A 57671-nucleotide genomic window follows, 5' to 3' on the forward strand; every position below is an offset into this window, starting at 1 on the left:
GAGCGGAATCGCCGGCATGCCCGCGGTCTTCGGGTACGACGTGACTCGCCAGGAGGCGGTCGACCTGGTACTGCGGGTGTTCGACAGCCCGCTCACCTGGATCGACACCTCCAACGGGTACGGAGACGGTGAGAGCGAGCTCCGCATCGGCCAGGCGATCAAGGAGTACGGCGGTCTCCCGGACGGCTTCCTGGTCGCGACGAAGGTCGATGCGCGCGGCGCCGACTACTCCGGCGCGCGGGTCCGCGCGAGTGTTGCCGAGAGCAAGGACCGGCTCGGGCTCGACGACCTGCCGCTGGTCTACCTGCACGACCCGGAGTTCCACGACTTCGACTCGATGCGCGACGCCGTCGACACGCTGATGCAGTTGCGGGCCGACGGCGAGATCGGTCACGTCGGACTGGCCGGCGGCGATACGACCGAGCTCGGCCGCTACCTCGACCTCGGCGGTTTCGAGGTGCTCCTCGTCCACAACCGCTGGAGCCTGGTCGACCACTCGGCCGGCGACCTGATCCGGCGCGCGACCGGTGACGGCATCGCGGTGGTGAACGCGGCCATCTACGGGGGCGGGATCCTCGCCAACCCGCAGGGCGCGACCAAGTACGCGTACCGGGACGCACCGGCCGCCGTACTGGAGGCGGTCGTGTCGATGGACAAGGCGTGCCGCGAGTTCGGCACCGATCTCGCGACCGCCGCACTCCGGCACTCGGTCGACAACCCTGACATCGCCGGGACCGTCGTCGGCATCAGCAAGCCGGCCCGCGTCGACGCCCTGCTCGAGGCGGTCGCCGTGGACCTCCCCGACGAGCTCCTTAACCGGTTAGGTAACCTGCTTCCGGACGAGCCGTACTGGGTCGAAGGTACGAAGGAGACGACGTGACGACTGGCTTCCCGGCCGGATTCACCTGGGGCGCGGCGACTGCGTCGTACCAGGTCGAGGGCGCAATCTCGACCGACGGACGCGGCCCGAGTATCTGGGACACCTTCGCGCACACGCCAGGCAAGATCTCCGACGGCGCCACCGGTGACATCGCCGTCGACCACTACCACCGGTTCGCCGACGACATCCGGATGCTGGCCGAGCTCGGGCTGAAGGCGTACCGGTTCTCGATCTCGTGGTCGCGGATCATCCCGGCCGGCTCCGGTACGACGAACCCGGCCGGACTCGACTTCTACCGGCGACTCGCCGAGACGTGCCTGCAGTACGGCGTCGCGCCGTACGCGACCCTGTATCACTGGGATCTGCCCCAGCCGCTCGAGGACGCGGGCGGCTGGCTGATCCGGGACACCGCCGAGCGGTTCCGCGACTACACGGCGGTCACGCACGCGGCGCTGTCGGACGTGATCACGCACTGGATGACGCTGAACGAGCCGTGGTGCTCGGCGTTCCTCGGATACGGGAACGGCCAGCATGCGCCGGGCCGGACCGAGGGCGCCGACGCGCTGAAGGCCGTCCACCACCTCTTGCTCGCGCACGGGCTGGCGCTCGAGGCGCTGCGGCCGACCGAGGGCACGTACGGCATCGCGCTGAACCCTGCGCCGATCCACGCAGCCTCGGACTCGGCCGCGGACCGCGACGCCGCGCGGCGAGTGGACGGCCTGCGGAACCGCCTCTTCCTGGAGCCGTTGCTCTCCGGCGCGTATCCGGCCGACGTCCTCGAAGACACCGGGATGACCGACTGGTTCGCCGCGCAGGAAGCTGATCTCGCGGTGATCTCGCAGCCGATGGACTTCATCGGCGTGAACTACTACTGCCCCACGACGGTGGCCGCACCGGACGGACCCATCGCCACTCCGGGCCCGTCCACGCAACCGGGCAGCGAGAATGTCGTTGCCGTCGACACCGGTCTGCCCCAGACCCAGATGGGCTGGCCGATCCAGGCGAGTGGGCTGCGGGACATCCTGGTCACCATCAACAAGCTGGCGCCGGAGCTGCCGTTGTACGTGACGGAGAACGGGTCGGCGTACCCGGACGAACTGACCGCGGACGGAACCGTCGACGACCGCGAACGACAGGACTATCTGGAACAGCACATCGCCGTCTGCCGGGAACTGGTGTCCGAAGGCCTTCCGCTGAAGGGGTACTTCGCCTGGTCCCTGATCGACAACTTCGAGTGGTCCTTCGGCTTCAGCCGGCGCTTCGGGATCGTGTACGTCGACTACGCGACACAGCAGCGGACGATCAAGAAGAGCGGCCTCTGGCTGCAGCGCTTCCTCACCAACGGATCTTGACCTCAACCAATGTTGAGGTCGTAACGTCTGCGGACATGAAGGCGATCAGACTGCACGAGTTCGGTCCGGCGGAGAACCTGGTGTACGAGGAGGTGCCGGACCCTGCTCCCGGCAGCGGCACGGTCCTGATCGAGGTCGAGGCCGCCGGCGTCCACCTCGTCGACACGATAATCCGCGCGGGCGCCACCGGCGGCGGCCCGATCCCCGTCCCGGAACTGCCGACGATCCCGGGGCGCGAGGTCGCGGGCCGGGTCAGCGCGGTCGGACCGGACGTCGACCCGACGTGGATCGGCAAGCGGGTCGTGGTCCATCTGGGTATGGCGCCAGGCGGGTACGCCGAACGCGCTGTGGCGAAGGTCGAGTCGCTGTACGAACTCCCCGACCACGTCGACGCAGCCCAGGCCGTCGCCGCGATCGGCACGGGCCGCACGACGGCCGGCATCCTGCAGCAGGCGCATCTCACCGCGGACGACGTCGTACTGATCACGTCCGCGGCGGGCGGGATCGGCAGCTACCTGATCCAGGCGGCACGCAACGCCGGCGCGATCGCCATCGGGTTGGCGGGCGGCCCCGCCAAGGTGAAGACGGTCCGCTCGCTCGGTGCGCAGTACGCGATCGACTACCGCGACCCCGACTGGGCGGCTCGCCTGAAGGCTGAGCTGGGCGACCGCGACATCACACTGCTCTTCGACGGCGTCGGCGGCGCCAACGGCCAGCAATCCTTCGACCTGCTCGGCGTCGGCGGCCGCGCCCTGATGTTCGGCTGGTCCGGCGGCGGCCCCATCGAGTTCACCCACGAAGACCTCATGACCCGAGGCCTCACAGCCGGCTGGGCCATCGGCGCCAAACTCACCAGCCGCCTCCGAACCCTAGAAGCAACCGCCCTCGAAGAAACCTTCTCCGGCCGCTGGAAGGCCCTCACCACCACGTTCCCGCTCTCCGAGGCAGCAGCCGCGCATCAGGCCCTCGAGGACCGCCGAACCACAGGAAAGGTCGTCCTCATCCCCTGACCGAATCACCTGGGCAAGTACTCCGCGACACACCAACGTCCACCGGCCGCCCGCGCTCTGCGAACCGCTCATGATCGATCGCAACCACCACCGAAACCCCAGCCCCAGCGAGCCGACCCCACAACTCCTCAACATCCACCGCATCCTCCTGACCTTGCGCGCAACCAGGTTGGGGAGAGTTTCCTACCCGATGCGGCACACAACCCTCCCCAACTCCCCCCAGCCGCCGACGGATCGAACTCGTCCCCGGCTGGCTCACCCCGCGCCGACAGCCGCTTCACGCATCACACCGTGTGGTCAGGAGTTGCGGGGGGCGTACATGATGATGAGGACGCCGAGGAGGCAGGTGGTGGCGCCTAGGAGGTCGTAGCGGTCGGGTTTGAAGTGGTCTATCAGGACGCCCCAGGTCAGGGAGCCGGCTACGAAGATTCCACCGTAGGCGGCGAGGATTCGGCCGAAGTTGGGGTCGGGTTGGAAGGTGGCTACGAAGCCATAGGCGCCGAGGGCGACTATTCCGCCGGCGATCCAGAGTAGGCCGCGGTGTTCGCGCCAGCCTTGCCAGATAAGCCAGGCTCCCCCGATCTCCGCTAGTGCCGCCAGCAGGAAGAGTGCGACGGATCTCAGTACGGTCACTGAGCGATCTCCGCGAAGGGCAGCGGGCAGTCGGGGTTGCCGGCGCAGGTCTCGAGGTTGTCGCAGCCGGCGGCGATGCCGGCGCGGAGGGTGTGTGCGATGACGGTCAGGTCGGCGAGTTTCGCTTCCACGTCGGCCAGTTTCTCGCGGGCGCGGGTCTGCAGTCCGGCTCCCTCGCCGCGCGCGTGCCGGTGTCCGGCGGTGGCGAGCAGGTCGGAGATCTCGGCGAGGGTGAACCCGAGTCGCTGCGCTGCCTTGATCACGCGCAGCGTCGTGACGGCCTCGGCGGGATACAGGCGGTGGCCGCCAAGGGATCGCTCAGGTTCGTCGAGCAGTCCGCGGCGTTCGTAGTACCGCAGGGTCTGCAGGTTGACGCCAGCTGCGGCGGCGACCTCGCTGGATCTCATCGGGGTAGGCGTGCGGACAGGCCATCGAGTACGGCGGTCTGCGTCGGTGGGACAGTGATGCGAAGGGTCGTGTCGGTCAGGGTGAAGGTGAAGAAGGAGCAGCACTCGTTCTCGCGGGCGGTGAGGTTCTCGACCGTCGTACGGGCGTCTGCGTCGAGCGTCACGTCGAGGGTCTGCGGGTCCACGCGCTCGAAGCCGCGGAGGTGGGTGCTGAACAGGTGGTCGAACTCGGCCACGCGGAACGGCCGCTCCGCGGTGGGCAGGGTGCAGGCTTCCGGAGCCCAGGTTTCGTCCATGCATCGACGGTAAACCTGTACCGGCGTACTGGATGCAAGTGCTACTTGCCTGCCTGCTGACCGCCGCGCCCCGCAGCCTTGCCGGTGGTCCGCAGCCGCAGGTCCTGCTCGGACGACGCGGCCGACTGGGCGGACTCGGGGCCGGCGGGTTCCGGGGAGTACTGGTCGAGTTTGGACGAGAGCTTGCCGACCTGCGACGAGACTGTGCCGATCTGGGCGGCGAGGTCGCCGCGCACACTGTCGGTCCACTGGATCGACAGCGCCGCATCGCGGATCTCGTTGTGCCAGGTCGACGGAGGGTTGTCGGCCGTATCCAGAACGAAATTCTGCACGGTGGTCTGGTCGCCATCGAGCCGTTCGCCGAGGAAGGCCGCTCGCCGCTGCGCGGTCTCGACGCCCTTCGTCATGGTGGCCAGGTCGTGCTCGGGCGCCGAAGTGCTAGGGAGCATTCCATGGGCGCCGGCCGCGCCGCGGTGCTCACTCGCGGTGTCGAGGGCCGTCTTGGCGGCGTCCAGTTGGGTTACCACCTGCGCGAGCTGTTCCTGGCCGCGCCCCAGCCGGCCGTTCCAGTCCTCAACGATCTCGACGAGGCGCTGGGTGCCCTCGGGATCGCGGTCGTCGAGCGTCCGCTGGAGCTCGTACGGTTCCATCCGGAGGGTGTCGTCGAGCAGATCCACTTCGGCCATCGCAAGGTGTGCCGCACCGAGGGAGTCCCTGGCAGTCCTGATCGCGTCGACGTACTCCGACGCGTTGTGCACCGCGGCCGCGACTTGCTGCTCGAAGGTCAGCGGCTCGGTTCGTGACTCAGCTGCGACCGGCCGCGGGCGTCGATCGCCGATGCCGCTCATCGTCCGGCCCATCATCTGCCGCAGTTCCTCGAGATCGCTGTCTTGCGCCATTGTGCTGACCGCTCCAGCTGTCGAGTGGCCCCCGGTTGTCGGTTCCGGACACTATCCGGCGCTCCGGGTCACCGGCTGCCACCGGCAGCGTTACTGGTGACTGTCGGTCGGGTGGGACAGAATGCAGGAATGCGACTGCCTGTCATGCCGCCGGTCAAGCCGATGCTGGCCAAGCCGGTCAAGGAGATCCCGCGCGGGGACCTGTCCTACGAACCGAAGTGGGACGGGTTCCGGTCGATCATCTTCCGCGACGGCGACGAGGTGGAGATCGGCAGCCGGAACGAGAAGCCGATGACGCGGTACTTCCCCGAGCTGGTCGAGGCGGTGAAGGCGAATCTCCCGGAGCGCTGCGCGATCGACGGCGAGATCATCGTGATCGGCGAGCCCGGTGACCGGCTCGACTTCGAGGTCCTGCAGCAGCGGATCCATCCGGCCGCGAGCCGGGTGAACATGCTGTCCGAGAAGACCCCGGCGCGGTTCGTCGCGTTCGACCTGCTGGCGCTCGGTGACGACGACTACACCGAGCGCCCGTTCAGCGAGCGCCGTACGGCGCTGATCGACGCGCTGGCAGGAGCCAAGGCACCGATCCACGTGACGCCCGCGACCGCCGACCACGACACGGCCGCGCAGTGGTTCGAGCAGTTCGAGGGCGCCGGCCTGGACGGGCTGATCGCGAAGCCGCTGGACGGGACGTACCAGCCGGACAAGCGGGTGATGTTCAAGATCAAGCCGGAGCGTACGGCGGACTGTGTGGTGGCGGGCTATCGCCTGCACAAGAGCGGCCCGGACCGGATCGGTTCGCTGCTGCTCGGGCTGTACAACGAGGACGGCACGCTCGCGAGCGTCGGCGTGATCGGCGCGTTCCCGATGGAGCGTCGCAAGGAACTGTTCGAGGAGATGCAGCCGCTCGTCACCACGTTCGACGAGCACCCGTGGGCGTGGGCGAAGCAGGAGGAAGGCGTCCGTACGCCGCGCAACGCCGAGGGCAGCCGCTGGCAGGCAGGCAAGGACCTGTCCTTCACTCCCCTGCGCCCCGAGCGGGTCGTCGAGGTCCGCTACGACCACATGGAAGGCATCCGCTTCCGGCACACCGCGCAGTTCGTCCGCTGGCGCCCGGACCGCACTCCCGAGTCCTGCACGTACGAGCAGTTGGAGGAGCCGATCAAGTTCGACCTGGCCGACGTCCTCTCGAGCGCCCAGCGCTGATGCTGTACCGCCTGTACACGCGCCGCCTGCGCCGCCAGCTCGTCGGCCTGCCGAGGCCGGACCACGTCGCGATCGCGATGGACGGCAATCGCCGCTGGGCCCGGGGCGCCGGGTACGACGACGTACGGATCGGTCATCGCTTCGGCGCCGAGCACCTCGAGCTCTTCCTGAACTGGTGCGCCGATGCCGGGATCCGGTGCGTGACCGCGTGGGTGGCGTCACCGAGCAACCTGCGCAAGCGGGACGCCGACCAGGTCGACTATTTGATGAACCTCACCGAGACCGTGCTCGCCGAGCATGTACGGCGGGATCACCGGTGGTGGACGCCGTACGCGCGGTGCTGGACGAGGCGGCCGCGAGCGGTCGGTCCCTGGACGAGGTCGCCGACTCGCTGAGCGAGGAGGAGATCAGCCGGCATCTGTACGTGCCGGGGCTCGCGTTCCGCGAGGTGGACCTGCTCCGGGCGCTCCGCACGTACGGACGTCGGAGACTGCAACGATCCAGTTGAATACTTTCGGGCCGGACCGGGGCACTATGGGGGTATACCGACTGGTAAGCACGGAGGTGGCACGATGTACGACGTCGTACTGCTCGTCGAACAGGAACTGTCCGAGCCCGACGCGAAACGCGTCGTCGAACTCCATCAAGATATGCCCGATCCGGTCAGGTACCACGTGCTGGTGCCCTGCCACAACGCGGAGGCGGGCGTCGAGGCCTCGATCAGCGCGCTTGGGACCGCGGACCTCTACGGACCGGGTCTGGCCGGTCAGCGCCAGGACCTCGCGGAGGCGCAGAAGGCGATCGACTCCGAAGCCAAGGGCTGCAGCGGGCGGAGCATCCAACGGCTCCGCGACCTCGGACAGACCGCCGAGGGCGGGATCTCGCACGACCGGCCGATCGACGCCCTGGTCGCGACCGTGCAGCACGTCCACGGCCAGGAGGTCATCATCCTGACCCGACCGCACATCGTGGCCGAGTTCTTCCACCTCGACTGGACCAACTCGGCCCGCCGACACCTCGGCGTACCGGTCCTCCACCTGCTCGAGCACGACTCACGGGAGGCCGCGGCCAACTAGCGTCCTGCTTCTGAAGTCCGCGACATAAATCGTTGGTGGGCGGTGCGCCCAGCATTGGCGCCGCTCGGGCCTCCCCAAACCGGTCTGGGGAGCAAGACCCACCCCAACCAGCCTGTAACACTCCCCATTCCGAGCGGATCGACCCGCGGATCGCATCTTTGAGAACCCACCGACCATTCTCGCGGCCCGATGATGGTCGATAGCTTCTCAAAGATCGAGCCCGCGGCCGATTCCGGTGGTTTGGGGAGTGCTACAGGCTGATTCGGGTGGGTATGGCTCCCCACACCGGTTTGGGGAGTGCGAGATACGCACCTGCGGGCGTTCGGTGACCATGGGTCTGTGGTGGCTGACCTGGTCGACACCCTGCGGGAAACGATCACAACTGAGCACGGCCTCTCGCTGGTTGCCGGCCACAACGGGCATGTCGTCGGCCACGTCATGTTCACGCGCAGTCTTCTGGATGCCGATCGCCGGCTGGTCGACGTCCAGGTCCTCAGCCCGTTGGGCGTGCTGCCCGAGCTCCATCGGCGCGGTGTCGGCTCGGCGCTGGTCCAGCACGGGTTGACGGTGCTCAAGGAGCGGGCTGTTCCGCTCGTCTTCCTGGAGGGCGATCCGGGCTACTACTCGCGGTTCGGCTTCGAGGCCGCCGGCGGCCTGGACTTCTGGAAACCGTCTTTGCGGATTCCGGACGGCGCCTTCCAGGTCATCCGGCTCCCGGCACATGAGCCGTGGATGACGGGCACGCTGGTCTATGCGGAGCCCTTCTGGCGGCACGACTCGGTCGGTCTCCGCATGACGTCCTCTTAGTGCGGGAGCAGGAACGCGTACGTGATGCCGCCGGCCAGGCTGGCGATCAGTAGGGACAGGGTGGTGCGGATGGCGCGTGCGCCGGTCGCGCCGTAGTGGCGGCCGTCCTCGGAGTGGTACGCGACCTTGAAGCCGGCGTACCCGGCCGCCAGGACGAGGCCCAGTTTGATCATCAGACACCTGCCGCGGTACCGGACTCATTGAACTGCGTTTGGTACAGAACAGCGTACTCGCCGCCGGCCGCGAGCAGTTGCTCGTGCGTGCCGCGCTCGACGATGTTGCCGTGGTCAACCACCAGGATCAGGTCCGCGTTCCGCACAGTCGACAGCCGGTGCGCGATCACGAGCGACGTACGGCCCTCCAGCGCGGTGTCCAGCGCCCGCTGAACGGCCACCTCGGACTCCGAGTCCAGGTGCGCGGTCGCCTCGTCCAGTACGACGACCTTCGGTGCCTTGAGCAACAACCGGGCGATCGCGAGTCGTTGCCGCTCGCCACCGGACAGCCGGTGCCCGCGGTCGCCGACCACCGTGTCGAGTCCGTCCGGCAGCGCCGACACCAGCTCCCAGATCTGCGCGGCCCGCAGCGCCGCGATCATCTCGTCCTCGGTCGCGTCGGGTTTCGCGTAGGCGAGGTTGGCGCGGATAGAGTCGTGGAACATGTGCGCGTCCTGCGTGACGTACCCGATCGTGTCGTGCAGGGACTGCAGGGTGACGTCACGGACGTCCTGACCGCCGACGCGCACCGCTCCCCCGGTCACGTCGTACAGGCGTGCCACCAGGTTGGTGATGGTCGTCTTGCCGGCCCCGGACGGGCCGACCAGTGCGATCATCTGTCCGGACGGTACGACGAAGCTCACGTCCTCCAGCACCTGCGCCGATGCGCGCTTGTCCAGGACGGCGACGGACTCGAGGCTGGCCAGCGAGACCTGCTCCGCGGTCGGGTACGCGAACGCGACATGGTCGAACTCGACACTCGCCGCGTCGGCCGGCAGAGCAACAGCGTCCGGGGCGTCCTTGATCATCGGTTCGAGGTCGAGCACCTCGAAGACCCGCTCGAACGACACCAGCGCGGTCATCACGTCGACGCGGACGTTGGAGAGTGCGGTCAGCGGACCGTACAGCCGGCCGAGCAGGGCGACGAGCGCGAGCAGCGTGCCGATGGTCAACGTCTGGCGGACGGCCAGATTGCCGCCCACGCCGTACACCAGGGCTGTAGCCAGCGCGGCGACCAGGGTCAGTGCGGTGAAGAACACGCGGCCGAGCATCGCGATCCGGATGCCCAGGTCGCGGACCCGCCCGGCCCGTTCGCCGAAGTCGGCGTTCTCGAGTCGCGGCTGCCCGAACAGGGTGACGAGGAGCGCGCCGCCGACGCTGAAGCGCTCGGTCATCGACGTGGACATCTCGGCGTTGAGGTTCATCTGTTCCCGCGTCATCGCGGCCAGGCGGCGGCCGAGGACCCGCGCGGGGATCAGGAAGATCGGCAGCATCAGGATCGCGACGATGGTCAGCTGCCAGCTCAGCGCGAGCATGGCGCCGACGACCAGGAGCAGGCTGATGACGTTCGAGACGACGCCGGACAGCGTCGAGGTGAAGGCCTGCTGGGCGCCGATCACGTCGTTGTTGAGTCGCGAGACCAGGGCACCGGTCTGGGTCCGGGTGAAGAAGGCGACCGGCATCCGCTGCACGTGCGCGAACACCTTGGTGCGGAGGTCGAAGATCAGCCCTTCACCGATGCGCGCCGAGAACCAGCGCTGCACCAGGCCGAGCACCGCTTCTACGACCGCGAGCAACGCGACCACGAGGGCCAGCGCGGTCACCAGGCCGGCGTTCCCCTTGGTGATCCCGTCGTCGACGATCTTCTTGAACAGCAGCGGCGACGCGATCACCAGCACCGCCGAGACGATCACCAGCAGCAGGAACGCCGTGATGTGCCAGCGGAACGGCCGCGCGAACCGGACGATCCGCCGCAGCGTGCCCTTCGCGAGCTTCTGCTCGAGCACCGACGAGTCCTGGCGCCGCCAGCCCATCGCGCCCATTCCCGGGCGCATCATTCCCGACATCGGGCTCCCTCCCTTTCAACTGATCTTCTCAACATCCGGAGCCCGACGACACTTCCCGCAACTTTTGGTTGCGCATCGGCGCGACCTGGTCTAGAGTCATATGCAACCAAAGGTTGCGAAAGGACGGAAGCAATGACCAGGAGCATCGAGCGGGAGATCCGGGTGGAGGCCAGCCCAGAGGTGGTCTACGAGGTGATCAGCGCGCCGGAGCACCTGCGCGAGTGGTGGCCGGAAGAGGTGGACCTCGACCCGGTGGCAGGCGCGAGCGGGAAGATCACGTTCCGGCGGCCGGACGGCGACAAGGTCGAGCCGCTGACGGTCGTCGAGGCCGACCCGCCGCGCCGCTTCTCCTTCCGCTGGGGCTACACCGGCGACACCGCCACCCCGGAGAACTCGCTGCTGGTCACCTTCGACCTGGTCCCGGCCGGCGGCGGCACGCTGCTGCGCTTCGCCGAGACCGGGTACGACGAGGCGTCCAAGTCCGACGAGATGCTCGCCGACCACACGACCGGCTGGGACTACTTCCTTCCCCGCATCACGCCGTACGTCGAGAAGTTGGCGTAACGGCCGTGATCGACGACGAGCTCTGGTCGGCGATCGGCGACCCCACCCGGCGGCGGATGCTCGACCTGCTGCTGGCGAAGGGCGGCGGCACCGCGACCAGTCTCAGCGACCAGCTGCCCGTCACGCGGCAGGCGGTCGCGAAGCACCTCGGCGTACTCGACCGGGCCGGGCTGGTGCACTCCACGCCGTCCGGACGTGAACGCCGCTACACCGTGGACGAGGAACGCCTCGCCCGCGCGATCAACCAGCTGACCGACGTCACCGACGCGTGGGACCGGCGGCTGCAACGCATCAAGCGCATCGCTGAGGCGATCGAACTACACGAGAGGAAACTCCAATGAGCGACATCCTGCACCGCGTCGGCATCATCGCGTCCCCAGCGGACGTCTTCGCCGCACTCACCACGATCGACGGCCTGGCCGGCTGGTGGACCGAGGACACCGTCGGCGACCCGGACGGGGTGATCCAGTTCCGCTTCGCCACTGCGGGTGGCGACGGCTTCGACATGAAGGTCGTCGAGACCAAGCCCGGCGAGCTCGTGCACTGGGAGGTCGTCGGCGGCCCGGACGAGTGGATCGGCACCCACGTCACGTTCGAGCTGTCCCAGACCGACGAGTACACGATCATCTTGTTCAAGCAGGCAGGCTGGCGTGAGCCGGTCGAGTTCATGTACCACTGCAGCACCAAGTGGGCCACGTTCCTGATGAGCCTCAAGCAGTACGTCGAGACCGGCAAGGGCGAGCCCGCGCCGCACGACGTACTGGTCAGCAACTGGCACTAACCGAGGGCGGCCAGGAGCTCCTTCAGACGGCGCTCCTGGGCCTCACGCTCGGCCTTGAGCTGGTCCTCGTACGAGCGGTCCGCGGCACCGAGGAGCAACGCCTTGGTCTCGCGGATCGCGCCCGGCAGCGGGCCGAGCAACGCGTCGGACAGATCCTTGACCGTCGCCTCCAGCTCATCAGCCGGTACGACGATGTTGGCCAGGCCGATCTCCTTGGCCTCGGCCGCCTCGACCCAGCGACTGGTCGCACACAGCTCGAGCGCCCGCGAGTAGCCGACCAGCTGGACGAGCGGCTGCGTGCCGCCGAGATCCGGGACCAGACCGAGGGCCGGCTCGCGCATGCTGAAGCGGGCGTCCGGGGTGACGACGCGCAGGTCGCACGCCAGCGCGAGCTGGAAGCCGGCGCCGACCGCGTGGCCCTGGACCGCGGCGATGCTGATGATCTCCGGGCGCCGCAACCACGAGAACCCGGCCTGGAAACCGGCGATCAGCTCGTACACCTCTGCTGTGGGTTTCGCGCCGAGGGTGAGCAGCGGCTCCTGACCCAGGTCGTTGTCGCCCATGATGAGCCGCCGGTCGAGTCCGGCCGAGAACGACGGCCCCTCCCCCGACACGACGACCACGCGGACCTCGGGCGGTAACGACGTACCGAAGTCGGCGAGGGCACTCCACATCGCCGGAGTCTGCGCGTTGCGCACCTCCGGCCGATCCAGCACTACCCGGGCGACCGGGCCGTCCACCGTGAACCGCAGTCCGAGATCCGTCATGCACCGAACATTACTGCGGAGTAATCAGGCAAGCGAGATCAGGTCGGCGTACTCGTTGGTCCAGAGGTCTTCGACGCCGTCGGGGAGCAGGACGACCCGCTCCGGTTCGAGGGCCTCGACGGCGCCCTCGTCGTGGGTGACGAGGACGATCGCACCGGCGTACGAGCGGATCGCGTTCAGCACCTCGGCGCGGGACGCCGGGTCCAGGTTGTTGGTCGGCTCGTCGAGGAGCAGGACGTTCGCGGCCGACACGACCAGCGTGGCGAGAGCGAGCCGGGTCTTCTCGCCGCCGGACAGCACCCGGGCCGGCTTGTCCGCGTCGTCGCCGGTGAACAGGAACGAGCCGAGCACGCTGCGCGCCTGCGTCTCGTTCAGGTCCGGGGCGGCGGTCTTCATGTTCTCCAGGACGGTCCGGTTGACGTCGAGGGTCTCGTGCTCCTGGGCGTAGTACCCGAGCTTGAGGCCGTGACCGTCGATCACCTCGCCGGTGTCGGCCTTCTCGATCCCGCCGAGGATCCGCAGCAGCGTGGTCTTGCCGGCGCCGTTCAGGCCGAGGACGACGACCCGCGAGCCCTTGTCGATCGCCAGGTCGACGTCGGTGAAGATCTCCAGCGAGCCGTACGACTTCGACAGCTCCCGCGCCATCAGCGGCGTCTTGCCGCAGGGTGCCGGCGTCGGGAAGGAGATCTTCGCGACGCGGTCCTGCTTGCGCTCGTCCTCGAGCGAGGACATCAACCGCTCGGCCCGCCGCAGCATCTGCTGCGCCGCGGCCGCCTTGGTCGCCTTGGCGCGCATCTTGTTCGCCTGGTCGGTCAGCTGGGTCGCCTTCTTCTCCGCGTTCGCCCGCTCGCGCTTACGACGGCGCTCGTCGGTCTCGCGCTGGGTCAGGTACGCCTTCCAGCCGACGTTGTAGACGTCGATCTCGGCCCGGTTCGCGTCCAGGTGGAAGACCCGGGTGACCGTCTCCTCCAGCAGGTTCACGTCGTGGCTGATCATGATCACGCCACCGGCGTACGACTTGAGGAAGTCGCGCAGCCAGATGATCGAGTCGGCGTCCAGATGGTTGGTCGGCTCGTCGAGCAGCAGCGTCTCGGCCTGCGCGAACAAAATCCGGGCCAGCTCGACACGGCGGCGCTGACCACCGGACAGGGTCGACAGCGGCTGGCCGAGGACACGGTCCGGGAGGCCGAGGTTGGCCGCGATCCGGGCCGCCTCGGACTCGGCGGCGTACCCACCGGCGGCGTGCAGCTCCGCCTCGGCCCGCTCGTAGCGCCGCATGCCCTTGGCGCGGGTCTTCTCGTCCGCGCTGGCCATCGACTTCTCGGCGGAGCGCATCCGGCGTACGACCTCGTCCAGGCCGCGCGCGGACAGGATCCGGTCCCGGGCCAGTACTTCGAGGTCGCCGGTGCGGGGGTCCTGCGGGAGGTAGCCGATCTCGCCCGACGTGGTCACCGAGCCGCTGGCGGGCAGGCCTTCACCGGCCAGGATCTTGGTCAGGGTCGTCTTGCCGGCGCCGTTGCGGCCGACCAGCCCGACCTTGTCGCCGGGGCCGACCCGGAAGGAAGCAGGCGCCAGCAACTGCCGGGCACCGACGCGAACCTCGAGATTGGAGACAGTGATCATCGGGGTTCGGGGGCGTCCTTACGCTGGGCTACGGGCTGAACTCGGGCGGCAGGCGGCGCGTCACGGCACGCCGAAATCCCCCGCTCTCAGGACTAGTGTAGGTGCCGTGAAATTCAATCCGGATGCGGATCTCGACACCAGCGGTGTCGAGGACACCCGCGGTAGTGGTGGCGGCGGACGCGCCGGCCTCCCCGGCGGGATGATCCCGGTCGGCGGCGGCATCGGCGGCATCGTCCTGCTCGTCGTGATCCTGTTGCTGACCGGCGGCCTGCCAGGCGGAGGTGGCAGCGACGAACCGGTCACGCAGAACACGGCAGCGGGCAACCTGAGCTCCTGCAAGAAGGGCACCGACCTGCAGTCGAACTCGGACTGCCGGTTCGTGTTCTACCAGAACTCGATCGAGAGCTTCTGGGCCGCGGAGCTCCCCCGGCGCGGCAAGAAGTACACCCGGGCGCCGATGCGGGTCTTCGATGGCTCGGTCAACACCGGCTGCGGTCCCGCGACCAGCGCGGTCGGGCCGTTCTACTGCCCGCCGGACAAGCGGGTGTACCTGGACATCGGGTTCTTCGAGACGCTGCAGAAGGACCTGGGCGCCCGCGGCGGCGAGTTCGCCGAGGCGTACGTCGTGGCGCACGAGTACGGCCACCACATCCAGAACCTGTACGGCATCCTCGATCGGATCAAGACCCGCAACGGCCCGGCGTCCGACTCGGTCCGCTCCGAACTGCAGGCCGACTGCCTCGCCGGTATCTGGACCAACCACGCGACCACCGTCCCGAACGCGAGCGGCCAGCCACTCATCACCGAGCTCAGCGACGACGACATCGCCCGCGGCCTGGACGCCGCCGCCTCGGTCGGCGACGACCGCATCCAGGCGAAGACCCAAGGCCAGGTCACCCCGGAAAGCTTCAGCCACGGCACCGCCGAACAACGCATGAAGTGGTTCAAAGCCGGCATGGACTCCGGCGACATGACCGCCTGCGACACCTGGTCCGCCAAGACCCTCTGACCCGCAACGGAGAACCGCCCCGCACACACAGTGCGGGGCGGTTCTTGCGCCTAGCTGCTATACACCACTACCCGATTCGCTGGCCCATCGGGTGGCGCGGGGCCGTTGGGTCGACGTACGTGGGACCCGGCATCCAGGCGACCAGGCTGCCGCCTCGAGCCATGCTCATCCCTGACGAGCCGGTGGTCGCCCAGACACCGATATCCTTGATCTCCGTGCGAACTCCGGCGGCGCGATCCTGCACCAAGAACTTGATCGCCGACGGCGGCGGGTTCTCCTCAACCAGCCCAGGAACCCAGGCCACGATATTTGCATCGTCGCTGATCGCCTCGGCGACAGCGGGTGCATCCCAACGATACCCCCGCTGAATGATGTCCGCCTCAGTGACCGCGCCCGTTCCAACTCGTTTGACGACGACCGCATTCTCCTGAGGATCCGCAGGGTGCCCAAGGGTCGCAGTGGCTACAAAATACTGCCCATTCCGGCTGAGTTGGATGCCACCGAACAACAACCCTACGATAGTACCTTTACTCCAGTACGGCATGCTCGATTGCCCCGTCGATGCGGTATAGAAGACATGATTGTTCCACGGCTGGAAGTACGGACTTCTTCCATCACTCGCCTTTATATTATATACGATTGTATTACCATCCTCCGACATACCTTTCAAGGTCGCAGAGTCGCAGATCTCGCTCGACGTGCACATGTCGACCCGCTTCGCCGACGAGCCCTTGGCAATTCTGAAGACTTTCCGCGCGTAGTGGAGTGGATTGTCCGGCTGATCATTGCGAGCGGTGTTCACAGCCACAGCATCACCGGCTTCGGAGAGCTCTATCTGATCAATGCTTTCTGGAACACCAGGGTCAGCCGTCCAGATAACGTGCTCATTCAAATCATAGATCATGACTCGGCCGGCCGGGCCGCCACCATCGACGACATATGCTACGTACCGTCCATCTGCAGCGCTCGCCAGGTCGAGATTGAGACCGGTGTATTGGATCGGACTAGAGATGATCTGAGGTGTTCTGGCATCTGCTTGTCTCGAGGCCAGCTCGACCTGCCCATTAGCCAGATCGCGGCGGACTAGGTAGAAGTTGCCGTCGTTGGGAACTCCAGGCGGGGCGACCTCGTCTGGCGCCACGCTCAGCGGGAAGAACGCATAGCGACCGTTGTCGGACAGTTCCACTGGGATCGAGTTCGACGTACCGCTCATACCTCTCATCAGGTCGTTCGCCCCAGGGTTGTCGAGCAGCGGGGAACCCGCGACAACCGGCTCCGAGGTGGCAGGCTGACTCTGGCCAGCGCTAGTCACGGCGTGGACACTCACGACGTAGCTCACACCTGCGCGCAATCCGCCAATTACCGCATTTAGGGTCGATCCACTGACTGTGTGTGTGCCCGTGTCCGGCGCAGTCGTGAGGACGTAATGATCGATTGGATTCCCGCCCGGCTGCTCCGGCTCGCGCCACGTGACGATCGCAGCCAGGTTTCCAGGCGTCACCGCCACGTCTCTCGGCGGGGACGGGACATGTGGACCGACATAGATTGACGCCTCGGCTTCGAGTTCGGGACGCGAGCCATCTGCCGGCACTGTCGCCTGCACCTTCGCCAGACCGTCCGCAACAGCGGAGTACACGCCGTCAGCGGTGATGGTCCCCGGGCCTTGGAGCATCTTCCATGTCGCTGGGGCATCCTGATACCCGAACACGTGGCTGCCGAGATCAACCGTCTCGTTGACCGCGATCTCCGCGTTCGGTGGATCGATCAGGAGACCTCGGATCGGTCCGCCGGAATCGAAAACTTTCTTTTCGGCGTTGAATAAGTGCACTGCCTCCCAGTTCACGAGCTTCTTTGTGAAGAGATCGACGGTCAAGCCGGCACCGACTTCAACACCGAGATACAGCGCTATAAAGGGATCTTTGTCCGTGTCGGCCTCCGCACGAACGTACGGCTTGGCTGTCAGGAATGGGCCTGCCGAGCCGTAGAACCGCAGGGATATCTGGGGTGCAACGGCCAGTTTCTCCTCGATGTTTCCGAATGGAATCACCTCGGGCTGGGAGGCCAAGTTTTGATCCCCGTCTCCAGCCGCAGTCACTTGTCCGTCACGCCACTGTATGTCGACACCTACTTGGCCGGATGACCTCCCTAAGACTCTGACGCCTGCTCGACCCTCGGTAGTCAGTACCAAATACAGATCAACCCCGACACACATTACGACTGGCACCCCTGCGATGGGCACCGTGATGCAGGCGCCCGTCAGGTGTCCAATCGGAATCGTTTGTTCCTTCTCCTTGCTGAAATTCTGGTCGATCCGATACTCGATGTTCGGGTCGGCACTGATCGAGAAGACGCTGGCGTTCTGACCGCCGGAGCGCTGACTGTCGGCGTGCAGGTTGGGTTTGAATGTGCCCGATATTTCAACATGAGTCCAGCGACTGATGTCTCTTGAGAATTCGAAGGTGATCACGCCGTCGTGCAGGCCGATGGTCGGCGGGTCGACCTTGCCCGCCGCGCTAGCACGTGCCCGAGGCGCTCCCTGCCTCAGAGACTTGCCTCTCAACGTCGGATGCCGGAGTGTCACACCAGGGAGTTGCTGCTCGAACTCCAGGCCGTCCGAATCCTTGACCGTTATGTCTCGAGACATCGCCCCGGCGTCCAGCACCTCTTCCATCGCAGCGTCCTCGGTCTGAAAGACCAGGGTAGGGCCAGTGTCCACTCGGAGGACCTTGCGCAACAGGCCTTCGGGGGTGGCCGTGCTCGAGGTTGCCAGGACGATGTCGCCGGTCTGAATGGCATCGAGCTGGGCATTCGGGCTGGCGATGGAGATGCTCGTCGTGCCAACGTTCGCGATCCGGCTCATCGAGTCCACGGTCAGCACCACGGGTGCCTGCTTCACGGCCACGGTGGGTTTGATCGCTTGTGTCGCGGCAGTGGGCTGACCGACACCATGGGTGTTCAGCGCCGCGACGGTGAAGCTGTACGCCGTCAGCTGATCCAGACCGTCAACGACGGCCGAAGGAGCGAGAGTATCGATGACGCGCCCGCCGGGGTTAGCCGTCACGCGATACCCGGTGATCGGGGCTGAGCCGGTGTCAACCGGGGGCTCCCACGCGACTGTAACGACGCCGTTAGCGGTCACAGAGGCTTGCAGATCCGTCGGTACGTCAGGGACTCGATTCGCCGCTGGTGTACCGGCTGCGTCCGCCCATTCGCTACTACCGGCCTTGTTCCTCGCCCGGACCTTCACCGTGTATGCCGTGCCGTTCACCAATCCGGTTAAGCCAGTGACGGTCGTCCCAGCGGGGATGACGACATGATGATCGCCTGGCTCTGCGACGACCTCGTAGTCGATGATGGCTGCCCCACCGTCCGCGGGCTGGACCCATTGAACGTCCAGGCGCGCATCCAACTGGAAGATCGCGAGCCCTACCGGTCGCAACGGAACCTCGGCTGGTTTTGGCGTAACAGGTACCGGCACCGAAGGCGTCGTACCATTAGCGTTGGTTGCGCTGACCACAACCTTGTAGAGCTGACTGTTAGTCAAGCCCGTGAGCTCCGCAGTGCGGGTATCTCCCGAGACCGTCACTGTGCTCGTCGCCGGACTCGTCGTGATCTGGTAACTGGCCACCTGATCAACTGCGCCCTCGGGTGCCGACCAGGTCACCACAGCGGCGCTGTCCCGGTCGAGTGTGCTCGTGATGAACGGCGGGCCTGGCGGTGCAGGGACGGCGGGCTTGATCGCCTCCGAGGCTGCGGAGTAAGCCGATGTTCCCGCGGCTGTCTTCGCGCGCACCTGGAAGGTGTACGGCGTACCGTTCGTCAGGCCTGACACGACGATTGAGGTGCTCGTGCTCGACACGGTCCGTCCGCCGGGGGTCACCGCAACGTCGTAGCCCGAGATCGGCAAATCGCCTGTATCCGCCGGCGGGGTCCACCGAACTTCTACCGACTGATCGCGTGCGCCGCCCGTGATGTTGGTGGGCGGTTGGGGTTTGCCGGGTGCTACAGCGTACGCCTGGATATCGACGTACATGCGGACGCCGGCGTTGGTGCCGTTGACGATGCTGACGGTCCCGGTTGGGCTAACGCGAGCCCACATCAGGTTGAAGGAAAGGGTGTTGCCGGCCGGCGGGGCGACGTCAGTTACTGCGGTCGGCCGAGTCTCGTTTCCTGGATATGTCACGACCTCGCCGCTAGTCGCTGAGCCGTAGGCAGTCACCCGCAGGGCCGCGAACGTCACGCCACTCGCGGGCAGGCCTGCCTTGCCGAAGAGTTGGAGAGTCTGAACGCCGCCCACAGGCACGAAGGTCGCTGATCCTGTGTCCAGCAGACGCTGCTGCGCGACGGGTGCGACGCGCAACGAGACCGCTGCGGGATTCGTTGCGGCTGTGAAGTAGCCGACCACATCCACGGTGTAGTGCGTCGTACCTGAGGAGACGTTGAAGAGTGTCAGGCTGCCGCTGCTCGAGAGTTGGACAACTGCGCTGTTCGTGTATGGCTTTCCGGCGCCGAAGTTGCCGTGGTACGCACTGGGCCGCGCGCTGCCGCCCGGGTACGCCGTCCAACCTCCTCCGGCGGTCGGGGACCACGCGGTGATGTTGACGGCGGCGGCCGTGATGCTAGCCGCAGCAGGCAATCCACCTTTCGAGGCGATCGCAACGGTGATCGCGGAGTTGGCTGGGACCGGCGTATTCGTCGTTACACCGATCTTGTTCCGGGTGTCGATTACACGTGCCTGCCGGAGCGGCACGAAGCGATTCCCGGAAGCCTGCGACGAGGCGTCGGTGTAATACCCTGTCACGTCCGCAAGTATGCGAACTGTGCCAGCGCTCCCGTTCTTGAAGCTGATTTCACCAGCCGAACTCAATCGAACCGTCGATGAGGACGAGGTGAATCCGCTACCCGCATAGAAATAGAAGTTCGGGGCACTCGGTACCGTCTCTCCTGCCGGCCAGGCGAACATGGAACCAGTGGCCGTCGGCGAAATCGTGATGATGTTGGCTTGGATGGCGCTGACGCCGGTCGCGGGAACACCGTTTCGTCCGGTGAACTTGACAGTCGCTGTCCCCTGAGCCGGTACAGGCGTCGTGGTTGGAACACCGACGTGCGTACCCGTGTCTAGCATCCGCTGTGGCGGCGACAAAGGTATGTACTGGCCGACGCCGGCGTTGGGCGGCGTTGTCTCGGATACGGCGGCCGTCTGATTCAAACGGCCGGAACTTGCGCTGCCAGGCAACGCCGAAGAGTTCACAAACCCTAGAACAAGGCATAGCGACAGACATATTCGTGCAATCGAATGCACTGAAACCCCCAGCTAGAAGCGGCCCCCGGAGCAGGCACACTCTAGCAACACTCAAGCACGCTCCGCTGTCGGATTGCAGCTTGTTGCAACTGCAATCCGACAGGTTCTAGCGAGAGCGTCAGGCGACCTGGGCGGGGCGGTGGTAGCCGGGGAGGAGTTCGTCGACGAGGGCGTCGGTTTCGGCCTCGGGGCCGCGGGGGGCGCCGTGCTTGGTGAGGGCGGCGTACATCTGGCCGGCCACGTTGGTGACGTCCGCGGTGGTGCCGAAGTGGGCAGCCAGGCGGAGGGTGGCTCGCCACAGTTCCTCCGAGGCCGGCGAGAAGCTGAGGCCGGTCTGGAGGGCGGTGCGGGCCAGGTTGCCGTCGTTGTGGCTGAGGGACGACTCGGCGAGCCTTAGTGCGGCGTCGACGACTGCCTCGACCATGCGGCGCTCGATGCCGGACGCGGCGAGCCAGGAGTAGCGGCCGCCGGGCAGGTTCGACCAGGCGGGGCCGTGGACCAGGCTGAGCGCCGTCGACAGCGGGCCACGCGGGTCGTCGACCATCGACGCCTGCTTCGCCAGCGTGCGGAACACGTCCCAGTCGACCCGGACGACGCTGCGGTTGAGCATCCAGCGGCCCGACTCATCGGCGTACATCGCGTCCACGCCGACCCAGCGCCGGGTGTGCTCCAGCGCCGCGTCGCGCAGCTCCTCGCTGATGCCGCGCGGCCAGATCGCCCCGGCGAGCACGTTCGGGTGTACGCCGTAGTCCTGGCTGGCCAGGAACGCGATGATCTCCGTCGACAGCGTGATCCGGCCGTCGTCGATGACCCCGCGGGCGTCCACCTCGACCGGCCCGAGCAGGTCGACCTCGACCGGCGCCGGCCGGCTCAGGTCGGTGGTGGAGAACTCGTACGCCGGCATGTCCTGCTCGGCCCGGCGCTTGTCGCGGGCGTCGAACTCGGCCGCGTCGAACAGCGCGACCAGGTCGGCGAACTGCTCCGGGTTGACGCTGTGCGCGTCCACCTCGAGGCCGAGCAGCCGGCAGACGGCCTGGTTCTTCTCGTCCACGACGAACCGCCACGGCGAGTCCAGCACGTCGCCGACCACGACCACCGAGATGCTGCGCTTGGTGTCCGCGGCCAGCCGGTTCAGCTGGTCCTGCTCCTCCGGCGACGGCGGCGCGGACACGAAGATGATCTCCGAGCCCCACAGCGCCGCGTCCGGATGCGTCATCCGGGCCTCGGCCACCGAACCGGCGTTCCGCCGCTGGCAGGCCTGCACCTGCGCCTCGGTACGGCGGACGACCTCGGCCATCGCGTCGTCGAGACGGATCCAGTAGCTCAGCCGCGTCGGCGCGAGCGACGACAGGTCGTCACCGAACCCGACCATGCTGATGTGCGCGCCCTCGGACCACAGGTTCGTCGCCAGCTCGACCGCGAGCGAACCGACCACGTCGCGGGACGCGTTGGTCACGCCGCCGAACGCGACGATCCCGTTCGCGGTGTCGAGGTCGATCAGCACCGTCGCACCGTCCGCGTTCTGCCCGACCGTCACCAGCGTCGGGTACGGCGCCGGCGCGTTCACCTCGCCGCTCGGACCGTACCCGCGGCGCAGCGTCCACCGGGTGCCCTCGGCAATCGCCTGCCACGGACCGGGCGGCTCGGCCTGCGCGCCGTACGGGTCGAGCACCAGCGTGAGGGACCGGTCGGTCACCAGCGCGGCGACCACGTTCGGCATCGGCCGCTGCAGCTGCGTCATGTCGGCGCCCAGCTTGCGCAGCGCGCTGTCCACGAACTGCGCGGTCGGGACGTCCGACGCGAGCCGCAGACCGATCTCGGTCTGCCGGTGACCGGCAGCCTTCGGACCGGGGCCTTGGGCCCAGCCGCGGCGCCGCTTCAGCGCCAGCGCCAGACCGGCCGCGAGCAGCGTCGCGCCGAAGCCGAAGATGCCGGCGTCCTTCAGGCTGATGCCGTCGTCGGCCGCGACCGGAGTCGCCTCCGGCACCTGGGTGCCGCCACCCGCCGGCTCGCCGTGCTCGTGACCGGCTCCCGGGGCGTGTGGCTCGACGGTGACGTTCGGCTCCCCCGGCTTGACGTTCTTCGCGCCCGGGTCGTTCCTCGCGCTGCCGATTCCGACGGACGACGGCTTCTCAAGGCCTTGCTCGGAGTAGCGGCCCGGACCGACCGGCTTCGACTCAGGCGTCGTCCGCGTCTCGGTCTTGTTCTCGACCGCGGTCTTCGGCTTGGCCGTGGTCCTGGTCTCGGTGGTCGTCTTCGAGCTGACCGTTGTCTTGGTGGTGGTCTTGGTGGTCGTGTGGTCGCCGATGCTCACGCGGACCGTGTGCACGCCCGGGCCCTTGGCGTCGGCGGGCAGCCGCACCTGCCAGCCCGGCAGGATCAGGTCCGGGTTGGTCAGCCGGCGGCCGTCGGGCTGCAGCTTGTTCTTGTTGAGGTCGTAGATCTCCTTGTACCGGCGACCCTCACCGAGATACCGCTCCGCGATGTCCCACAGGCAGTCGTAGTTCCGGCCCTGCGGCGGACGGACCTCGGTGTACTTGACGACCTGACCCTTGTGGTCGTTGTTCGTCCGTACGCCGACACTCGTCTTCGACTGCTGGTGGCTGCCGCTGAGGACCGTGCTCGCAGCCTCGGTCTGGCGGAACTGCGACGACTCGTGCCGCACGCTCACCGACGTCGGGGCGGCCGGACCGGCCGTGGTGACCGCACTCGCGACCGGCAGGCTGACACCGGCACCCGCGGCGATCAGCACGACCGTGCCGATCAGCCGGCGAGCCAGCGCCTGAGAGCCACCGCCGAGCGGGACGCGGGGTGAAAGACCGTGACCGCGGATCTCCGCGACCGCCTCCGCGATCAGGCAGACGACGAAGTGCAGCCAGGCGACCCAGATGAAGAACGCGATGATGCCGAGCACCGTCTCGACGCTCAGCTCGCTGAACAGCATGCTCTTGCTGGGCATCGTGTCCGGCCACGGCGTACCGAAGAACCGCAGCAGCACGTACGGCACGCCACCGACGATCGCCAGGATCGCGAGCAGCGCGACGAAGCCCTTCAGCCGGTCCGCGCCCGGACTCCCCGACCGCCGCTGCGGCAACCGAGCCGCCTGCGCAGGCTCATTCGTCCTTACCATCGCTCCTCCATACCCCCACCATCAGCCACCAATGGCCTGAACTTCCTGCACCGGCAACCGCTGCACGGCAGTCACAGTCGCCTTGCCGATCGAATGCCAGCCGCCGGAGTCCTTACCGATCCAGTACGAGACCTCCCAGGTGATGGTCAGCTTCACCGTGTACATGCCGTCCGGCTGACTCGCACTGGACTTCGTGTACTTGTGCTTGCAGGTGTTCATCTGGTGGAAGGGATCCTGCGTCTCGTCGTACCCGTCCGGGTCGTCGGCCGGCGTGGTTCCCATCAAGCACGTGAACGGCGCGGTCCCGTCGCCGGGATCGACCTTCATTTCGACGACCATGCCCCGCATGGTCAGGTTGTGCTGCGGATCGTAGTAACCGCTCAATTCACCTGTGTTCTTGTACTGCTCGGAGCTCTCCTTCGTCAGCGAGAAGAACGCCGGCACGTTCACCCGCGGCGTGAAGGTCGGCTTGACCACCAACGCCGGAGTGGGATAAGTGCTCTTGAACTTCATCCAGAACTGGTCCATGTAGTCCGGTTCCGGGCACTGCGCCTCTTCCTCGGCATTCACCGGCATGTAAGCGCGCTCCAGATGCGCCTTGTTGCCACCGTTGTAGGTGTTCAGGTCGTAGTCGGTGATCGTGACCCGGAGGACCCATTTCTTCCCCTCCGGTGCCTGCGGAAGGTGGATTCCGTCCGGGATCGGGAAGTTGCGGCACGGCACGAACGGCATGCCATTCAGCCGCTCTCGCCAGGTCGGCGGTGGCGTGCCGTCACCCAGGTAGGCGTCACCCGAGGTGCAGTACGCGCCGAAGCCGGTCGAGTTCACGTACATGCTGCAGACCGTGTTGCCGGTCTGGATCGTGTCGGCGGACGCGGTCGTGGCGGGGACGGCAGTGAGCAGTGCGAGCACTGCTCCAAGGGTGAGCAGTGTGCGGGCTACCCGGTTGTGCATCCTCACTCCCCAGACTCGTCTTCCGGCAGATTATCTTCGACCAGGGGCATCATGCCCGGTACCCAGTACCCCGTCACCTCTTCGCAACCTCAAATTCCCTGTTCCGGACTAGGCCGGATACCGTACCGCTGCGCAGTTCACGCCCTTGCTGGTCGCCAGCCGGTACGGCAGCCAGCCGATCCCGGTCTTGATCATTTCGATCACCTCTGGCGAGCCCTTTGGCGTAACTACGGTCCAAGTCCGCGACTTCGGATCCCAGTACTGCGTGGTCTGCGAGCGGCACGTCTGCACCGCGACGGTGTTGTCCGGAGTGCTCTTGGCACCGACCACCACCACGCTGCCCGGTGGCTTCATGATCCAGCCGTTGCGCTTGGCATCTTGGATCCCTTGCGACACGTCGGCGTAGAAGAACGACGGGAAGCGCTTTTTCAGGATTGTGTCGTCTTTTGACACCAGGGCCTGGAAGTAGAGGGGGTAGCTGGTCACGAGGCCTTGGACGGCGGGGTTGGAGGCGAAGTTCCCGGGTTGGACGATGACTTGTTTTGCGGTCGGTGCGGTTGGTTTGCCGGTGGTGGCCGGCGCGGTGGTGGTGCTCGGCTCTGACGACGGTGCGGTGGACGGTGTGCTGGATGTCGACGTACCGGAACCGCCGACGGGGACCGGGCGGCCGCCGTCGTTGGTGTCCTTGCTGCAGGCACTCAGCAGCAGGACACCGATCGCTGCAAAGGCCGGGAGGGCAAACCTACGCACGGACGGAATCCTCCGGTGTCTAGCGCCCGCTCGGCGGCGAGCTGCTCGTGGGGCCTGACGGTCCGCCGGTCGGCGGGGTCTTGGACGGGGTCGGGGTCGGCGTCACGTTCGGCGAGCAGGACGCCGGGAACGGGAACGGCGAGAGGGTCCAGATCGGGGTCGGTGAGCCGAGGGTCCAGGTCGGGCAGGGCAGGTCGATCGTCGGCGGGCGCGGGGTGTCGATCGGGCCGCCGGGGCCGTCGGTGGTCGGGTTCACGACGATCGGCGGGATGGTCGGGCTGTCGTCGGCCTTGTCGACGCCTTGTTCGGCGTGTGCCTGGCCGGTGCCGCTGGCCTTCAGTGACTGCTTGCCGACCAGGCCGAGGAACGTTGTCTTGTTGGCGATGTCGACCTGGATGTCGACCTCTTTGTCGGTCAGCGTGGTCGGTCCGCACGCCGTGACCGCCGGGTCGTTGGACCGCACCTGGCCGCAGAACGTCGTGATCGCGGCCGCGGCCTTGGTGGTGTCGATCTTCGCCTCGGCGACGTTCAGCTGGATGGCCGCGGCGCCGACGCGCGCGGCCTCCTGTGCGTACCCGATCGCACGCGACCGGGCGCCCAACTGCCGGCCGCCGTCGATCACCAGGCCGGCCAGGGTGAAGATCATGACGGCGAGGATCGCCACCGCCGGACTCAGCGCGCCGCGGCCGAACCGCCGATCGTTGCGTCGCGCATCGATCCGGAAGAACTCGACGAGCCTACGAGCCGTCACCGCGAACCCCCCGGTACGGATCGAGCGAGGACGTGAAGCGCTTGGTGATCTTGGTGTCGCCGCCCAGGCCGAGCAGGCCGAGGTCGCGGTAGTTGATCGTGCAGGTCACCTCGACCGACAACGGCGAACCGGCCACGAACCCGGTGGTGATCGAACCCGCCGCGGACTCCTTGCACGAGGCCACCGCCTGGCTCATGGCCGAGTTGACGGCCTCGTCGACGCGCGCCTGCGCATCCTGCAGCGACCGCGCCTGACTGGCGCCACGGGCACCGTCACGGGCCGCGCTCTCCAGCAGCGACGACGACTGGAAGTACCGCCCGCAGGCCAGCAGGAACATGAACAGCGCCAGCAGCACGGGCGCGAGGATCACCATCTCCAGCGCCATCGTGCCGCGCTCGCGGGTACGGCGGCGCCGCCCGCGAGACCCCGGTCTGCTCGTCATCTGCTCGCTCACTTGTCGGCTTCGAACTGTTCGATCCGCCCGGTGGCGGTCCGCGTCACCTTCAGTTCCAGGCCGGGCACCAGCGAGACGGTCTTCCCGGTGACCGTGAACGAGACCACGCCCTCCGGGTTGTTGTACGACGGGAACGGGACGGTGGCGTTCTGCAGCGTCGTACCGCCGAGCTGCTGCGCGTACGACTGGATGTCGGCCCGCACCTTCTCCCCCACCGCCGGGGTGTAGACGGGCGGCTGCACCAGCCGCAGCCGGGACACGCCCTCCTGCGCCGCGTTCAGCGCGACGGAACGCCCGTACAGCCACAAGGCGGTCTGGATGGACACGAAGACCAGCGCGATGAGCGCCGGCGCGAGGATGGCCAGCTCGAGCGTGCTGACCCCCCGCTCGGACCGCTTGCGCCCCAGCCGCATGGCTCTGCCGTCATTCCTTCTCGATATCAGCGGTGTGCTTGGCGATGACGCGCTTCACCACGACGCCGATCGCCAGCGCCGCGACGACCAGGATGCCCGAGATGATCGCCCACTCGAGTGCGGAGGCGCCCAGCTCGGTGTTCCCCTGCCGCGCGCGGGCCCGCTGGGCCTGCGCCCGTGCCACCGCGTAGCCGGCCATGGCCCGCCAGAACATCAACTCCGAGGTCATCCACATGCCTTCCAGATCGTGAGGCCGAACCGGGCCTCAGTATGCCGTGTTCGACGGACCATTCCGCCCAAAGGATCCCTTGCCCTCGTCACTGTTCGGATCAACTTCCGAGGATCGCCACGCCGGCCGGGAAGGCCAGGAACAGGAAGAACGCCGAGATCATCACGAGCTGCGCGACCAGCATCGACTGGGACCGCTCGCCCGCCTTGCCTTCCACGTCGGCCAGTTCCTTGCGCCGCAGCGACGCGGCGCGGGCGAGCAGCGACGAACGGATCTTCGCGCCCTCGTCACCGGCCAGCGCGAGCGCCGACGCCAGATCCCGCAGTTCCTCGACGCCCAGGTCCTCGCCGAGCCGGGCCATCGCGTCCCACGGCGTGATGCCGATCAGTCGCGCGTTCGCGAGCGCCTGCCGGATCCGGGCCATCGCCCAGTGCTCGCCGATCGTGGACGCCGTCATCAGCGCCTCGGGCAGACCGCGGCCGCCCGCGAGGTTCATCGCGACCAGGTCCAGGAAGCTGCCGACCACGTGCCGGAAGTCGCGCCGCCGCGCCTCCGCCTGCTGCCGCAAGGCCAGGTCGGGCAGGAAGAACGCCAGCGCCATGAACGCGAGCGTGACGATCGCCGGGGCGACGCCGGGTGCGCTGATCCCGATCGCGGCGGCCAGGAACAGCACGACCGGGACGAAGATCATCGCGCCGAGCGCGAAGAAGACCTTGGTCGCGAGCATCGCGGCGAACGGCTGGTTCATCACCGCGAGGTCGCGGCGCAGCTTGCCGAACGCCCAGCCGCGCGCGTTCGCCTCCGCCTCGAGCCGCCGGCCCAGCGTCTCCCGCGCCCGGTCCACGCCGCCGAGCACTCGCTCGCCGGCGGCGCTGGTGGTGGCACCGCTGGTGTAACCGCCGCGGCCGGCGTCGATCCGCGCGATCGTGGACAGCACGTTGGCCCGCGGCTTGATGAACATCCGGACCAGCACGTACACGCCGAGTCCGGCGATACCGCCGGTAATGAAGGCCCAGGTCATCCGCTCACCGTTTCCATCCGGTCGTCGCCCGATCGGTGCGGCCGCTGGTCGCCGGTCATACCGATCAGGAACCGATCCGGCACCTCGATCTTCGCGAGTCGCCGCAGCCACAGCAGTCCGACTGCGTAGAGCCCGATCACCACGGCCAGCACGACCTGCCCCACGAAGCTCGTGTACGGCGCCATGTACGCCGAGTTGAACAGCACCAGACCGGCCGCCATGAGCAGCGTGATTGCGACCACGACCTGCACACTGCGCCGCGTCGAACGACGTTCCGCCGCGACCTTCCGGCGTACGTCGAGTTCCTCGCGGGCCGAATCGGCGAGCGCGCTCAGCACCTCGCGCAGACCCGGACCGCGCAGCCTGGCGTTCAGCACCAGGGCTGCGACGATCAGGTCCGCGGACGGGTCGTCCAGGTCGTCGGCGAACCGCATCAGGGCCGACGGCAACGGTTCGCGGATCCGCAGCCGGTCGACCAGCAGGTTCAGGCTGGGCTTGATGGCGGGCGCCGCGTTCACCGCGGTGGCCGGGATCGCCTGTTCCAGGCCGACCGCGCCGGCGATCGTGTCGCGCAGTGCCTCGGTCCAGGTGGCCAGCGCGTCGAGTCGGTCGATCGCGCGGCGTTCCTCACCGGTGCCGCCGAAGAAGCGGTCCGCCATCGCCGCGAGCAGGGCGAGGGCGACCGCGAGCACCAGCCAGCGGGTCACCACCAGCACGAGCAGGCCGACCGCGAAGCCCACGCCCAGCCGGACCATGTTCTTGCGAGTCTCGACGCTGCGGTTGCGGAAGAGCGACGGTGTCTCGTCCTTCGGCTCGGTGCCGCGGATCGCAACGATCAGCAGCATCACCGCTCCGCCCACCAACGCGCCGCAGAGCAGCGCTCCCAGAGTCCTGTCGTTCATCGCGTCACGCCCACGTTCCGTGCACGAGCGGCTGGTACCCGAAGTGCTCGAGCTCGTCCATGCACGCGATCGGCGCGTGCGCCGCAGCGTGGCCGTCCGGTCCCGGTGCGAACACCTCGCCGGACAGCACCCGGCCGTCCCATCCGGTGACCTCCCGGATGCTCTCGACGTACCGGCTGAGACCGCCGCCGCGCGAGTAGTCGTTGTGCTTGCGGACGAACACCACGAAGTCGAGCGCGCCGGCGATCAGCATCTGGGTGGCGTCCATCGGCAACCGCTCGCGGGCCTGGATCGCGTAGGTGCTGATCCGGTTGAACACCTCCATCGAGCTGTTCGAGTGGATCGTCGACAGCGAGCCGTCGTTACCCTGGCTCATCGCATTCAGCATCGTGACAATCTCGTCGCCGAGCACCTCACCGACGATCACCCGGCTCGGGTTCATGCGCAGCGAACGCCGGACCAGGTCGGCCATGCTGACCTCGCCGACGCCTTCGGAGTTCGGCAGCCGTTCCTCGAACGCCACCACGTTCGGGTGCAGGTCCTTGAACTCGCCGAGGCCGAGCTCCAGCGAGCGCTCGACGGTGATCAGCCGCTCGTGCGGCTGGATCTCGTTGGCCAGTGCCCGCAGTAGCGTCGTCTTCCCGGAGTTCGTGGCGCCGGCGATCATGATGTTCTTCCGCGCCGCGACCGCGGCCCGCAGGAACGAGCCGACGTCGTCGGTGATGGTTCCGTTGGCGACCAGGTCCTTGAGGAACACCTTGCCGAGCCGGGCGCGCCGGATCGACACCGCGGGACGCGACGTCACGCCCATCACGGCCGACAGCCGGGAGCCGTCGGGCAGCCGCAGGTCCAGCTGCGGGTTCGCCGAGTCGAACGGGCGGCTGGTCAGGCCGGCGTGCGCCGCCAGCACCTGGATCAGCTCGATCAGTTCCTCATCGCTCTCCGCGACCGGACCAGGGGTTTCCTCGCGACCGTCGCCGTACTGCACGAAGACCTGGTCGCAGCCGTTGATGTCGATGTTCTCGACCTCGGGGTCGTCGATCAGCGGCTGCAGCCGGCCGACACCGAACAGCGCGGAGTGGATCGCTCCGGCGATCTGCGCGTCGTCGTCCGGCGTCGGCGGCGTCCGGCCCTCGGCCAGCTCGTACCGCGCGTGGTCCTCGAGGACCTGCACGATCAGCGACCGTGCGTACTCGCGCTCGTCCTCCGCGCTCATCGGAGGTACGCCGTTCACCTGGTCGCGGCGCCGCTGCTCGTTCAGCCGCTCGGCGACCTGCACCCGGAGCTTCCGAACGAGCTCCTGGTCAGCGCTCATCGACGTCCTCCGGACGACGATGAGCGCTGAAGGGCGCTGTACTCAATGGTGACCTCGCTTCGCTCGCTCACGGCCGGTAATCACCCGGTGGGAAGGCCGCGTTGGCCATGTCGAAGTCCTGCGGCGGCGGGGCGGCCACCAAGGCTGCCATCTCCGCGGTGATGACGCTCGCGGACCGGATCAGCTGGGTCTTGTCGAGCCGGCCGTGGCCGCGCCCGTCGAAGAACGCCGCACCGGCCGGGTCGTACGCCAGGTGCCAGCGGTGCCGCACCGGCAACGACATCGCGTCCAGGACGGACCACACCTGCTTCACGCCGTCCCGCTGCTTCGGGTCGGCCACGACGACCACACCGAGCTGTGCGTCGACATGGTGCACCAGTGTCGACAGCCGCTCCCGAAGGTGCGCCACCGACGAGCCTGTCGCCGTACACACCAGTACGACGAGGCGCGCGGACTGGATGACCGGCAGCTGCGGCGACGACGCGCCGATCCGCCCGCAGTCGGCCAGTACGTCGCCGTGCTGCATCTGGTTGAACGTGATGCCGAGCGGGTGCCACAGACCGCCCATGCCGCCGACCTGCTCCGGCGAGCGAACACCGAGCAGTACGTCGAGACCGCCGTCGAGCTGCTGGCTGTGCGCGAGGATGACCTCGTCACCCAGACCCTTCCGGCTCGCAGCCGCGAGGCTGACCAGGCCGCGATCGGAGTTGAGGCCGGCACCGCCCGGTCCGGTCATCCGGATCGCGACGTCACTGCCGGCCGGGTCGCACTCGGCGAGCAGCACCTGCCGCGGCCAGAGTGCACCGAAGACCAGACTTGCCGTGGTCACCCCGGGCGAGCCCTTCGCGCTCGCCAGCGCCACCAGTGCCATCAGTTGGCCCCGTTGCGCGACACGTCCGGCTTGGTGCCCGGCGCCAGCTTCACCAGCACGAGGGTCTTCGCCGCGGCCGCTGCCGCAACCGTGGTGATGTCTTCGGCGGGGATCAGGACCGTCACGTTGAGCGTGCTGTTCGAACTCGTCTTGCTGTCGGTGATCGCACCGTCGGCGGACGTCACCTCGGCGGCGCTGACCAACGGCACCGCGGCACCCTCCGCGTTGGCGGACGGCACGCGGATGACCTTGACGACGTCGCCGACCTCGAGGCCGTCCGACGGCGCGCGCCCGGCCTCCAGGCTGACACCGACCAGAGCTCCCCCGGCCGGGATCGGCTGCTCGCCCTCCGCGGTCAGGTTCTCCGGCGTGACGAACTGGTCCTTGTACATCCAGGTCTTCGTGTAGCGGCCGAGGTACTTGTTCGCCTCCGACCACGGAATGAGGCCACCGGTCGCACCGGCCAGGTCGCCCCGGGAGAGGTCCTTCGCTTCGAGCTTGCTGCCCGGCGGCAGCTGATCGACCGAGATCGCGACGAAGTCGGAGCGGTTGCCGCTGTTCAGCGCGATCAGCGCCGAGCCGGCGGCACCGAGCAGGATCAGGATGACCGCGAGTGCGGCCAGGGCAGGACGGCGTTCCCGGCCGCTCGGGAGGCGGGTCGATCCGCCACCCGTCGATCGGCCCGCTGCCCGGGCGCCTTGGGAAGAGTTACGCGTGGAGGACGAGAGACTCACCCGCATACCGTAATGGCAGGGAGGTGCCATCCGTGCCAGATGGCCACTGCCGTTACCGCGCCGCGACCCGCTCCAGCTCGGCGCGCTTGAGCAGTTGGTTGAACGTGCCCGGCCCGCCGTACAACTGGTCTAGATAGGCATACATCGCGCGCAGGCACAGGCCGACCTCTCGCTGCCAGCCGGGCTGACCCTCCAGCCAGAGCACGAGGTCCCGTCCTTCGACCAGCGTGACAGCGGCGTTCACCGGCTGCACCAGCCGGTCCGTGTCGGGGTCCGGTTCGATCTCCGGGCCGCGTACCTCCTGCACAGCGGCGGCCAGGACCGCCTGCTCCGCGCCGGTGTAGAAGTAGTCGAACCCGTCCTTGCCGTGCAGCCGGTCGAGGTACTCGCAGAGCGCGAGGAACAGTTCGATGCCGTCGTACTCCCGGCCGTCGCCGGCGTGGTGCCGCAACTGGGCGACCATGCTGCGCGCCTCGGGGATGTTCCACTCGGAGTCACCGAACTTCTCCCACATGGGTCTTGATCCTAGGTGCGGCACTCGGCGTAAATCGTTAACGGTTCGGGTGAATTGAGTTGCTGGCAAGTAACCGATTGTTTGCTAAATTCCGGACCAGAGGGTCCGGGTGACAACTGGTGATCACCCGGGCACTTACGGGAGGGGTGATCCGGCTGACTACATCGACGTTGTCTGCCGCAGACCCGGCGACTCGCGCTCGCTGGGCCGTCGGAAACGCGCTCGGGATCCTGCACCCCTCGGCGGTGCCGCTGCGGGACGGCCGGGTCCGGCTGACCACCCGCGACGACGTGGTCGCCGCGCGCGTGATGCGCGCGATCGAGGAGCTGCTCGTACGCCGGGCCGCGGACCGCGTCAGCGACGACCGTCTGCTGGCGGAGGCAGTCGGCGTGATCGGCACCGAGGTGGCCCGTGCCCGCGGCGAGTTGCCCGCGCGCGGTGCGATCGACGCCCTCGACCGGTACCTCCGGGTGCCGGGGCTGGTTCAATCCCGGCGTACCGAGGCCGACGCGATGCTCCGCGTCGCCCTCAGCGGCGCGGCGCCGGACGACTCCGAGGCAGCCGCCCGCCTCAGGCGACTGACAGCGCCGCAGAGCACCATCGCGACGTCGGCGATCGTGTCCGCCTCGGCCGCGATCAACCGCGACGCGGAACTTCTGGGCGTGGGTACGCCGCCTGCGCCGCAGCGCACCGGACGTCACCGCGTACAGGTCGGCAGCAGGCACCGGCGTGCGGAAGGACGCCGCGTCTGGACCTCGCAGATCCGCGGCACCGGGCTGATGGTCGGCGCGCGTCCGACCTCGCAGGGGCGGCTGACCGACGTGCACGCGCTGAACGTGCTCACTGGGATGGATCGGCAAGCTCTGGCGACCGCGGTGACCGATCGGCCGGTCGTGGATCCCCAGTCCGGCCAGGCCGTCCTGCAGCCGATCGGGTCCGAGGCGCAGCATCGCGTCCGGGTCGAGATCGGCGACACCACCTTGGGCGCGCTGGGCCAGGGCATCATCCGCGCCGGTACGGAGGACGACCCGCACGTACTGCGGCTCCCGGCCGGACTCAGCGACGAACAGGTCCGCTACGTCTGGACGCACCAGCTGACCCTGATGACGCAGGAGATCGCCGCCGCGGAGGCCGGCCGGCCCCGCGGCGTCCTCGGCAAGTTGCGATCCGTCTTCAGCCACGAGCGCCGCGACCGCCGCCTGCACGCGGACCACGCCGCGTTCCAGGGCCTGCTGACGGACTGGCACGAGGCGCGCGCCGAGACGCTCGCGCACGGGCATCCGAGCGGACCGCGCAGCCTCGCCGAGCTCGAGCGCGACCTGGAAGGTCTGGCCCGGACGATCAAGCGGCACGGCGGTTCCGAGCCCGCGCTCCCCTGGACCGCCGGAGCAGTCGCAACCCCCGAGGGAATCGCCGCGGGCCGCGCCGCCGCGCGCGCCGAGACCGCGGCGAAGCCCGCCCGGAACACGCCCGCGCACCTGCGCGGCGAGGTCGTCACCCAGATCGAGAAGCTCCGGGCCACGGTCACGGACCTCGACAAGTTGGCGGCGAACAAGCGAGAAAGCTCCCAGAAAGCGACCGACGAGGCCACGAAGGCCGACGACGACGCCGGTGCCGAGGACCGGCAACGCGACCGCGGCGCTCCCGAGCGGGCACGCAAGCTGCGCGTCGTGGCCAAGACCTCGCGGAACAAGGCCGGCCGGCACACCGAGATCGCCGGTGCCTACGAGCAGGCCGCCGCCGACGCGCGGATCGCCCTCGCCGGGTACCAGACGCTCCTCACCGAGATCGACGCGAACGGCTCGCAGAGCCGGATCGCCGATCTCGCGGCGGCCGCCAAGCACGAGGTGGCGGTGTACGAACGCAGCCTCGGCCGGGCATTGCCGGCCAAGGACCTACTGATGACCGGAGTGCCGGACGGCGACCAGCTCAACCTGCCGGTCGCCGACATCAACCGGGTCCTGGCCGCGAACAAGTACAGCGAGCAACTGTCGAGCCGCAGCCCGCTCCCGGTGCCCGCCGCGGAGTACCGGCGGCTGCTGTCCCGCGACGGCATGGTGTTCACCGTCGACAACGACGCCGACACGGACGTCTCCTCGATGCGCCAGGTGCGGCTGCGGCTGATCCCGGACGACGTCACCGAGCGCGACAACATCGACTACACGATGGCCGAGCAGATGTCGGGCACGCTCGGCGAGGGCGGCACGAGCGTCGGTACGACGGACACGCACTCGACGAACGGCAACGTCGGTGTGAACATCGGGCGGATCCTGGCGCTCGCCGCACCCGGTACGCCGGTCCACGCGGCGGCGCAGGTGATCTCGCCGCGGGTCGAGGTGTCCCGCGGCCGCTCGCTCGCCGAGAGCAGCGGCGCCACGGCACACCACCAGGCCGGCTGGGTCGACGACAACCGCGGCGAGTCGATCCTCTACGAGTGGTCCGGCAAGTGGCAGATCGAGGTCCGCAGCTCCCCCACCGAGCCCTGGTCGGCGGTCGAGACGGTCGACGCCGGCCGCCAGCAGACATGGGTCTCCAGCGCGTACACGGTGAAGCCGCCGACGGAGACCGTCTCGCTGGCCGACATCGGCCACGGGCAAGAGGTCACCGGCGAGTTCCCGCGGCACGCGGTCACCAGCATCACCGGACTGCACGATGTCACGGATCGGCTCGTCCGGAAGGCCCAGCAGAAGTACGACGACCTGGACCGGGTCGCGTACAACCACATCGCCGGCCTGATGGTCAACGACTCGCACCGGCAGCTGCGCGAGATGTGTCAGCCGGGCGGTGTCACCCGGCGGATCCCCACCGGCGGCGAGTCGGAGTACGAGCTCACCTGGGAGGTCGAGCCGATCTGGGCGAACGCCGAACTCGTCGGTGAGTCCAGCTCGGAGATGTGGCAGGAAGAGGTCCTCGTCGACTTCGCCGGCCTCAACGCGAGCCAGACCTACACGGCGTCGGTCACCGGCACCGGGTCGGTCTCGTTCCCGGGCAAGCCCTCCGTCGTGAGCCCGGCGCCCACGGCGGCCTCGTACGACAACGTCCTCGGCTCCGTGAACCTGTCGCCGAACGCGTCGGCCGGACGCAACGTGTCCCGGTCGGGCGGCCAGAGCCTCAGCATGACCACGATCACCCCGGCCGTGCACCGCAACCAGGGCCCGACGCAGGGCGTGCTGGTCGGTCTCAGGGTGCGCGCCACACTGCGCAAGGTCGGCGATTCCACGACCCCGCCGATCGTCGAGACCGGCGAGTGCCGGGCGCTGCTGCGGGTCGCGGAGAACGACCTGCTGCGCGCGGGCGGCCGCGCCGACAAGAACGCCGTACTGCGGGAAGACGACGGCACCGTCAAGGTGGACCAGGACGGCCACGTGCTGCTGCAGGGCGACGCCGAGCCGTCGACCGGGCAGCCGAAACCGCCGCCGTGGATGGGCCGTGGCGAGAACCAGCTGCGCGGCGTCGGCAAGGGCCTGACGCAGAACCTCAAGGGCGCCGAGCAGGCGCAGCACCAGGCGCTGACGGAGCTGGCCAGGATGGGCCTGGTTCCGCAGGCCGGCAAGCCGGCGACCGCGCAGCAGATCGCCAACTACGAGCGGGTCGTCCAGCACATCAGCGCGCCGCGTCTCGAGGCGGGCATCAACCAGGCCTGTCAGGGCGGCCTGATCGTGATGCTCGAGGACCACGGCTTCGCCGGTACGCCGCGCTGGCGGCCGTTCCGGCTGTCGGTCACGCAGGACTACGACGAGGCGACCAAGGACTTCAAGGTCAGCGGCGCCGGGAGCAGCACGAACGAGAACGTCGTACTGCTCGGCATCAGCTCGACGGCGACCGGCCGTACGTCGAGCCGCTCGCGGGGCGTACCGCTCTCCGCCGGGGTCGGCGGCTCCAACCCGCCGCCGGAAGGCGTCCGCGGCTGGATGGGCAAGATCGGCGTCAAGCTCAGCCGGAACGCGCTCGGCCGCACCTTCAGCTGGACCGCGGGGCGGCGGGTCAACCGCGTCACCTTGAGCGAGAGCACCGAACCGCTCGACCGGCTCAAGCAGGACATCCAGATCACGTTCGCCGAGATGACCGATCACGGCGACGGCGAGCCGATCGCCGACGTCCGCGGCAGCATGGAGGTCGCGTACGACAGCTCGATGATCCGTGCCGACGCCCCGGTGTACGAGAAGAACCCGAAGCCGCCGCACCACCAGGCCGTCGAGCAGGCGTTCCCGGTCGCGGTGGATGCCGGAAACGCGGCCGACGAGCTGTGCAAGGCGATCCCCGCGATCCGGTCCGACTCCACCGCGCTGCCCGCGCTGCACGAGGCCCTGTCGCCGGTCAGCCTGGTCGCGAACCGCGACTGGCTGAACGGCGAGTACCGGCTGCCGTTCACCGTGGTCCGTGCCCCGGGCAGCCCGGCGCAGGCGCTCGCGGACGGGACGTTGCTGCCACAGGAGTACGAGATCGTCGTCCGCGGCGAGGCGGTCAGTCTCACGCACGTCGCGATGAGCCAGCAGAACTCCGTCGACATCAACTTCACGATGACCGACGTCGGCTCCACGTCCGGTACGTCGGCGTCCGGTGGCGTCAGCGGGGACGTCGGGGCCGGCCTGGTCGAGGCCGGCGGCGCCGCCCGCTCCGGGAACCTGTCGGTCGGCCGCACCGGGGGCCGGTCGCAGTCCACCACGACCAGTGAGACGTCCGGCGACGAGCGGCTGCTGGTCAACCCGGGCACGCACCACGAGTTCATCGAGCGCCACAAGCTGACCGCGGACATCATGCACAACGGTCAGGTGATCAAGTCCGTCGCGCTGCCGGACGCGCTGGCCCAGAAGTCGATGGCCGAGCGGCGAGCGCTGGAGCTGTACGCCGCGGGCAAGCTCGATCTGCCGCTCTGGGTGGTGTCCGACGCCGCCGAGCGGTACCTGAACGACAAGCTGCCGATCAGTCACCGGGTCGCGGGCGGTTTCCTGCGTCGATACCAACTGGAGAAGGCCGGCGTCACCACCGGTCCGGCCGCCGAGCACACGACCGAGAGCCTGACGGCGAAGCTGCGGGCGAACAGCCGGGGCCCGGCCGTCCAGGCCCCGACTTCCGAAGCGGAGTTCGAGGCGACCGCCAAGGCCGTCGAGGCTGCGGCCGTCCGCCGCCGCGTCATGAGCACCTCCGAGGCGTACGACGAGAGTCTCGGGGCGGCCAAACTCGAGTCGCTCACCGTGGAAGGCACCGACCAGCAGGTCGACCTGCGGACACTGGTCGAACCGCAGGTGGACGAACTCGCTCCCGGCCTGCGGAACGCCAGCCGCCTGCTCCAGGGCGTCCTCGACATCGACCTGAAGCCGGAGAGCTTCCACGGCCACCTCGAGGACATGCTCGGCGCGGACGGCTTCGAGGTTCCCATCGAGGTACCGATCCAGGGACAGGAACGGCCCGACGTCCTGTTCGTCCAGGTGCGCGCCCGGTACGAGGGCGAGCGCACCATCGAAGACGTCCCGACCACACCCGACGGCGAGCCGGACATCCCGAAGGAGGAGGCCGGCAGCGTCGACCAGAACTACGACTACAAGCAGATCGACCGCTCGACCGGGCACACCGTGATTGTCTCCGCCGGTGTCGAAGGTAAAGGCCCCACCGCTCTCGGCGAGGGCTCGGGCGGGGTCGCGACGGACCAGACCACGTCGCACACGGGCGGCAGCGGCGAGCACAACACCACCGTCGACCGGCTGGGTCATTTCGACCTGGCCAAGACGCACCAGAAGATCGTGCTCACGACCCAGGTCGTCAGGCTCCGTAACGCCGGAGCGGCCGCGATGGCCAGTGCCCGCTGGAAGCTCGGCCGGATCGACCCGGCCGACGTCACCAGCGTGTCGGCACCACGCGAGCTCCGCGCGGACCTGGTCCAGTGGATCCCCCGCGGCGACCTGACGGACGGCCCCCGGATCGAGACGCAGCCGGAGCTGGAGGAACACGCCGAGCACCGCCCGATCCGGCTCCCCGAGGGCGCCGTACCGATCCGGGCGGCACTGCACGCGAGGCGTGGCCCCCGGCGCAACGAGCTGCTCGAGAACCTGACCGCCCATCTCGAGCAGCCTGGTGTCCTCGGTCGCCGTGGTACGGCGGAGTACCGGCATCTGATCAGGTCGAACCTCAAGGCGAGCGCGCTGAAGGCGAAGGCCGGCCGGTTGCTCGCCGAAGGCATCGCGCTGCAGCCGATGGCGCGACCGGGCAACGGGCGGACGATGGTGAGCGTCGCGATCAACGCGACCGCGCTCGGCTGGGAGCTGCACGGCCCGACGCTCGAAGGCCAGGAAGGCCGCGTGTGGCGCCGGCAGGAGACGTACCGCTCCTCCAGCAGCAGCAACCGGCTGACCCCGGTCACGGCGTCCGGCGGCGTCGACGGCGGTCTCGTCTCGGTCGGCGGCTCGATCGGCGAACAGGTCAAGGAGCAGTCGTCGGACGCGAACGGCACCCGGCTCGAGACCAGCCGGTTCCTCGAGGGGCAGATGGTCACGGTCCGGATCCCGGTCGTGTACGACGCCACGGTCCGGACGACCACCGACAACGGCCGCGGCGAGCCGTTGGTGAAGAAGTCCGTGAACCTGCCGGACCTGGCCCGCGGCGAGATGTTCGTCCGGATGCTCCGGCACCAGTACCTCGAGGGACTCCGGCAGATGGAGACCGGCGCGTCCCTCGACGCCGTACTGGCGAACGCGCGGCTGCAGGCGGTGCAGGAGGAGCTGGGGCCGCCGGACATCACGGCGACCGAGTACGGGCAGGGCAAGTCGGGCGCGGTCTTCCAGCCGTACCGGCCGCTGCTGAACGCCCTCGACCGCGCGAAGGCGGAGCGCAAGCCGATCGTGCTGCTGGTTCAGGAGGCCGACGGCACCGAGCGCACGTACCAGGCCCTGCCGAACGGAACCATGCTCGGCGACCGCGACGGCGGTTTCGCGTCCGCGTTCGCGACGCTGCACCCGAACCTGGCGCTGGCGGCCGAGGGCCTCGTCGACCTGCGCGAGCTCTACAACACGTCGTCACCCGACGAGAATTTCAGCGCGAAGGTGGCCGTCGAACTCGAGAGTGCCGGCGTACCGCTCGACATGCTCAAACTGCTCGACTACACGACGGCCGCGCGGACGTTGCCGCAGGCGTCCGATCACGGAGCGCGGATGTCGGCGGGCGGCGCCGCCGGACGGACGATTGCACCAACCGGCCACGGCCCGTCGCTGTCCGGCCCGTGAGCCGATGATGGAAACTCCAGGACTTGGTGGACGAAGGGGGCTTGATGGCATTCGCGGTCGCGCGGACCTGGGACGAGGCGCAGCTGTACCTGGAGCTGCATCCGTGTCCGGACTGCGGGTCGGTCGACGCGCCCTGGGAACAGGCACTGATCCAGATCAGAGGTGAACTGGCGTCCAGCTACGCCGCGACCTGCCCGGGGTGTTCCGCCGAACGCGAGTACCTGTTCGGAGTGCCGGCGCGCGAGACACCGGTGCACGGCTGGCCGACGTTCGGCGGTCCGGAGCCGTCCGAGATCCTCGACGCGGGCCAGTGGCTGGATGTCGCCGACACCGCCGCGGCGGCTGTCCCCACGGATCCCGTCGAGGCCGGTAGGGTGCTGGCCATCGCGCAGGCCGCCGTCGTCGAGGTGATCAAGTTCGTCCCGGCCGGCGCGGACGCCGTACCGGAGGACGAGTTCTGGACACCGGAAGGGCAGGCGGTACGGGCCGCCGAGCCCGGGCGCTTCCGGCTGGACCGGCTACTGGTCACTCGTGACGCGTACGCCGAACTGGCCAACGAAATCAGCCAGACAGGAGCGAGATAACCGATGCCGATCGCAAGGACCCTGGCAGAGGCCGAGATCTACGTCGCGCTGGAGACCGCGCAGGCCGGACCGCAACCCGGGGAGGTGCTGGCGCCCGCCCCCGATTTCGAGCTCGGCGACAACCTCGTCGAGGGCCCGGACGCGTGGACCTACCGGTCGCCGATCGGCGAAATCACCATCCCGTACTCGTCCCAGCACTCGTCCACCCGGCTCGGAGCGCACTGGGGACTGGGCCGTTCGCAGCTGATCGACGCGGCGGAGTGGGCTGTGGTCGCGCACCTCTACGCCGACCGGACGATCGCTGCCGACATGGCGTACGACGGCCAACCCGGCCGGGAGCGTTATTACGTCGAGCTCGGCTGGGAGCTCGCCGCGGAGGCGATCCGGGAGGCGATGAAGTCGCTGCCGGAGGGCACCAACGGCGGCGACATGGTCCCCGATTCCGAGATCTGGACCAGTTTCGGCACCGACGCCAAGGCCCGCGACCCGTATCTGGTCAGCCGCGCCCGGCTGGAGGACGACCTCGAGTACTACACCGGAACGCTCGCGGACTTCCGCGCGCTGCACAGCGGTTCCTGATGTGAGAAACCCCACCGGCAATTGTTAACTCGTCTGGTGGGATATGTAGCGAGAAATTGAACAATTGGTTGCTAATCTCCCGGTCCGGTGATCGGAACGGGGAGATCGGCGTTGACTGCTGCCAGCACGGAGGACAGCCCGCAGGCTCGCGCGCGCGAGGCGCTCGGGCTAGCGGTCGGCGTGGTGGCGCCTGAGGCGCTCGCGCTCCGCGACGGCACGGTGCGGTTGCGGCACTCTCGTGAACGACTGGCCCGCAAGGCCCTTCGCCGCCTTGAGCGCCGGCTTGCGCGGCGAGCTGCCGCGGTCGGGGACGACCGCCTGGTCGCCGAGGCGGTGGCGTTCGTCGGTGCCGAGCTCGATCTGGTGCGCGGCGGACGAAGGGCAGACGGTGCGACCGCAGGGCTCGACGCGCTGCTCGACCTCCCCGAGCTGCCCGCGGCGCAGCAGACCGAGGCGCAGGCTCTGCTGCGGGACCTGCTGGACGGCAACCGGCTCGAAACCGAGGCCGACCTTTGGCGGCTGACCAGCGCACGGGCCCGGCACGAGGGCTCGAACCGGCCCTTCGCGGCGGACCTGGTCGCCGACGCGCGCGCCCTCGCCCGCGACGCGGAACGCCTGACCCAGACCCAGACCCAGACCCAGCCGACCACGCCAACGACGCTGCGGGCGCCGGGCCGACCGCGGCGTCCGGTCGGAGGACGGCACCAGTCGAGCAGCGGTAGTGGGCGCGCCCCGGCGGGTGGATTCTCCGGCTCGATCCGCCGGCTCGTGAGCCGCATCAGGGCGGTCGCCGGGACGCACCGCGCGATGCGGGATCGTCGAGCGGAAGCGCAGTACGAGGAATTCCGCCGGCTCAGCGTGGAGTGGCGAGACACCCGTGCCGGTTCAGGCCTCCGCGCACTCGCCGACGTCGAGACCGACCTGACGCACCTGTCCGGGACCATCCGCCAAGGCGGGCACCCCGCTCCCCGCGTGCCGTGGTCCGGTCTGCGAGTCGTCGTACCTGATGCGCAGCAACGGCCGGCAACGACCGCGGAGGAACGATTCCAAGCGCGGGTACGTCGACAGATCGCGGATCTCGAATCCGCTGCAGCGGATCACGCGCATCGCGCCGACGTACGGACCGCGAGCGCGGCAGCGGCCCGTGACCAGGCAGCCGAACTGTTCGCTGCGGCCGACGTCGAAGCGGGGGCGAAGGACGGATCCGCGAACGAGCGTGCTCGCCGGCTCCGCGTCCGGGGCGAGGCGCGGCTCCGGGTCGCCGATCGCCATACCCAGATCGCGAGCTCCTGCACAGCCGCAGCGGAGCAGGCCCGCACCGCGGCCGAGGCATTCCGCGCACTGACCCCAGAAAGCTCCGAGGATGCCGTACGGGCGGTTCGGGCGTACGAGCAAGCGACCGCGGCCACTCTTCCGGCCGACGACGTCCGGCACAACGGTCTCCCGTCCGGCCGGCTCCCCCACCTGACCGCGCTGTGCAAGGAGCTCAACGAGGCACTGCCGGAGGGCTACGCCTTCACCCCGGACGTCCTGCACCGGACGCTGCGCGGCCAGAGCCGCCGGATCCTCTCCCCCGACGGCTTCGTGCTGACGATCGCCAACGACTCGCGCGCGGACGTCGAGCACCTCGTGCAGATCCACATTCAGCTCGATCCCGGCGAACTCCACGAGGTGCTGGACAGTCCGCTGACCATCGACGAGGCCCAGGTGGGGCAGGTGGTCCAGGGTGGCTTCAGCGTCGCCACCGCCGCCGCCCAGAGCCTCGGGGCGACAGCCAACGCAAGCCTACAGACCGTGACCGAGAAGTTGCCGGACTCGAGCAAACTGAAGGCGGTCGCCGCGTTCGTCGCGCCTGGCGTCGAGCTGAGCCGCGGTCGCGGCCGGACCATCAGCGGCGGAGCGACCGAGTTCGCCCAAACCGGTGCGGTCGAGGCGCTCCGCGGTGAGTTCCTGCGGTACCGGTCGGCCCGACCTCGCTGGATCTGGCGGATCCGGGAGTCGGCCACCGCGGACTGGTCGCCGCCCAACATCGTCGACGCAGGCGCGGACCACGACGCCGCCACGCTCGACCTCGGGTTCATCCACACGTACACGGTTCCGCCTCCGACCGAGACGACCGATCTGGAGACGCTCGGGCTGGCCGCGGAACGCCGTACGGCGATGCCCGAGCACATGGCCACCCGCGTCGACGGTCTCAACGACCTGTGCGACCGGACCACGGCGGAGCTGCGGCAACGACTCGGCTCACTCGATCGCGTCGGCCACGACCGGGTCCGCAGCCTGATCGCCGAGGACGGGATGATCCGGCTGGACGAGACGACCCGGCCCGGCGGTGTCTGGCGTCTCATCACCGACGGCGGCCGACCGGTCGCCTGGGCGCAACTGGAGACGACCGTCGATCTGGAGTCCGCCGAGCTGACCAGCGACAGCTCGCCGGATCACAAACTCGAACTCTGGCGCGTCGGCAACTCGGGTGCCTCCGGCAGCCAGTCGTTCAACCGGTCGCGCACGACCGGCCTCACGGCCAGTACGCCGATCTCCGACCTGGGCTCGACCACCGCAGACCTGGCTCCGGGACTGCAGGTGGGACGGAACACCAGCTACGACGACACGGCGTCGACCGCCGACCTGGGCAGCCGGTGGAGCACCCAGCGGGTGGCACCGACCGTCGGTGTGAAGGTGCGCCTGCGGCACAAGGTCACCGTCCACCGCCTCGACCGCGGCGAATCGTTCGCGACCGAAGGCACGGGCGAGGCCTGGCTGCGGATGGCGGAGCGGGACGCCTTCCGCTACGGGCTCCCGGTCCCCGCCGCAGCCCTCGTCCGGGATGCCGACGGAGCCGTACGTCGTGGCACGGACGGCCAGCTCCTCCTACGCGGAGACCCGCGCCCAACCGACACTCCCCTGCAGCTCCCGACCTGGCTGGGCAACGGACCGGGGCAACTGCGCGGTGCCGGACCGGCGATGATCCGGGAGCTCACCGGTGCCGACGAGGCACTGCGCGGCTTCCTCACGCATCTGTCGGAGGAGGGCCTGATCCCGCCGCTCGACGACCACGGCCAGCCGCTGCCCTCGGCCCTCGCCGATCAGGACCCCGCCGTCGCACTCAGCCAGGCGGAGAACTGGGAACGCGCGTGCCAGCAGATCGCCAAGCACCGGCTGGAGACCGGGTACGACCACGCCGCGCAGGACCGGCTGATGTTCCAGCTCACCGAGCACCACACCGGCCACCCACCGCGGGTCCGGTCCTTCCGGATCGCCCTCGAGCAGCATTTCGACCGCACGACGCCGATCGGTGTCGCGGACAACGACATGGTCGTCAACGTCGACATCGGCGTCAGTACGTCGGGACGCACCGGGTCCCGGGCGCAGAGTGTGCCGTGGTCGGCACGGGTGGGTCTGAGCAACGCACCGGATGCCGGGAAGCTGGGTGCCTCGGTCGGCCGGACGTCGCGGGGCCGTTCGCTGGGATGGTCGTCCACCAGAGGCGCGTACCGGATGACAGTGGCCGAATCGGGTGCGCGGGTCGCAGTGTTCGACGTACCGCACACCATCACGGTCAGCGAGGTCACCTCTGACGGTACGGCGGTACCGGTGGCCTCGTCGGAAGGCAGCGCGCGCGTCTGGCTCGACAACGACTTCTGCCGCGGACCCGAGCAGACCGCGGTCGCCGTACCGGGGCGCGTCGACACCAAGCTCCTGCAGACCGCGACGATCCACCACGTCGACGCCCGGGACCCGATCGCCCGGCTCACCGAGGCCGTACCCGCGCTCGGCCGCGAGGACAGCTCGGCCCTGCACCACCTCAGCGGATTCCTCGCGCCGCGGAACCTCATCGCCCGGCCCGAGCTGCTCACCACCGAGTACCGCACCAGCCTGGCCGTCGGTTCCGGACCGTCCGACCCGCTCGAGGCGATCCGGCAACGCGGCCTCACGCCCCGGCCGACCGCCCTGAGCATCACCCCGCGACTCGAGAACCTCAGGTACGTCGGCGCCGGGCAGCCGCTTCTCGCCGAGCTCAATGTGACGCTGGCGACCACCGGCAGTACTGCGGGCGTGTCGGCCGCCACGACCGCGGGCGGCACCGTGTCCGCGGCCGGGCAGTCGTACGGCGGCTCGATCGGGCTGACCCGCACGACCACCGACTCGTCGAGCGCGTCCGAGTCGGCCACCAGCGGCGTCGAGCGGACGCTGATGCGGGACGGGCAGCACTACCAGTTCTGGGGCGATCTCGTCCTCGAGGCCCAGCTCCGGTCCGGCGGTGCCGCACCGCGGCGGATCCCGCTCGAGACCGGCGCCGTAGTCCTCACGCTTCCCGAGCGCGAAGCGCTGCAGTCGTACGGGCGGCGCGACCTGGACCTCCCGCTGCAGCAGGTCTCCGACGCGGTCGAGCGGATGCTCAACGGCAACCTCGACCTCCCGCGCCGCACCGCGACCGCGCTGCTGCGGCGCTACCGGATCGAGAAGCGCGGCGCCACCGGCGACCTCGCGGCCGGGCACACCGACGAGGTGCTGGTCGACGCCATCCGGATGTCGGCCAGACTTCCGAAGCAGGTCGATCAGCGGCTCGACGCCGTACTGAGCCAGGCCGAGGATCTCGCTCGACAGCGGGTCGAGTCACAGCTCCCCCGCCACTACGACCGGACGATGGGCGCCGCGCAGGTCGACCAGGCCTCACTGCAGGACCAGGACGGCAACGACACCGACCCGTTCCGCGAGGTCTGCGCAGCCGTCGCGGAGCACTCGCCACAGGCGCTGGACGATCCGGTCCTGGTCAACGCGCTGCGCGGCGAGTTCGCCGGCACCCGCTGGCGGAACCAGCTGGACGACATGCTCGACCCGGGCGGCTCGGTGCGCGAGCTCCCGGTTCGCGTCGGTGCGAGCACCCGCAACCTCCGCGTTCGGGTGCGCTTGCGGTTCGTCGGTCCGCCGACCACCGAGGTGGGCGGGACGCAGGGCCACAGCGGCAACGGCTTCGGCCTCGTCCAGCTGTGGAGTCTGCGCGATCGCAGCCGCAGCCGGACCGAGGGCACGTCGTACGGCGGTGCGCTCGACGCCTCGAGCGCGGACGGGATCCCGGCCACGGCCGGAGCCGGCGCGGAACTCAGCACCTCGACCACCGCAGCGAGCACCGAGGCGGGTACTCAGATCGCCACCGGTCTGTCGATCGACACGGCCCGGGTCGAGCGGGACTACGAGCTGTTCATCGAGGTCGAGGACTCGGCGGCTCCCGGCGGGCCGTCTGCTTCCACGACTCGCCGGCAAGCCAGCGGGCGGATGAGTCTGGCCGTTCCCGAGTCGGTGCTCGACTCGGCCCCACCGCAGCACGGGCCGGAGGTCCCAGACCATCGGCCTGTCGTCCTGCCCGACCATTACCTGCCCGAAGGCACCATCCCTTACCTGCCGGGCGCAGAGGAGGACAACGCCTTGTTCGAGGCTGCCTGCGCGCGTCTCGGCGAGGTGGATCTGCTCAAGCCCGACGGCGTACGGATGCATGCCACGACGCTCGAGTCGCGGCTCGGCGGCGCGAACCGACTGGTCGCGTTCCCGGAGATGGCCGGCCCGTCGGGGTACGAGCTCGTCCCGCTCGCCGTGCCCGGGGACAGCGCGCGCGTGGTCGCGATCCGGGTGCGCGCCGAGGTCTCGGGCCTGGAACTGGTGTCGGATCCGGACGTGGAGTCGACCACCCAGCTCGGTCAGAACTCCCGTGGGCTCGCGGCCAGTCAGTTGACCGCACGCAGCAACAGGCTCCTGCCCGGGTCCCGCACGGTCGGTACCAGTACGCCGGGCGGCGAGTTGAGTGTGAGCACGACCAGCAGCCGGAGGGTCTCCGAACAGGACACCGGTACCGTCGGTGCGCGCCACGAGACCGGGATGTACGAGTCCGGGCAGGTCGTCACCGTCAAGGTGCGGGTCGACTACCACCTGGACTTCGAGCGCCTCCGGCTCGGCCGGCGCCGGCAGCCGAAGGTCGAGCGCTCCGCGACGCTGCGGCGCGCCGCGTCCGGCGAGGCCTATCTGACGATGTACCGGCACGAGTACGACGCGATGCGGGAGCGGATGGAGTCCGGTCAGACCGCCGACACCAAGAGCGCCCGGGTCCGGACCGTGCAGGTGACCGTGGACGCCGACGAGCAGCACCCGTACCAGCCCCTGGTCGATGCCCTCGACCAGGCCCGGCGCGAGGACGTCAACGTCCGGCTGGCGGTCCGGGAGGCGAACGGCCGGCGAACCGTCTACGTCGCGCATCCGGACGGCACCATGACCGGCCGCGGCGACCGTGGCTTCGCGGCGGCGTTCGCCACGCTGCACCCGCGGCTGGCCCTCCTCGCCGAGGGCCGGATCGACCTCAGGGCACTGCACACACCCGACGCTCCGGAGCGGCGGTTCACCAGCGCGGTCGTCGAGGCACTGCAACAACACGGCATCCCGGCGGCAGCACTCGCCGGAACCGACTCGCGGATGAGCCACACCCGGGCCGCGAAGGCGTCGATGCGCCGAAGCCACACCGCCAACCCCGCGAGTGGGATGACGATCGAGTGACCGACTACGACCCGCCGTACGCGATCGCCCGGACGACCACCGAGGCGATGCTCTACCTCGACCTCACCGTGTGCCATGGCTGCGGCTCGGACCAAGCGGCCTGGCAGTACGACGTCCACGACGGGGCGCTGAGGTACGTCGGTGCGTGTGCCGACTGCGGTGCGGAGCGGGAGTACCTGTTCTCACCGCCGTACGACGGACTTCTCGATGACGTTGCGACCTTCGGCGGACCGGCGCCGTCGGAGCTGGTCGACGCCGGGCAGTGGCTCGCGGTTGCCGACTGGATCGCCGGCGAGGTGGCCGCCGACGACCGGTCCGAGGCGGCCCGCACCGCGATGGCCCACGCATGCCAAGCCGTGCAGGAGGTGCTGAAGTTCGTCTCGCCGTACGGCGACGTCGTACCCGAGGAAGCGTTCTGGACCGACGCCGGGCGGGCCGAGCGGGATCGTGATCCCGGCCGGTTCCGGTTGGACCGGTTGCTGGCCGTGCGGGACAGCTACTCCGGCTGATCCACGTCGATCCGGATCGCGCGGGCGTCGGCACCGGCCTGTTCGAGAACCTTCTGCTTCGGATCTGGTACGCCGAGGAACGGCGGCCGCACGAGCGCGGGCAGATCCTTCAAACGGGGATCCTCGAGCACCGTGTCGACAGCCCGCCGGTCTCCCCCGCACACCAGTACGTCGAGCTTCGCCGGCGCCAGGATCCGTACGGCGACCTCGGTGGCCGCCGCGAACGCCTCACGCGCCTGGTTGTCCCGCCGGCGCGCGTACCGCTGCTGCGACCAGCCGCCCGCCTTCGTCGTCCCCTGCACATGCCGCGACCCGACCTTCGAGTCGAGAAGCTTGCCCCCGGCAAACACCCCCGCGCCGTACCCGCCACGTCGAACCAGCAGTACGCCGAGCCGCCGCTCGGCCAGCACATGCGCAACGAGCCCCTCGCGAGACAACTCCACGAGAGGCTCGAACGGCACGGTGACGACGGCCGACGAACCGTCCTCGGCGGACAACGTGACGCTCGTCGGCGTCACGTCGTACCTGACTTCCCCATGCCGTTCACCGAAACCGATCAGCCAGCGGTCGAGCCGTTCAGGCGCCACGGAAACGACGCGCGTCATGCGTCAGCCCCTTCGATCAGTGCGGCACGCGCGATCGCGCGTGCGGACGACAGCATCACGTCCGCGGCATCGTCACGGCTCAGTCCGGCCACGTCGACGAGCCAGACCAGCGCCTCGATCCCGACAGCGCTGCGTACGGCGATGGCGAGCCGACGGACCTCGGCCTCGGACAACCTGTCCCGGGCCGGCGCGAGCGCATCCTCGAACCAGCCGATCCCGCGCCCCTGCCGTAGCGGCAGCTGATCCGGCTGCGACGACGGATCGAGCGACAGCCGGAGCATCGTGCGCTGCTGCGGCTCGAACTTCAGCACGCTCTCGATGAACACTGCCACCACCGCGAGCAGCCGGGTCTCGGGGTCGTCGCCACTGTCGGCCGGCAGCAAGGAGGTGAGCTCGACCTCCGGGTGGGCGGCCGCGAGCAGCTCCGCCTGGCTGCGGAAGTAGCGGTACGCCGTTGTCCGCGAGATCGACGCGGCCGCGGCAGCCTCCTCGACCGTCGGCGCCGATCCGTCCCGGGTGATCAGTTCGCGAGCGGCGGCGATCAGGTCGTTACGCGTGCGCTGCTTCTGCCGGGTCCGGCCGGACTGCTCGTACGCCGTTGACATGGACTACACGGTACCCTACTTTCGTAATGGGACATGAGTCCCATAAACGGGAGGGGTGTTCGACATGACCACACTGGCTGCGACGGTCCGCAATCGCGGCGAGGGCGAACGGCGGTGGTTCAGCGGCGGCGGTCTGCAGACCTGGCTGGCGACCTCGGCGGAAACCGGCGGTGCGTTCCTGCTGATCGAGTTCGTCGGCGAGCAGGGCAAAGTGACGCCGCTGCATATCCACCCCGCGTCGGACGAGACGTTCTACCTGCTCGACGGAGAGATCCTGCTGGACCTCGACGGGAAGCAGCGTGGTCTCTCGGCCGGCGGGGTCGCGGTAGTTCCCCGCGGCATACCGCACGCCTTCAAGGTCGTCTCCCCGACGACCAGGATCCTGACGATCCAGACACCCGGCACGGACGAGGCGTTCTACCGGCTCGCCAGCGAACCCGCTCCGGAGGGCAGCCGGCCGATCCCGGTCGACTTCGACCGGATCCGGGACGCCGCCGAGCAGACCGGCGCCATCCAGATCGTCGGACCGCCACCGTTCTGAGCCGATGCAAGGGGCAGATGCGAAGAGCCCGGGCCACCTGACCCGGGCTCTCGCACTGCGGAAACACTCAGACGTTGAAACCCTCAGACGTTGAAACCGAGGGCGCGGAGCTGGTCGCGGCCGTCGTCGGTGATCTTCTCCGGGCCCCACGGCGGCATCCAGACCCAGTTGATCCGGAAGTCGTTGACGAGGCCGTCGAGCGCCATCCGGGTCTGGTCCTCGATCACGTCGGTCAGCGGGCAGGCCGCGGACGTCAGCGTCATGTCGATGATCGCCGTACTGGTGTCGTCGACGGTGATGCCGTAGATCAGGCCCAGGTCCACCACGTTGATGCCGAGTTCGGGGTCGACGACGTCCTTGAGGGCCTCGTTGACGTCCTCGACCTTGGCCGGGGTCGTGCCCACCTGCGCCGCTTCGAGGTCGACCTCGGGCAGCTCGATCTTCTCGTCGGTCTGGTCAGGCATTGCTCACTCCTTGGTTGGCTGCGAGGGCCCGCGCCGTGGCATCGCGCCACGCCGACCAGCCCAGCAGTGCACACTTCACCCGGGCCGGGAACTGCGCGACGCCCGCGAACGCGACGCCGTCCTCCAGAACCTCTTCGTCCGGTTCGACATTCCCGCGGCCCTGCATCAGCTCGAGGAACTTCTCGTACGTCGCCATACCCTCGGACACCGGCTTGCCGATCACCAGGTCCGACATCACCGACGTGGCCGCCTGGCTGATCGAGCAGCCGAGGCTTTCGTGGGTGACGTCCTTCACGGTGTCGCCGTCGAGCTCGACCCGGAGCGTGACCTCGTCCCCGCAGGACGGGTTCACGTGGTGCACCTCCACGTCGTACGGGTCCGACAGCCCCGCGTGGTGCGGGCTGCGGTAGTGGTCCAGGATGATCTCCTGGTAGAGGCTGTCGAGCTGCATATCAATCCACCTTGAAGTACTTGCGCACGAATCCCAGTCCGTCCACGAGCGCCTCGATCTCCTCGGGGGTCGTGTACAGATAGAAAGACGCTCTGGTCGACGATTGCATTCCGAACCGCTCGTGCACCGGCCGCGCGCAGTGGTGCCCGGCCCGGACCGCGATCCCCCGGGTGTCCAGCACGGTCGACACGTCGTGCGGATGTACGCCGTCCAGCGCGAAGCTGATCGCGCCGCCGTGGTCGGTGGCGTCGGTCGGCCCGAGCAGCGTCAGGCCGGGGACCGTCTTCAGCCCCTCGAGCGCGTACTCGACGATCGCGTGCTCGTGCGCGGCGATCTTGTCCATCCCGATCCCGGACAGGTAGTCGACGGCCGCACCGAGTCCGACCGCCTGCGCGATCGGCGGCGTACCGGCCTCGAACCGGGCCGGCGGAGCGGCGTACGTCGAACCGGTCATCCGGACGACCTCGATCATCTCGCCGCCACCGAGGAACGGCGGCAGCGACGCGAGCAGCTCGTACCGGCCCCAGAGCACGCCGATGCCGGTCGGGCCGACGACCTTGTGACCGGTGAACGCCAGCAGGTCGGCACCCAGCGTCGAGACGTCGACCGGGAACTGCGGGACGGCCTGCGATGCGTCGACAACAACCGTCGCGCCGACCGCGTGCGCCTTCGCGGCGATGTCGGTGATCGGGTTGATCGTGCCGAGCGCGTTCGAGACCCACGTCAGCGCGACCACCTTGGTCTGCTCGGTGAGCAACTCGTCGATGTTCGACAGGTCCAGCCGGCCGTCCTCGGTCACACCGAACCACTTCAGCGTCGCGCCGGTGCGCTCACAGGCAAGCTGCCACGGGACGATGTTGCTGTGGTGCTCCATCTCGGAGACCACGACGACATCCCCCGGTTTCAGCGAAGCGCCCAGCGTGTGCGCGGCCAGGTTGAGCGCCTCGGAGGCGTTCTTGGTGAACACGATCTCGTCCCGGGACGGCGCGCCGATGAAGGCCGCGACCTTGTCCCGGCCACCTTCGTACGCCGCCGTGGCCTCGGCACCGAGCTGGTGCATAGCGCGGGCGACGTTGGCGTTGTGGATCAGGTAGTGGTCCTCGATCGCCTGGACCACCTGGCGCGGCTTCTGCGACGAGTTGGCCGAGTCCAGGTAGACCAGCGGGAACCCACCGGCTAGCTCACGCGAGAGGATAGGGAAGTCCGCCCGGACCGACTGCAGGTCCAAGGGACTGCTGAACGTCCGGGCGTCGGTCACTTCGCGCCTGCCTTGAGGAAGCGCTCGTAACCGTTGGCCTCCAGCTCTTCGGCCAGCTCCGGGCCACCCTCCTCGGCGACGCGGCCGTCGACGAAGACGTGCACGAAGTCCGGCGTGATGTAGCGCAGGATCCGCGTGTAGTGGGTGATCAGCAGGACACCCTTGTCGCCCTGGGCGGCGAACCGGTTGACGCCCTCGGAGACGATCTTCAGCGCGTCGATGTCGAGGCCGGAGTCGGTCTCGTCGAGGATCGCGATCTTCGGGTTCAGCAGCTCCAGCTGGACGATCTCGTGGCGCTTCTTCTCACCGCCGGAGAAGCCCTCGTTGACGTTCCGGGTGCCGAAGTCGGCGTCCATGTCCAGGTCGGCGAGCGCCTTGTTGACGTCCTTGACCCAGGTGCGCAGCTTCGGCGCCTCGCCGTCGATCGCGGTCTTCGCCGTCCGCAGGAAGTTTGCCACCGACACGCCCGGCACCTCGACCGGGTACTGCATCGCCAGGAACAGGCCGGCCCGGGCGCGCTCGTCGACCTTCATGTCGAGCACGTCCTCGCCGTCCAGCGTCACCGTGCCGCTGGTGATGTTGTACTTCGGGTGCCCGGCGATCGAGTACGCCAGCGTCGACTTGCCGGAGCCGTTCGGGCCCATGATCGCGTGCGTCTGACCGCCGGCGATGGTCAGGTCGACGCCGCGCAGGATCTGCTTCGGGCCGTTCTCGGTGTCGACCGACACGTGCAGGTCGCGGATCTCGAGTGTCGCCATGGTTTCTTCTGTCTCCGTCGCTTTACAGGGCTGTCTGGTTCAGGGGGTTCTTCACGTCGACGAGTACGTCGTCGCCGTCGAGGCGCACGGGGTAGATCGGCACCGGGTCGTACGCCGGCAGGCTGGTCGGCTCGCCGGTGCGCAGGTCGAAGCGGGACCCGTGCAGCCAGCACTCGATCTCGCACTCGCCGACGTCACCCTCGGACAGCTGGATCTGCGCGTGCGAGCATTCGTCCCGCACCGCGAAGTACTGTCCTTCGCTCTTCACGACCGCGACCTCCACACCGCCGACCTCGACCGGGATCACTCCCTCGTCGGGGACGTCGGCGGCGGCGCAGGCGCGCTCGAACGTGTCGCTCACTGCCCGATAACCGCCTTGGCGGATGCGCTCAACTCCGCCGTCCGCGCCAGCTTCTCCTCGATCACCTTGTGCAGGTGCTCGGCCACCTCGGGTACGCCGATCTTGGCGATGATGTCGTTGAAGAAGCCGGACACCACCAGCCGCCGCGCCGCATCCTCGGGGATGCCCCGGGCCTGCAGGTAGAACAGCTGCTCGTCGTCGAACCGGCCGGTCGCGGACGCGTGCCCGGCGCCCTCGATCTCGCCGGTCTCGATCTCCAGGTTCGGCACCGAGTCGGCGCGGGCGCCGTCGGTCAGGACCAGGTTGCGGTTCAGCTCGAAGGTATTGGTGCCCTCGGCCGCAGCCCGGATCAGCACGTCGCCGATCCACACCGAGCGCGCGTGGTCACCGGCCAGCGCGCCCTTGTAGATCACGTTGCTCTTGCACTGCACGGCCTCGTGGTCGACGAACAGCCGGTTCTCGTGGTGCTGACCCGACTCCGCGAAGTACACGCCGAGGAGTTCGGCGTTGCCGCCAGGTCCGGCGTACCGGACGTTGGTGGCGATCCGGACGATCTTGCCGCCGAGCGTCACGACGACGTGGTGCAGCGTCGCGTCCCGCCCGACCAGCGCGTCGTGCTGGGCCAGGTGGATGGACTCGTGGTCGCCCTGCTGGATCGAGACGACCCGCAGCTCCGCGCCGTCGCCGGTGACGATCTCGACGTTGCTCCCGAGCTCGCCCGCGCCGGTGTGATCGATGATCACGATCGCCTTGCTGTGCCGGCCGGCGTCCACGATCAGGTGGCCGAAGCCGCGCGCTCCGAGGCTCGCGACGTTCACGTGCACCGGCTCGGTCAACTCGGCCTCGACCGGGATCTGCACCGCGAGCGCCTCGCCGGCGTGGTTCCACGCGACGGCGGCGGACCGGTCCTGCGGCGTACCGACCTTGAGCGAGTCCGCGGCGACGGTCTCGAAGACGACACCCTCCGGTCCGGAGGCGTCGATCTTCGGGGTCTCGCTGCCGGCCGCGTCGTCGAACAGGGCCTTGAGCTGCTTGACCGGCGTGAAGCGCCACTCCTCTTCGCGTCCGTTCGGCACGGCGAAGTCGGCCACGTCGTACGACGTCGGCCGCTCGCTGCGCGCCTGGAGCGGAACCGGGGAACCCGGCCCGTGAGAGTGCGCCTTGTTGCCGGTAGCAACAAGGGTTTCAGCGGACGACATCAGCCGACGGCCCCTTCCATCTGCAGCTCGATCAAGCGGTTCAGTTCCAGCGCGTACTCCATCGGGAGCTCGCGGGCGATCGGCTCGATGAAGCCGCGGACGATCATCGCCATCGCCTCGTCCTCGGCCATGCCCCGGCTCATCAGGTAGAAGAGCTGGTCGTCGCTGACCTTGGACACAGTCGCCTCGTGCCCCATCGCCACGTCGTCCTCGCGGACGTCGACGTACGGGTAGGTGTCCGAACGGCTGATGGTGTCGACCAGCAGCGCGTCGCAGCGCACCGTGGACTTGCTGTGGTGCGAGCCCGGCGCCACCTCGACCAGACCGCGGTACGACGTCCGGCCGCCACCGCGGGCCACCGACTTCGACACGATCGAGCTCGACGTGTACGGCGCGTTGTGCACCATCTTGGAACCGGCGTCCTGGTGCTGGCCCTCGCCGGCGAACGCGACCGACAGGGTCTCGCCCTTGGCGTGCTCGCCCATCAGGTACACGGCCGGGTACTTCATCGTCACCTTGGAGCCGATGTTGCCGTCGATCCACTCCATGGTCGCGCCCTCTTCGCAGGTGGCGCGCTTGGTGACCAGGTTGTAGACGTTGTTCGACCAGTTCTGGATCGTCGTGTAGCGGCAGCGGGCGCCCTTCTTCACGATGATCTCGACGACCGCCGAGTGCAGCGAGTCCGACTTGTAGATCGGCGCCGTACAACCCTCGACGTAGTGCACGTAGGCACCCTCGTCGACGATGATCAGCGTCCGCTCGAACTGGCCCATGTTCTCGGTGTTGATCCGGAAGTACGCCTGCAGCGGGATGTCCACCTTGACGCCCTTGGGGACGTAGATGAACGAGCCGCCGGACCAGACCGCGGTGTTCAGCGAGGCGAACTTGTTGTCGCCGACCGGGATGACGGAGCCGAAGTACTCCTTGAAGATCTCCGGGTGCTCCTTCAGGCCGGTGTCGGTGTCCAGGAAGATGACGCCCTGGGCCTCCAGGTCCTCACGGATCTGGTGGTAGACGACCTCCGACTCGTACTGCGCGGCGACGCCGGCGACCAGGCGCTGCTTCTCCGCCTCCGGGATGCCGAGCTTGTCGTAGGTGTTCTTGATGTCCTCGGGCAGCTCTTCCCAGCTCGACGCCTGCTTCTCGGTCGACCGGACGAAGTACTTGATGTTGTCGAAGTCGATCCCGGACAGGTCGGCGCCCCACGACGGCATCGGCTTGCGGTCGAAGAGCTTCAGGCCCTTCAGCCGCAGGTCGAGCATCCACTCCGGCTCGTTCTTGAGCGCGGAGATGCCCCGCACCACGTCGGTGCTGAGGCCGCGCTGGGCGACCGCACCGGCGGCGTCGGAGTCGGCCCAGCCGTACTGGTAGTTACCGAGACCTTCCAGTTCGGGGTGAGCGGTTTGCGTCATCGTGTAGTCCTCGCAGCTTCGCCGTCGGATACAGGGGGAACCGGGTTGGTACCCGGGATATGCGTCGTACAGACACCGTCGCCGTGGGCGATGGTGGCCAGTCGCTGCACGTGCTTGCCGAGGAGTCTCGAGAACACCTCGGTCTCGGCCTCGCACAGCTGGGGAAACTGCTCGGCCACGTGCGCGACCGGGCAATGGTGCTGGCACAGCTGCTCTCCGTGTGCGGCTTTCGCCGTGGAGGCCGCGTAGCCGTCCGCGGTGAGCGCCTGGGCGAGCACCTCCGCCTTCTGGTGATCGGGGGCCGCGTCCAGCAGCTCCCGGTAACGCCGCTCGACCTCGGCGGAGCGGCGCCGGGCGAACTCCGCCACGGCGTCGTCACCGCCGGCCTCGGCGATGAACCGCATCGCCGTCGCCGCGAGGTCGTCGTACGCCTGGTGGAAGGCGTGCCGGCCGGAGTCGGTCAGCACGAACACCTTCGCCGGGCGGCCGCGGCCGCGGGGGCCGTAGATCCGCTCCTCGCGGGATTCCACCAGGCCCTCGTCGAGCAGGTGGTCCAGGTGCCGGCGGACCGCCGCCGGGGTCAGTTCGAGCCGTTCGGCCAGCACCGCCGCGCTGGACGGACCGTTGGTCAGGATCGAGCGTGCAACCCGGTCCCGGGTCGATTCGTCCCGCGCGCCGGCAGCGCCGTGGGGCACGGCTCGGTCGGTCGCAGGAGTTTTCACAACATCAGTGTCGCGTAATTCCCCGGGCCCTTCAAATAAGGCTCCCCTAACCGGTTCGCACCGTCACGCGGGGCTCCGACCCCGACCGTGAGCGAGGTCACTTCCCACCCCCCAACCCCGAGCGGGGCGAGGGCTCTTCCAACCGGTTCTCTATGCTGCCGTTTGTGCCAGTCGCGGTGGAGATCGACAACCTCGTCGTGCGGTACGGCGAGAAGACCGCGGTCGACGGTCTCGGACTCACCGTATCCGCCGGCACGGTGACGGCTGTGCTCGGCCCGAACGGTGCCGGCAAGACCACGACCGTAGAGACGTGTGAGGGCTTCCGGCGCCCGGATTCCGGCCGCGTCCGGGTCCTCGGCCTGGACCCGCTCGCCGACCACGACGAGCTGATGCCGAGGATCGGCGTGATGCTCCAGGAGGGCGGCGCCTGGTCGGGTGTCCGCGCGGTCGAGATGCTGCGGTACGTCGCGACGCTGCACACCCACCCGCTCGACGTGCCCGCCCTGGTGGAGCGCCTCGACCTGGGCAGCTGCGGGCGTACGCCGTACCGGCGGCTCTCGGGTGGGCAGAAGCAGCGGCTGTCGTTCGCGCTGGCGATCGTGGGACGGCCGGAGATCGCATTCCTGGACGAGCCGACCACCGGGCTGGACCCGCACGGCCGGCGCGAGATCTGGCAGCTGATCCGCGACCTGCGCGACGACGGCGTGACCGTTGTCCTGACGACGCACGCGATGGACGAGGCCGAGCAGCTGTCCGACCAGGTGCATGTGGTGTCGGCCGGCAAGGTGATCGCCTCCGGCACTCCCGACTCCCTCACCGAGCACCACACCAAGTCCCTCGAGGACGTCTTCCTCGAACTGACCGCGCCGAAGCGGGAGACCCCATGAGCAGCGCCGCGACGTACGCCCCGCGGCCGGGCAGCGCGCCCTGGCCGCGGAAGGTGCTCGCGCACACCCGGATGGAGTTCAAGCTACTCGTCCGCAACGGCGAGCAACTGCTGCTCGCCCTGGTGATTCCGCTCGGTCTGCTGCTCCTCCTCGGCGGGACCGGTCTGGGCGAGCGGCTGCCGCTCGGGAGCGGCCGGCCGATCGACGAAGCAGTCCCCCGCGTGCTTGCGCTCGCGATCCTGTCCTCGTCGTTCACCTCGCTGGCGA

General features: G+C 68.8%; 51 protein-coding genes (2 of these 51 cut by a window edge). 19 read left to right on the top strand and 32 right to left on the bottom strand.

From position 1 onward, the window contains the following. The 3 genes in view from ACWF0M_RS10075 to ACWF0M_RS10085 are tightly spaced (at most 35 nt apart) and all read left to right on the top strand, a layout consistent with a single transcriptional unit that may run on beyond the window. Positions 1-880 carry the 3' portion of an aldo/keto reductase gene (locus ACWF0M_RS10075; protein ID WP_452235269.1) on the top strand. Its footprint begins 68 nt before the window's first position, so only the last 880 of its 948 coding nucleotides appear in the window; its start codon lies beyond the left edge, outside the window; it ends in the stop codon at positions 878-880. Continuing rightward, the gene (locus ACWF0M_RS10080) at positions 877-2232 is read left to right on the top strand and encodes a GH1 family beta-glucosidase (RefSeq protein ID WP_452235270.1); all 1356 of its coding nucleotides are present in this window, start codon (positions 877-879) and stop codon (positions 2230-2232) included. The genes ACWF0M_RS10075 and ACWF0M_RS10080 overlap by 4 nt, the downstream gene beginning before the upstream one ends. A 35-nt stretch (positions 2233-2267) precedes the next feature. Further along, on the top strand, positions 2268-3242 hold the full coding sequence (locus ACWF0M_RS10085; protein WP_452235271.1) for a zinc-binding dehydrogenase: 975 nt from the start codon (positions 2268-2270) through the stop codon (positions 3240-3242). A gap of 297 nt (positions 3243-3539) precedes the next feature. Here the strand turns inward: ACWF0M_RS10085 and ACWF0M_RS10090 are convergent, their stop codons facing one another. Genes ACWF0M_RS10090 through ACWF0M_RS10105 form a run of 4 tightly spaced genes read right to left on the bottom strand, consistent with a single transcriptional unit; the run spans position 3540 to position 5477 of the window. Beyond that, the gene (locus tag ACWF0M_RS10090; RefSeq protein ID WP_452235272.1) at positions 3540-3875 is read right to left on the bottom strand and encodes a YnfA family protein; all 336 of its coding nucleotides are present in this window, start codon (positions 3873-3875) and stop codon (positions 3540-3542) included. Continuing rightward, positions 3872-4282, bottom strand: coding sequence for a MerR family transcriptional regulator (locus ACWF0M_RS10095; RefSeq protein WP_452235273.1), 411 nt, complete (start codon positions 4280-4282; stop codon positions 3872-3874). The genes ACWF0M_RS10090 and ACWF0M_RS10095 overlap by 4 nt, the downstream gene beginning before the upstream one ends. Next, a complete protein-coding gene (locus ACWF0M_RS10100) occupies positions 4279-4578 on the bottom strand; it encodes a hypothetical protein (protein WP_452235274.1) in 300 nt (99 codons plus the stop codon). The genes ACWF0M_RS10095 and ACWF0M_RS10100 overlap by 4 nt, the downstream gene beginning before the upstream one ends. 41 nt (positions 4579-4619) lie before the next feature. Continuing rightward, complete coding sequence (locus ACWF0M_RS10105; protein WP_452235275.1) at positions 4620-5477, bottom strand: hypothetical protein; 858 nt, start codon at positions 5475-5477, stop codon at positions 4620-4622. 129 nt (positions 5478-5606) lie between these two features. Between ACWF0M_RS10105 and ACWF0M_RS10110 the strand changes: the two genes are divergently transcribed. From ACWF0M_RS10110 to ACWF0M_RS10125, 4 genes are all read left to right on the top strand, one after another. After that, positions 5607-6683 (top strand): ATP-dependent DNA ligase, encoded by a 1077-nt coding sequence (locus ACWF0M_RS10110; RefSeq protein ID WP_452235276.1) that lies wholly within the window; start codon positions 5607-5609, stop codon positions 6681-6683. Then, positions 6683-7078 carry an undecaprenyl diphosphate synthase family protein gene (locus ACWF0M_RS10115; RefSeq protein WP_452235277.1) on the top strand — a complete coding sequence of 132 codons (396 nt, stop codon included), beginning with the start codon at positions 6683-6685 and terminating at the stop codon, positions 7076-7078. Before ACWF0M_RS10110 ends, ACWF0M_RS10115 begins: the two co-directional genes overlap by 1 nt. 177 nt (positions 7079-7255) lie before the next feature. After that, a complete protein-coding gene (locus ACWF0M_RS10120) occupies positions 7256-7759 on the top strand; it encodes a hypothetical protein (RefSeq protein ID WP_452235278.1) in 504 nt (167 codons plus the stop codon). Positions 7760-8056: 297 nt separating this feature from the next. Next, complete coding sequence (locus ACWF0M_RS10125) at positions 8057-8566, top strand: GNAT family N-acetyltransferase (RefSeq protein WP_452235279.1); 510 nt, start codon at positions 8057-8059, stop codon at positions 8564-8566. On the opposite strand, the gene ACWF0M_RS10130 is transcribed toward ACWF0M_RS10125, so the two are convergent. Beyond that, complete coding sequence (locus ACWF0M_RS10130; RefSeq protein ID WP_452235280.1) at positions 8563-8739, bottom strand: hypothetical protein; 177 nt, start codon at positions 8737-8739, stop codon at positions 8563-8565. The two genes, ACWF0M_RS10125 and ACWF0M_RS10130, sit on opposite strands and share 4 nt — an antisense overlap. Next, positions 8739-10625: an ABC transporter ATP-binding protein gene (locus ACWF0M_RS10135; RefSeq protein WP_452235281.1), complete on the bottom strand. Its 1887-nt coding sequence runs from the start codon at positions 10623-10625 to the stop codon at positions 8739-8741. The genes ACWF0M_RS10130 and ACWF0M_RS10135 overlap by 1 nt, the downstream gene beginning before the upstream one ends. A gap of 132 nt (positions 10626-10757) precedes the next feature. Here ACWF0M_RS10135 and ACWF0M_RS10140 point away from each other — a divergent pair, with 132 nt between their 5' ends. Genes ACWF0M_RS10140 through ACWF0M_RS10150 form a run of 3 tightly spaced genes read left to right on the top strand, consistent with a single transcriptional unit; the run spans position 10758 to position 11970 of the window. Continuing rightward, entirely contained in the window at positions 10758-11189 is a 432-nt protein-coding gene (locus ACWF0M_RS10140) for an SRPBCC domain-containing protein (RefSeq protein WP_452235282.1), read from the top strand. Positions 11190-11194: 5 nt separating this feature from the next. After that, on the top strand, positions 11195-11530 hold the full coding sequence (locus ACWF0M_RS10145; protein ID WP_452235283.1) for an ArsR/SmtB family transcription factor: 336 nt from the start codon (positions 11195-11197) through the stop codon (positions 11528-11530). Continuing rightward, positions 11527-11970, top strand: coding sequence for an SRPBCC family protein (locus tag ACWF0M_RS10150; protein ID WP_452235284.1), 444 nt, complete (start codon positions 11527-11529; stop codon positions 11968-11970). Before ACWF0M_RS10145 ends, ACWF0M_RS10150 begins: the two co-directional genes overlap by 4 nt. Here the strand turns inward: ACWF0M_RS10150 and ACWF0M_RS10155 are convergent. Beyond that, positions 11967-12737, bottom strand: a complete 771-nt coding sequence (locus tag ACWF0M_RS10155; protein WP_452235285.1) for an enoyl-CoA hydratase/isomerase family protein — start codon at positions 12735-12737, stop codon at positions 11967-11969. The genes ACWF0M_RS10150 and ACWF0M_RS10155 overlap by 4 nt on opposite strands. Positions 12738-12761: 24 nt before the next feature. Beyond that, complete coding sequence (gene abc-f, locus ACWF0M_RS10160) at positions 12762-14360, bottom strand: ribosomal protection-like ABC-F family protein (RefSeq protein ID WP_452235286.1); 1599 nt, start codon at positions 14358-14360, stop codon at positions 12762-12764. Between the two features lie 106 nt (positions 14361-14466). On the opposite strand from abc-f, the gene ypfJ reads away from it, so the two are divergent. After that, positions 14467-15369, top strand: a complete 903-nt coding sequence (gene ypfJ, locus ACWF0M_RS10165) for a KPN_02809 family neutral zinc metallopeptidase (RefSeq protein ID WP_452235287.1) — start codon at positions 14467-14469, stop codon at positions 15367-15369. Between the two features lie 67 nt (positions 15370-15436). On the opposite strand, the gene ACWF0M_RS10170 is transcribed toward ypfJ, so the two are convergent. The 14 genes from ACWF0M_RS10170 to ACWF0M_RS10235 all read right to left on the bottom strand — a co-directional run bounded on the left by ACWF0M_RS10170 (position 15437) and on the right by ACWF0M_RS10235 (position 32709). Beyond that, positions 15437-20620, bottom strand: a complete 5184-nt coding sequence (locus ACWF0M_RS10170; protein WP_452235288.1) for a fibronectin type III domain-containing protein — start codon at positions 20618-20620, stop codon at positions 15437-15439. Between the two features lie 169 nt (positions 20621-20789). Beyond that, positions 20790-23801: a hypothetical protein gene (locus tag ACWF0M_RS10175; RefSeq protein ID WP_452235289.1), complete on the bottom strand. Its 3012-nt coding sequence runs from the start codon at positions 23799-23801 to the stop codon at positions 20790-20792. Between the two features lie 21 nt (positions 23802-23822). Next, a complete protein-coding gene (locus tag ACWF0M_RS10180) occupies positions 23823-24755 on the bottom strand; it encodes a hypothetical protein (protein WP_452235290.1) in 933 nt (310 codons plus the stop codon). 108 nt (positions 24756-24863) lie between these two features. Continuing rightward, positions 24864-25505, bottom strand: coding sequence for a hypothetical protein (locus ACWF0M_RS10185; protein WP_452235291.1), 642 nt, complete (start codon positions 25503-25505; stop codon positions 24864-24866). Positions 25506-25524: 19 nt separating this feature from the next. Beyond that, positions 25525-26256, bottom strand: a complete 732-nt coding sequence (locus ACWF0M_RS10190; protein ID WP_452235292.1) for a TadE/TadG family type IV pilus assembly protein — start codon at positions 26254-26256, stop codon at positions 25525-25527. Continuing rightward, positions 26243-26698, bottom strand: coding sequence for a TadE/TadG family type IV pilus assembly protein (locus tag ACWF0M_RS10195; RefSeq protein WP_131340797.1), 456 nt, complete (start codon positions 26696-26698; stop codon positions 26243-26245). The genes ACWF0M_RS10190 and ACWF0M_RS10195 overlap by 14 nt, the downstream gene beginning before the upstream one ends. Before the next feature lie 8 nt (positions 26699-26706). Further along, positions 26707-27123, bottom strand: a complete 417-nt coding sequence (locus ACWF0M_RS10200; RefSeq protein ID WP_452235293.1) for a TadE family protein — start codon at positions 27121-27123, stop codon at positions 26707-26709. Between the two features lie 10 nt (positions 27124-27133). After that, on the bottom strand, positions 27134-27352 hold the full coding sequence (locus ACWF0M_RS10205; RefSeq protein WP_134009607.1) for a hypothetical protein: 219 nt from the start codon (positions 27350-27352) through the stop codon (positions 27134-27136). A gap of 100 nt (positions 27353-27452) precedes the next feature. After that, positions 27453-28373, bottom strand: a complete 921-nt coding sequence (locus tag ACWF0M_RS10210; RefSeq protein WP_452235294.1) for a type II secretion system F family protein — start codon at positions 28371-28373, stop codon at positions 27453-27455. Next, positions 28370-29275: a type II secretion system F family protein gene (locus tag ACWF0M_RS10215; protein WP_452235295.1), complete on the bottom strand. Its 906-nt coding sequence runs from the start codon at positions 29273-29275 to the stop codon at positions 28370-28372. Before ACWF0M_RS10215 ends, ACWF0M_RS10210 begins: the two co-directional genes overlap by 4 nt. A 4-nt stretch (positions 29276-29279) precedes the next feature. Beyond that, the gene (locus tag ACWF0M_RS10220; protein WP_452235296.1) at positions 29280-30590 is read right to left on the bottom strand and encodes a CpaF family protein; all 1311 of its coding nucleotides are present in this window, start codon (positions 30588-30590) and stop codon (positions 29280-29282) included. Between the two features lie 67 nt (positions 30591-30657). Continuing rightward, entirely contained in the window at positions 30658-31461 is an 804-nt protein-coding gene (locus tag ACWF0M_RS10225; protein WP_452235297.1) for a hypothetical protein, read from the bottom strand. Then, entirely contained in the window at positions 31461-32195 is a 735-nt protein-coding gene (locus tag ACWF0M_RS10230) for a hypothetical protein (protein WP_452235298.1), read from the bottom strand. The genes ACWF0M_RS10225 and ACWF0M_RS10230 overlap by 1 nt, the downstream gene beginning before the upstream one ends. Before the next feature lie 52 nt (positions 32196-32247). Continuing rightward, positions 32248-32709, bottom strand: a complete 462-nt coding sequence (locus tag ACWF0M_RS10235) for a hypothetical protein (RefSeq protein ID WP_452235299.1) — start codon at positions 32707-32709, stop codon at positions 32248-32250. 146 nt (positions 32710-32855) lie between these two features. Between ACWF0M_RS10235 and ACWF0M_RS10240 the strand changes: the two genes are divergently transcribed. The 5 genes from ACWF0M_RS10240 (at position 32856) to ACWF0M_RS10260 (ending at position 48141) form a co-directional block, all read left to right on the top strand. Then, positions 32856-39926: a hypothetical protein gene (locus tag ACWF0M_RS10240; RefSeq protein ID WP_452235300.1), complete on the top strand. Its 7071-nt coding sequence runs from the start codon at positions 32856-32858 to the stop codon at positions 39924-39926. Positions 39927-39970: 44 nt separating this feature from the next. Further along, positions 39971-40510 (top strand): hypothetical protein, encoded by a 540-nt coding sequence (locus ACWF0M_RS10245; RefSeq protein WP_452235301.1) that lies wholly within the window; start codon positions 39971-39973, stop codon positions 40508-40510. A gap of 3 nt (positions 40511-40513) precedes the next feature. Further along, positions 40514-41089, top strand: coding sequence for a hypothetical protein (locus ACWF0M_RS10250; RefSeq protein ID WP_452235302.1), 576 nt, complete (start codon positions 40514-40516; stop codon positions 41087-41089). A 111-nt stretch (positions 41090-41200) separates the two neighbouring features. After that, positions 41201-47632, top strand: a complete 6432-nt coding sequence (locus ACWF0M_RS10255) for a hypothetical protein (protein WP_452235303.1) — start codon at positions 41201-41203, stop codon at positions 47630-47632. After that, positions 47629-48141 carry a hypothetical protein gene (locus ACWF0M_RS10260; RefSeq protein WP_452235304.1) on the top strand — a complete coding sequence of 171 codons (513 nt, stop codon included), beginning with the start codon at positions 47629-47631 and terminating at the stop codon, positions 48139-48141. The genes ACWF0M_RS10255 and ACWF0M_RS10260 overlap by 4 nt, the downstream gene beginning before the upstream one ends. Here the strand turns inward: ACWF0M_RS10260 and ACWF0M_RS10265 are convergent. Beyond that, the gene (locus tag ACWF0M_RS10265; RefSeq protein ID WP_452235305.1) at positions 48129-48746 is read right to left on the bottom strand and encodes an acVLRF1 family peptidyl-tRNA hydrolase; all 618 of its coding nucleotides are present in this window, start codon (positions 48744-48746) and stop codon (positions 48129-48131) included. The genes ACWF0M_RS10260 and ACWF0M_RS10265 overlap by 13 nt on opposite strands. Next, positions 48743-49351, bottom strand: a complete 609-nt coding sequence (locus tag ACWF0M_RS10270; protein ID WP_452235306.1) for a TetR/AcrR family transcriptional regulator — start codon at positions 49349-49351, stop codon at positions 48743-48745. Before ACWF0M_RS10270 ends, ACWF0M_RS10265 begins: the two co-directional genes overlap by 4 nt. A 64-nt stretch (positions 49352-49415) precedes the next feature. Between ACWF0M_RS10270 and ACWF0M_RS10275 the strand changes: the two genes are divergently transcribed. Continuing rightward, positions 49416-49892 carry a quercetin 2,3-dioxygenase gene (locus ACWF0M_RS10275; protein ID WP_452235307.1) on the top strand — a complete coding sequence of 159 codons (477 nt, stop codon included), beginning with the start codon at positions 49416-49418 and terminating at the stop codon, positions 49890-49892. Positions 49893-49975: 83 nt separating this feature from the next. Here the strand turns inward: ACWF0M_RS10275 and ACWF0M_RS10280 are convergent, their stop codons facing one another. From ACWF0M_RS10280 to ACWF0M_RS10315, 8 genes are read right to left on the bottom strand one after another with little or no spacing between them, the layout of a single operon-like run. Beyond that, on the bottom strand, positions 49976-50356 hold the full coding sequence (locus tag ACWF0M_RS10280) for a metal-sulfur cluster assembly factor (protein ID WP_452235308.1): 381 nt from the start codon (positions 50354-50356) through the stop codon (positions 49976-49978). Continuing rightward, the gene (gene sufU / locus ACWF0M_RS10285; RefSeq protein WP_452235309.1) at positions 50349-50807 is read right to left on the bottom strand and encodes a Fe-S cluster assembly sulfur transfer protein SufU; all 459 of its coding nucleotides are present in this window, start codon (positions 50805-50807) and stop codon (positions 50349-50351) included. Before sufU ends, ACWF0M_RS10280 begins: the two co-directional genes overlap by 8 nt. Position 50808: 1 nt before the next feature. Further along, positions 50809-52065 (bottom strand): cysteine desulfurase, encoded by a 1257-nt coding sequence (locus ACWF0M_RS10290; protein WP_452235310.1) that lies wholly within the window; start codon positions 52063-52065, stop codon positions 50809-50811. Further along, positions 52062-52823 (bottom strand): Fe-S cluster assembly ATPase SufC, encoded by a 762-nt coding sequence (gene sufC, locus ACWF0M_RS10295; RefSeq protein WP_452235311.1) that lies wholly within the window; start codon positions 52821-52823, stop codon positions 52062-52064. The genes ACWF0M_RS10290 and sufC overlap by 4 nt, the downstream gene beginning before the upstream one ends. A 22-nt stretch (positions 52824-52845) precedes the next feature. Continuing rightward, on the bottom strand, positions 52846-53184 hold the full coding sequence (locus ACWF0M_RS10300) for a non-heme iron oxygenase ferredoxin subunit (RefSeq protein ID WP_452235312.1): 339 nt from the start codon (positions 53182-53184) through the stop codon (positions 52846-52848). Continuing rightward, complete coding sequence (gene sufD, locus ACWF0M_RS10305) at positions 53181-54383, bottom strand: Fe-S cluster assembly protein SufD (protein WP_452235313.1); 1203 nt, start codon at positions 54381-54383, stop codon at positions 53181-53183. Before sufD ends, ACWF0M_RS10300 begins: the two co-directional genes overlap by 4 nt. Then, positions 54383-55795, bottom strand: a complete 1413-nt coding sequence (sufB, locus tag ACWF0M_RS10310) for a Fe-S cluster assembly protein SufB (protein ID WP_452235314.1) — start codon at positions 55793-55795, stop codon at positions 54383-54385. Before sufB ends, sufD begins: the two co-directional genes overlap by 1 nt. Beyond that, entirely contained in the window at positions 55792-56517 is a 726-nt protein-coding gene (locus ACWF0M_RS10315) for a helix-turn-helix transcriptional regulator (RefSeq protein WP_452235315.1), read from the bottom strand. Before ACWF0M_RS10315 ends, sufB begins: the two co-directional genes overlap by 4 nt. Before the next feature lie 164 nt (positions 56518-56681). Here ACWF0M_RS10315 and ACWF0M_RS10320 point away from each other — a divergent pair, with 164 nt between their 5' ends. Both ACWF0M_RS10320 and ACWF0M_RS10325 read left to right on the top strand, forming a co-directional pair. Beyond that, positions 56682-57404, top strand: coding sequence for an ABC transporter ATP-binding protein (locus ACWF0M_RS10320; RefSeq protein ID WP_452235316.1), 723 nt, complete (start codon positions 56682-56684; stop codon positions 57402-57404). Further along, a protein-coding gene (locus ACWF0M_RS10325; protein ID WP_452235317.1) for an ABC transporter permease crosses the window boundary here: on the top strand, positions 57401-57671 show its start. The gene runs 515 nt beyond the window's last position; 271 of the gene's 786 nt are visible here — the first part of the coding sequence; its start codon is at positions 57401-57403; its stop codon lies beyond the right edge, outside the window. The genes ACWF0M_RS10320 and ACWF0M_RS10325 overlap by 4 nt, the downstream gene beginning before the upstream one ends.

Source organism: Kribbella sp. NPDC055110, from assembly GCF_053607525.1.

Coding starts and splice junctions, on each gene's coding strand:
- ACWF0M_RS10085 (WP_452235271.1), top strand. CDS start 2,268: ATGAAGGCGATCAGACTGCACGAGTTCGGTCCGGCGGAGAACCTGGTG.
- ACWF0M_RS10095 (WP_452235273.1), bottom strand. CDS start 4,282: ATGAGATCCAGCGAGGTCGCCGCCGCAGCTGGCGTCAACCTGCAGACC.
- ACWF0M_RS10100 (WP_452235274.1), bottom strand. CDS start 4,578: ATGGACGAAACCTGGGCTCCGGAAGCCTGCACCCTGCCCACCGCGGAG.
- ACWF0M_RS10105 (WP_452235275.1), bottom strand. CDS start 5,477: ATGGCGCAAGACAGCGATCTCGAGGAACTGCGGCAGATGATGGGCCGG.
- ACWF0M_RS10110 (WP_452235276.1), top strand. CDS start 5,607: ATGCGACTGCCTGTCATGCCGCCGGTCAAGCCGATGCTGGCCAAGCCG.
- ACWF0M_RS10115 (WP_452235277.1), top strand. CDS start 6,683: ATGCTGTACCGCCTGTACACGCGCCGCCTGCGCCGCCAGCTCGTCGGC.
- ACWF0M_RS10120 (WP_452235278.1), top strand. CDS start 7,256: ATGTACGACGTCGTACTGCTCGTCGAACAGGAACTGTCCGAGCCCGAC.
- ACWF0M_RS10130 (WP_452235280.1), bottom strand. CDS start 8,739: ATGATCAAACTGGGCCTCGTCCTGGCGGCCGGGTACGCCGGCTTCAAG.
- ACWF0M_RS10135 (WP_452235281.1), bottom strand. CDS start 10,625: ATGTCGGGAATGATGCGCCCGGGAATGGGCGCGATGGGCTGGCGGCGC.
- ACWF0M_RS10140 (WP_452235282.1), top strand. CDS start 10,758: ATGACCAGGAGCATCGAGCGGGAGATCCGGGTGGAGGCCAGCCCAGAG.
- ACWF0M_RS10150 (WP_452235284.1), top strand. CDS start 11,527: ATGAGCGACATCCTGCACCGCGTCGGCATCATCGCGTCCCCAGCGGAC.
- ACWF0M_RS10155 (WP_452235285.1), bottom strand. CDS start 12,737: ATGACGGATCTCGGACTGCGGTTCACGGTGGACGGCCCGGTCGCCCGG.
- abc-f (WP_452235286.1), bottom strand. CDS start 14,360: ATGATCACTGTCTCCAATCTCGAGGTTCGCGTCGGTGCCCGGCAGTTG.
- ACWF0M_RS10175 (WP_452235289.1), bottom strand. CDS start 23,801: ATGGTAAGGACGAATGAGCCTGCGCAGGCGGCTCGGTTGCCGCAGCGG.
- ACWF0M_RS10180 (WP_452235290.1), bottom strand. CDS start 24,755: ATGCACAACCGGGTAGCCCGCACACTGCTCACCCTTGGAGCAGTGCTC.
- ACWF0M_RS10195 (WP_131340797.1), bottom strand. CDS start 26,698: ATGACGAGCAGACCGGGGTCTCGCGGGCGGCGCCGCCGTACCCGCGAG.
- ACWF0M_RS10200 (WP_452235293.1), bottom strand. CDS start 27,123: ATGCGGCTGGGGCGCAAGCGGTCCGAGCGGGGGGTCAGCACGCTCGAG.
- ACWF0M_RS10205 (WP_134009607.1), bottom strand. CDS start 27,352: ATGACCTCGGAGTTGATGTTCTGGCGGGCCATGGCCGGCTACGCGGTG.
- ACWF0M_RS10210 (WP_452235294.1), bottom strand. CDS start 28,373: ATGACCTGGGCCTTCATTACCGGCGGTATCGCCGGACTCGGCGTGTAC.
- ACWF0M_RS10215 (WP_452235295.1), bottom strand. CDS start 29,275: ATGAACGACAGGACTCTGGGAGCGCTGCTCTGCGGCGCGTTGGTGGGC.
- ACWF0M_RS10220 (WP_452235296.1), bottom strand. CDS start 30,590: ATGAGCGCTGACCAGGAGCTCGTTCGGAAGCTCCGGGTGCAGGTCGCC.
- ACWF0M_RS10225 (WP_452235297.1), bottom strand. CDS start 31,461: ATGGCACTGGTGGCGCTGGCGAGCGCGAAGGGCTCGCCCGGGGTGACC.
- ACWF0M_RS10235 (WP_452235299.1), bottom strand. CDS start 32,709: ATGTGGGAGAAGTTCGGTGACTCCGAGTGGAACATCCCCGAGGCGCGC.
- ACWF0M_RS10245 (WP_452235301.1), top strand. CDS start 39,971: ATGGCATTCGCGGTCGCGCGGACCTGGGACGAGGCGCAGCTGTACCTG.
- ACWF0M_RS10250 (WP_452235302.1), top strand. CDS start 40,514: ATGCCGATCGCAAGGACCCTGGCAGAGGCCGAGATCTACGTCGCGCTG.
- ACWF0M_RS10265 (WP_452235305.1), bottom strand. CDS start 48,746: ATGACGCGCGTCGTTTCCGTGGCGCCTGAACGGCTCGACCGCTGGCTG.
- ACWF0M_RS10270 (WP_452235306.1), bottom strand. CDS start 49,351: ATGTCAACGGCGTACGAGCAGTCCGGCCGGACCCGGCAGAAGCAGCGC.
- ACWF0M_RS10275 (WP_452235307.1), top strand. CDS start 49,416: ATGACCACACTGGCTGCGACGGTCCGCAATCGCGGCGAGGGCGAACGG.
- ACWF0M_RS10280 (WP_452235308.1), bottom strand. CDS start 50,356: ATGCCTGACCAGACCGACGAGAAGATCGAGCTGCCCGAGGTCGACCTC.
- sufU (WP_452235309.1), bottom strand. CDS start 50,807: ATGCAGCTCGACAGCCTCTACCAGGAGATCATCCTGGACCACTACCGC.
- sufC (WP_452235311.1), bottom strand. CDS start 52,823: ATGGCGACACTCGAGATCCGCGACCTGCACGTGTCGGTCGACACCGAG.
- sufD (WP_452235313.1), bottom strand. CDS start 54,383: ATGTCGTCCGCTGAAACCCTTGTTGCTACCGGCAACAAGGCGCACTCT.
- sufB (WP_452235314.1), bottom strand. CDS start 55,795: ATGACGCAAACCGCTCACCCCGAACTGGAAGGTCTCGGTAACTACCAG.